The organism is Marinobacter sp. MBR-99, assembly GCF_040547575.1.
GTDB lineage: Bacteria > Pseudomonadota > Gammaproteobacteria > Pseudomonadales > Oleiphilaceae > Marinobacter.
Window position 1 is genome coordinate 111,922 of the sequence record NZ_JBEPPY010000009.1, and the last position, 57,529, is coordinate 169,450.

The window sequence follows — 57,529 nt, forward strand, 5'->3', positions numbered from 1 at the left end:
GCACTACCCAATACTTTGGAGTAACGGGCGTGAATTTCTTTCTCTTCGTCGGTTTCCGGGTGTTCCTTGTACTCCGGAACTTTGTAGCCCTGCTCGTTCAGCTCTTTGATGGCGGCACGGAGCTGGGGAATGGACGCAGAGATGTTCGGAAGTTTGATGATGTTGGCGTCCGGGTCCTTGGTGTACTCACCCAATTCAGCCAGGGCATCCGGAACGCGCTGGTTTTCTTCAAGGTAGTCCGGGAAGCCTGCCAGAATGCGCGCCGCGAGAGAGATATCGCTGGTTTCAAAGTCGATACCAGCCGGCTTGGCAAAGGTTTCCAGGATGGGAAGCAGTGACCGGGTGGCGAGGGCGGGGGCCTCATCGGTCAGTGTGTAGACAATCTTGGCTTTGGATGTTGTCATTTTCGTCCTCAGGCAAATGGGTGGGTTCAGGACGGTCATGGCACGGTCAGGCGTCTTGTGAACGGCTGGTTATGCCAGTGACTGATTCGGAACTTTTGATAGACCTACTAAGATAGCATTTTTTCCAGAATTTTGGTTACGATCTTAGTATAAGAACGGACTAAAAATGCCTGATCTTCGGTTACAGGACGATGAAATGGCGGGAATTTACGAAACTTTCTAACATTCGTCAGGTTTTTTGGTTCGGTGCTGTCGCGGTGGTGGAACGGCCTCCCAAAACACGCTCCTGGCGGCACATCCCTGTGACGCTTGGGCTCCGCCATCCATGGCTCCGCACAGTTTTGTGAGGCCGTTCCACCACCGCTCATCCAACTCCAGAGTGGGCATCCGCGACACTTAGCACAGAGAATCTCGCGCGTATTTTGTCGACAAAACGCTCCGAAACCCGAGCTCCACGCGAATTACCGAACACCGAAAACACCTCATTCGCACCGCGGCGAAAGTTCAGGCCGGTAACAACCCCACCTCCGCCAACCGCTCACGTATCCGGTCCAGGGCTTCCGGGTTGCCAAGGGCATCCCGGTTGTCCGCCTTGCTTGAGCCATTGACCAGCCGGGCCACCGCGAGTTCCACTTTTTTTCCGCTACGGGTGTAGGGGATGTCGGGCACTTCCACGATATGTTTGGGTACGTGTCGGGGGCTGGCGCCTTCGCGGATTCGGGTTTTCAGGGTTTTGATCAGGTCGTCGGTGACGGTCTGGCCTTCGGCCGGGACTATGAACAGGACGACTTCCACGTCGCCGTCGATCTGGCGGCCGACGACCAGGCTGTCTTTGACCTCGCTGATGGTTTCTACCTGGCGGTAGATTTCGGCGGTGCCGATTCGGACGCCGCCGGGGTTGAGGGTGGCGTCCGAGCGGCCGTAGATGATGGCGCCGCCGTGTTCGGTGAATTCGATGAAGTCGCCGTGGGCCCAAACGCCGGGGAAGGTGTTGAAGTAGGCGTCTTTGTAGCGTTCGCCGTCCGGGTCCTGCCAGAAGCTGACGGGCATGGAGGGCAGGGGTTGGCGGCAAACGAGTTCGCCCCGGCCTTCGCTGACCGGCTGGCCGTCGTCGCCGTAGGCCACGGCGTCCACGCCCAGGAAGCGGCACTGGATTTCGCCTCTTCGTACCGGCAGCAGCGGAGTCGATCCCACAAAGCAGCCACAGATGTCGGTGCCGCCGGCGATCGAGCCGAGCAGTACGTTGGGGGCGCCGTCGCTGTAGACCCAGTCGTAGTCTTCCGGCAGCAGCGGGGAGCCGGTGGAGAAGACCACCCGCAGGTGGCTCTGGTCCAGGGTTTTCGCCGGTTGCAGTTCGGCTTTTCGGCAGCCGGCGATGAAGCGGGCGCTGGTGCCGTAGTGGGTAACCCGCTCTTTGGCCACGGTTTCCCACAGGTAATTCAGGCTCGGGTAACCCGGGGAACCGTCAACGGTAGTCACAGCCGCGCCGGTCATCAGGGCGGAGGCCTGCCAGTTCCACATCATCCAGCCGCAGGTGGTGAAGTAAAGGAAGCGGTCTTCCGGGCCCACGTCGCCATGGAGCATAAGCTCTTTGGCGTGGTTGACCAGCAAGCCGGCGGTACCGTGCACGATGCACTTGGGTTTACCGGTGGTGCCGGAGGAATAGAGGATGTACACCGGATGATCCGGATCGACTGGGGTAAAGGTAGGTGCCTGACCTTCTCCGGCTTTCAGGGCATCGTCCCAGGTGGTGACCAGCTCGCCGGGAATCGGGGCTTCACCCGGCAGTTGCGCAATGCTGACCACCACCTTCAGGGACGGCAGGCTGGCGATCAGCTCGGCGAAGTCGTCCTGGCGGGCAAACACCTTTCCGCCATAGCCGTAGCCATTCACCACAATCAACGCTGAGGGTTCAATCTGGCCGAAGCGGTCGTTGATGGCACCGATACCGAAGTCCGGGGAGGCGGAGCTCCAGACGGCACCCATGCTGGTGGCCGCCAGCATGCCCACCAGGGCTTCGTAGCCGTTGGTGACCACACCCGCGACGCGGTCACCCTGCTGGATGCCTTTGCTGCGCAGGAAAGCTTCCAGTGCACCGGTATCGGCTTTCAGCTGGGCGTAGGTTTTGCGCAGCACCGGGCGGGTTTCACAGTAAGCCACCACCGCTTCTTTATAGGCATGGTCGCCCTCGGCAAGGCGCAGCAGGTTGGCGGCGAAGTTGAGCTTCATGCCCGGGAACCATTCGGCACCGGGCATGTTACGACTACCCAAAACGCTCTGGGCCGGGATATCGCAGATCAGGCCGCAGTAATCCCAGACTTTCTGCCAGAAGGTGTCCAGTTCGGTGATCGACCACTGATGCAGGGCATGGTAGTCGGCGAAAGGGCCAAAACCCTGCTGTTCCAGCCAGGCCTTGAACTGGCCCATTCGGGAACCGGCGAGGGTTTCCTGGCTCGGGGTCCAGACAACCGGTGATTGTTCTGTGTTGCTCATCCGTTTCTCCAGAAAATTACTGCATGTGCCAGCCATGGCTGACCACGATAGACTGGCCAGTGAGGGCAGCGGACGGGAAGGCCGCCAGGTGCACGGCCAGTTCCGACACGTCTTCCAGGGTAGTGAACTTGCCGTCCACGGTGTTCTTGAGCATCACTTTGCTGATCACTTCTTCCTCGGAAATGCCCAGCTCTTTGGCCTGCTCGGGAATCTGCTTGTCCACCAGCGGGGTGCGTACAAAGCCGGGGCAGATGATGTTGCTGCGCACCCCATGCTCGGCACCTTCTTTCGCCACCGCCCGGCACAGGCCCAGCATGCCGTGCTTGGCGGCTACATAGGGTGCTTTCAGCGGCGAAGCTTCTAACGAGTGTACCGAGCCCATATACAGCATAGTACCCCCACCCTGGGTGTACATCTGGCGCAAGGCGGCACGGGTCACCAGAAAAGCTCCGTCCAGATGCACGTTCATCACCTTGCTCCAGTCGGCAAAGGCCAGTTTATGCACCGGATCAATGTGTTGGATGCCGGCGTTAGCCAGGGCCACATCGAGCCTGCCCCATCGGTCAATGATATTGGCAACCCCCTGGTCCACCGCCTGCTCATCGGTGACATCCATGGCCAGGGCCATGGCTGTGCCGCCCGCCTGCTCGATGGCCGCGACGGTGCCGGCGGCAGTTTCCAGCGTCAGGTCGGCGACCGCCACCCGGGCGCCTTCGCGGGCGTAATGTTCGGCAATGGCCCGGCCAATGCCCCGGCCAGCGCCGGTGATGAGTGCAACTTGGTTGTGAAGACGCATCACACTGTCTCCTTGTTGATGATCGGTTTGTTATTGGTCTTGTTCGGGGCGGTCACATCAGCGACCGCCATAGACTTCGTTGGGTAGCCAGGTGGCCAGAGGTTCGAACCAGAACACCAGGGTCAGGCCCAGCAACTGCAGCGCAATAAACGGCAGCACCCCCAGGTAGATATGGCGTGTGGTTATCCCCGGTGGACACACGCCCTTGATGTAGAACAGAGAGAACCCGACCGGCGGGGTCAGGAACGAGGTCTGCAGACAGATGGCGAACATCACCGCAAACCACACCGGCTCTACGCCCAGAGAGAACACCACCGGTGCCACCAGAGGCAGAATGATCAGGGTGATCTCTACCCAGTCAAGGAAGAAGCCCAGCAGGAAAGTAATAAACAACACCGTTATCAGGATGCCGGTGGTACCGAACGGCAGGCCGGTAATGGCATCGCGGATCACATCGTCACCGCCCAGGCCCCGAAGCACGGCGGCAAACACCGTGGCGCCGATAAAGATACCGAAGATAAACGCGGTGGTGCGGCTGGTCTGGTACAAGGATTCCCGCAGTACCTTAACGTTTAAACGCCGGCTCAGAAGTGCCATCAGCAAAGCGCCGAACGCCCCCACGGCGGAGGCCTCGGTGGTGGTGGCAATGCCAAAGAAAATGGAACCCAGCACCGCGATGATCAGCGCCATCGGCGGTACCACCGCCAGGAATACATCCAGAAGCGCCCTGAGATCCAGCGGCTCCCGGTTTTTTGGCGCCGGGGCCAGGTCCTTTTTGATGAAGGAGGCAATCAGGATGTACAGGATATACATAGCACCGAGCATCAGGCCTGGAATCAGCGCCCCCATGAACAGCTTGCCGACAGACGCATCGGACGTGCCCAAACGATCAGCCATCAACACCAGCATGATGCTGGGAGGCACCAGAATACCCAGGGTGCCGACGGAACACGCAGTACCCACCGCCAGGGATTTGTTGTACTGCGCCTGCATCATCGGCCCGAGGGACAACATGCCCAACAATACCACCGAAGCCCCGACAATACCGGTGGAGGCCGCCAGCAGCACACCGACAATCACCACGGTAATGGCATAGCCACCGCGCAGGGGGCCGAGCACCCGAACCAGGCTGTGCATCAATTTTTCAGCAATGCCGGAGCGGTCGAGCATGATGCCCATGAAGATAAACAGCGGTAGCGCCACCATCAGTTCGTTGGCCACCACGCCATACAATCGGGCGTCCAGCACGCCAATGGTGCCGTTCCAGGTAAACCAGAGGTCGGCATCAAAGTGTTCAATCAGAAAGTTCGCCACTACGGCAAACACCAGACCTATGCCCGCCAGTGACCAGGCCACCGGAAAACCCAGCAGCAACAGCACCATGAAGGCGGCGAACATGGCAATAACCAGAAGTGTTTCCAAGCCCATGATTCGTGTGCCTCGTTACGGATGCGGGTGTTCGCCGTTGCCATAGCCCTCGGGCGTGGCAATCTCGCGGGGAAATCGGAACAGAAGCGTGCAGCAACGCAGGGCCCGGGAGGCCAACGCAATGCCCACCAGGGTCATGCCAATGGGCAGCACACTCTTGAAGATGAAGCGATAGGGCAGGCCGCTGGGAGCCTGGGAACGCTCGTTGTACACATAAGAGCTGTAGGCGTAGGGAATCAGGGTTTCCACCATCAGGTAAACGATGGGTAGCGCCAGCAACAGGATGGCTGCCAGCTCGATTCTCGCCTGCCATTTCAGGGAAAACCGTTCGCGCAATACGTCCACCCGAACGTGGTCGTCTTTCACCACCGCAAATCCGAGCGTGAGCATCATGGCGGCACCAAAGAAGTGCCAGGACAACTCCTCAAGCCAGATCGATCCGGCATTAAGGACGAAACGGCTGAACACGTTGGCCAGTACCACCACCAGCACGGCAATCCATAGCCAGGAACTGAGCTTGCCAACGCCAGCCACAAACCGGTCCAGCCACCAGGACAGCCGGTTGTAGGGCAGGCCAGACCCCGCCTGAGCAGGCACGGGCGCCTTGGGGGATTCGTGCTCGTGAGTCACAATCACCTCGACATAATCAGGGAACATTCGGGGTGGATGCCGGCCCTGCCGGCATCCACAGGTTCAGGCCTTGATATCAGTCGTACTGATAGAAGTCCCGGGGCAGGTAGCCCTTGGAGTGCCAGATGGAGTGGTGTTCCATGAACTCACGCTGACTGGTCAGGACACGACGGAACATTTCGTCTCCGGCGGCAATCTCGTCCAGCACTTCGTTGGTGACTTTCTGAAGCTCACGCAGAACAGGCTCTGGCAGAGTCTGAGCGTTTACACCCTCTTTTTCATAATCGCGCAGGGCGGTGGGCTGGGCCCATTCGCTTTCGGCAAACCCTTTCAGGGTGGCCGATTCGCAGCCCATCTCGATCAGTGCACGGGTCTCTGGCTTGAGCTTGTTCCAGACGTCCTTGTTCACCAGCAGGTGCGAAGTGGTCAGGGTCTGGTGCCAGCCGGGCATGATGTAGTTCTTGATGATCTGATCCAGGCCCAGCATCTTGTCGATGGCCGGCTGGGAGAACTCGGTGGCATCAATGGTTCCCCGCTCCAGAGCCTGGTACAGGTCGCCGCCAGGGATCATGGTGACGGAGGCACCCAGCTTCTCCAGCACTTTGCCGCCGATGCCGGCAAAGCGGATTCTCAGGCCATCGATGTCATCCAGGCTTTCGATCGGTTTCGCAAACCAGCCGGCGCCCTCGGGGCCGATGATCGAACACAGCATCGGGTGGATATTGCGCTTGGCGTAGATTTCCTCAAGCAGTTCACGGCCCTCGCCCTGATAGTACCAGGCCAGGTAAGCCGGGGGCTCCATGTTGAATGGGGCGCCGGAATACAGCGGCAATGCCGGAATGGTGCCCTGATCGTAACCTACCCAGGTGTAGCCGGCGGGGTACTTGCCGGTACTGACGGATTCCATGATTTCAAACGGGGGTACCAGTTCGCCAGGCTCGTAGTAACGAAGCTGGATATTGCCGCCAGAAACCGCTTTCAGGTTCTCAGTCAGGTGTTTGACCGGGGTAGTCAGGCCTATCAGGTGCGACGGGAATGCCAGGGGCACCTGCCAGCGAACTCTTTCGGATGCCAGGGCATCACTGCTGATCAGACTGCCGGAGATCACGGCTGCGGCGGTAACGCCGTAGGTAAGACGTGAGAGTTTCTGTTTGATCGACATGAAACGGATCCTTCTTGTTGTTGTCATCCCGCCTCCGCTCTTGGTCGGAGGGTTGGTCTGAATGTGATCAGACAACGCATGCACACAAGACTGACTGGGTCTTGGGTCCAACGGGTTTGCGCCAGCTTGTTTTCATGCGTTGTTCTGACGTCTTGCGATATGGATAAAGCAGACACTGTGCCATACCAGAAAATTCCTTTTTTATCATATATGTAGGAGCATCCAGTTTCGGCCAGCGAGAAAAAATGTCTGAATTTCCGGACACAAAACGACCTTAGTCGTAATCAAGTGTAGGGCAACCAAGACACATGTCCGGAAATCAAGACATTTTTGCAAGCTTTTCATACAGGACAGACCGGGAGATCCCCAACAGCTTCGCCGCCCGGGTTCGGTTACCGCGACTGACCAACAGTGCCTCCTCGATAGCCTGAGCCTCGGCCTCAGCCATGATGCGTGCCAGCGGCCGAACAGACCGCGGCACCATCGCCGAGACCGCACGAGATCGACTCCTTTGGAGCACTTTGAATATAGCATCAGCATCCAGCAGGTCGCCGTCTTCACTCATGGTCAGTGCTCGTTCAAGCACATTGCGCAACTCCCGAATGTTGCCAGGCCAGTCGTAGCTTCCCAGCGCTGCCACACCCGCATCGGTGATTTCGCCACGCAGGCCCTGACCCTCACAAATTTCGCCGATCAGGGCTTCACACAGCACACCAAGATCTGCAAGGCGGTCTCGCAAAGGCGGGATGGTGATTTCCAGCACGTTCAGCCGGTAGTAGAGATCCGAACGAAAGCTGCCCTGCGCAATCATCGCCTCCAGATTCTGGCTGGTGGCGGCAATCACGCGCACATCCACCTGGACCACCTTGTTAGAGCCAAGCGGCTCTATTTCGCCTTCTTGCAGGGCCCTCAGCAGTTTGGCCTGAAGCGGCAGAGGCATGTCGCCCACCTCATCCAGAAACAGGGTACCGCCGTTGGCCAACTGAAATTTGCCATCGCGGGTGCGCCGGTCAGCGCCCGTGTATGCACCAGGGGCGACACCAAAGAACTCCGCCTCCAGCAGATTTTCCGGAACAGCCGCAACGTTTACACCAACAAACGGTCTGTCAGCCCGGGCGGATACTGTGTGTATTGCCTGTGCCAGTACCTCCTTTCCCGTGCCCGTCTCCCCCAACAGCAAGACTGGCATATCCCGGCCCGCCGCAAGCCGGGCACGGCGTTTTACTTCCAGCGCGGCCGGGCTGGCGCCGACAAAGTCCCCAAGGCTGTAACGGGTGCCTCTCGCCTTTCTGGCCAATGCCTTTCGGGCCGCTGCCAGGTCCTGGTGCAGCCGCCGGTACTTCGATACCAAGGGAGTCAAAGGCTGAAGGTCGTCATAAAGTACAAAGGCGACGGCACCTTCAATTTCACCCTTGTCGTCATAATACGGCAGCCGCGTAACCACCAACTGCTGCCGGTTGTGTTCCATGATGTCAAGCAACAAAGGTTTCCCTGTTTCCACAACTTCCGGCATCCGGGTCTGCGGTATGACCTGCTGGACAGGCCTGCCCACGGCCTGAGCGGGATCATCGAGGCCCAGCAGTTGCGAATAGCTATGATTGATCCATGTGATCCGGGTTTGCCGATCCACCGCAATGGCCCCTGCGCTGGCTTCCTCAAACATGGGGAACAGGGCCTCGATCAACTCGCGGGTCAACCCGCTTTTGTTCTTGCCCGCAAACAACTGGCTCATGGTCCGCACTCCAATGATCTCTGGGTCATTCCCGAAGCTTCGGGATTGTCCGGAATTCCGGACGCCGGTGCAGGAGTATAGAAAGCACTCGGGGACCCGGCAAATAAAACAGATCGCATCCGTGATCGTGAGAGTCCCGTATTAATGAGGTAACTCCAACAGAAGAGTAGTCTGGTGATATCACGTACATTCGAAAAAATGGTGACCCTGGCCGCCGGCACAGTGCTCTGGCTGTCCGGTTGTGCCAGTCATCAACCCGCGCCGCAAACTCCGGTCAGCCTGCCAGAAACTGAATTTTCAGTTCATCCTTCCATCCGCTACTCCCCGGAAACCTGGCCGGCGCCTCTGTATGCCGATCTTTACCTGCCTGAGCGCTCCGATCCTGCCCCGGTGGTTCTGATGGTGCATGGTGGTGGTTGGGAGCGTCGCTCCCGGAGTGATATGACCTGGGTGGCGGAGTCCCTCGCCAGCCAGGGATTTGCCGTGCTGAACGTGGATTACCGGTTCGCCCCGGAGTTCAGGTTCCCGGCGCAGCTGCACGACCTGCAGATCGCCCGCCACTGGCTGAACCGGAATGCCGGCCGCTATGGCCTGGACACCTCCCGGGTCACTGGCTTCGGCTTCTCCTCGGGCGCTCACCTGGTGGCCCTGCTGGCCACCGTGGCCAACACAGACAGTGACCTGAACAGGCCCCATGGCGGCCCGGACACAGCCTTGCAGGCTGCAGTGGCTGGCGGGCTCCCGGCAGACCTGCCCGCCTTTGGCTCTGGACGGCTATTACGCCAGCTTCTGGGGGCTGAATTGGAGGAACAACCCGATCGTTACCAACGGGCGTCTCCGGTTACCCATGTGAGTGCATCAACGCCGCCGTTTTTCCTGTTTCACGGCACCATGGATATGCTGGTTCCGTTCAGTCAGGCCGAGCGCTTTGCCGAGGCTCTGGATGCCCAGGGGGTGTACCACGAGATCTACCGAATGCGCCTGCGGGGCCATGTCACCAGTTTTCTGACCGCCGGCAATGCCGTCGATCAGGCTGCCCAGTTCCTGGCTCGCCAGGGTGCGGGGCCGCAATCAGCCCAGGCGAATGAACGGTAACAGGCTCAACCCGAGAATAACGGCAATGGCGATGAGCGCCGCCAGAAAAGTGACTGGCCGGCTTCGGAACTGATACCAGAGCCCGGTTTCCCCGCGCTGGCAACGGGCCAGGTATTCTTCGCGCTGGGCCTGCAGGCGGCGTGCCTGGTAGTCATCCAACAGCGCCCGGGCGCGCTCGGCCTCGGCATCATCGTGCACCCAGAAGCCGCCCATGCTGATGCCCCAGCGGCTGGGTGGTGTTTCGTAGTAGCGTACCTCGTGCTCTTCGAACAGGGCGCGGATATCGTCGGCCTCGTCGTCGGGTACGTTACGCAGGTTCATCAAGTGGTGGGGCATAGGGCGTTCCGGCTGGCTTAACGGGCGTTGTTGGCTATATCCTAGCAGGAAAGCATAACCGACCGAATGCAACAGGATTCTGCATGAGCCACCACCCCCTTCGTCTGCTGCTGGAGTTTGATGACCGCATCCAGCGCGACAGGGAGCAAGCCCCCGCCTTTCTGCACCGCCGGGACCGGCGTTTTGCACTGGACTGCGAACAGCAGGGCATTCGCCCCGACGCAGCGGCCTGGCTGGCACACATGCGGCGACTCAGTGGCCCCGGCAGTGCAAGCCAGGCGAACCACAAGCTCGAGTTGCAGTGGCAACGCATCCAGCGTGGTTTTATCGCAGCCGGCGCGCTGTTCGGGGTGATCACCATGGCCGGCCTGCTGTTCTACGATGGCGGCCAGCGCATCAATATCACCGTGTTTCTGGCGTTTGTACTGCTGCAGCTGTTGCTAGCTGCCGCGACGACCGTCCAGGCGGTCGCGGGCTGGCAGCCCTGGGGCTGGTTGCAAAGGCGGCTACAGGCACAGCCGCCGGGGCAGGTCCTGGTGCAATTGCAACCACTGCTGATGGCCCGTGCCGCCCACGCCGGCGGCACCGCGTTCGCCATCACCGGGCTACTGACCCTGCTGGTGTTGCTTGTTATTCAAGACCTGGCCTTTGGCTGGAGCACCACACTGGACACGGCCGCCGGCGGGTATCATGCATTGGTGCAGGCGCTTGCGACGCCCTGGGGCTGGCTGTGGCCGACGGCTGTGCCGTCCCAGGAACTGGTCGAAGCCACGCGGTTTTTCCGGGCGGCTCCGGATAGCCCCGGCACAGCCCCGGCGCAATGGGGCCAATGGTGGCCATTTGTCGTCATGCTGTGGCTAACCTGGGTGCTGGTGCCACGCCTGGTGCTTCTGGCTTCCAGCCACTGGCTGATCACCCACAAGGCCCGCCGGATTCTGCAACAGCATCCAGGCATGCAAGCGCTGGCCTGGCGCATGGAAACCCCGACCCTGGATACCGGCAACCAGCACAACGACGCCGATGACCTCCCCGACACCACCACCCGAGCCCGAACCGTCGAACTGTCAGACACGGACCATATTGTCTGTTGGGCCGGTGCCGGTGAGCCGGAGTTACCGCAACAACTGCTTGGTAACCAGACCCAGATCCTCAAGGCTGGAGGACGCGCCTCCCTGGAAGAGGATGACCGGGTACTGGCCACCCTGGCGCAGGCCCTGGCAGAGAGCCCGGAACCCAGCGTTATGGTGGTTACCCGCAGCTGGGAACCACCCACCGGTGAGCTGCACGACTTCCTGGACCATGCCCGGGAGCAGTGGCCAGGGAATACCCGTGTACTGGTGCTACCGCTGGCCTCTGACGCCAACCGGGCACCAGCCGATCACTTGATCCAACCCTGGCTACGATTTACCGAGCGCCTACCGGCGGGCTTTGCCCGGGTCACCGTGCTGCCGTCCTTGCCGGAGAACCCCTACCAGACCGGAACCGAACGCCCATGAGCCAGCAGCCGGTTTTCGCGGTGGTCGGCCACCCCAACAAAGGCAAGTCCAGTGTGGTGGCCACCCTGTCACAGAACGACGCCATCGCCATCGCCCTGGAACCGGGCACCACCCGGGCCCGACAAGCCTACCCGCTCAGTGTTGATGGCCAACAGCTGTACACCTTGGTCGACACGCCCGGCTTCCAGCGGCCCCGGCGAGTACTGCAGTGGTTGGAAGCCCACAGCCTGTCGGCCTCCGACCACCCGGAAACCGTCCGGGCGTTCGTGATTCAGCACCAGGCTGATGACCGCTATGTGGACGAATGCGAATTGCTGGCGCCTATTATCGAAGGCGCCGGGATCATTTACGTGGTGGATGGCTCCGTACCCTACAGTGCAGAGCACGAGGCGGAAATGACCATCCTGCGTTGGACCGGCCGGCCAAGCCTGGCCCTGATCAACAGCATCGGTGATGACGACTACAGCGACGTCTGGCAATCCGCACTTGGCCAGTTCTTTCAAGTTGTTCGCAAGTTCGACGCCGTTCGCGCCCCGTTCACGCAACATCTCAGCCTGCTCAAAGCCTTCGGCCAGCTTGAACCGGACTGGGAGCAGACCCTCGCCCGGGCCACCGACCTGCTGGCCCAGCAGCGACAACAGCGCCGCCACCAGGCCGCCGGCCTTATCGCGCGGGCCCTGGAAGACATGATGGCCTATCAGGAAAAGCGCACACTCACCCTGGATCAGGTGGCCAGCATCAGTGATGCTTCCCTGGCTGAAACCCTGCGGGACCGCTGGTATCGGCATCAGCGTCAGCGCGAACAGACCCTGCGGGTGAACATTGAACATCTGTACCAGCATCAACGCATCCAACGCCAGGAGGCAGAGCTGGAATGGGCCAACCAGCACGACCTGTTCTCTGAAGACACCCGGAAACACTGGGCGGTCAGCAAGAAGTATCTGGCCGGCGCCGGCTTTGGTGCGGGTGCGGTCGGGGGTGCCGGCATTGACGCCGCGACCTTCGGCACATCCCTGGGCACCGGAGCCCTGGTGGGTGGGCTGATCGGTGCCGCTGGCAGCTACTTTTACGGTGACCGGCTGCTGCTCCCGGCACTGAACATCGGCCCCCTGAAAGACGGTTTGAAAAGCGCCAGTTTTGGCCCTGTACAGGACAGCCAGTTCGGCTATGTTGTATTGGGCCGGGCCGTGGATCACTGGTGGCACATCAGCCATCGGAACCACGCCGGCAGGGACCTTCTGGAACTGGAACCGGCCGATCAGCACTGGTTGGAGAGGCTGGATAAACCCAGTCGCCGGGAGATCCAGAAAGCGTTCGACCGGTGCCGCAAGCAAAAGCCTCTCAGCCACCAGCTACGGCATAACCTGGTGGCTGCCATCGAGCAATCTCTGGCGGTTTACGACGATTGGCGGTTGAACCGGCCGTAACCGGCATGTTTATACTGTATGGCTATTCCATCACACAATGAGGAATGCAAATGAAAATTGTACGAGTGCAAGACATCATTGGTACCGAACGCGAAGTTACCGGCCCGGGCTGGACCAGCCGTCGCATGCTGCTGAAAAAAGACGGCATGGGCTTTTCGTTCCACGAAACCATTATTCCCGCCGGTGCCGAGCTGAACCTCTGGTACAAGCACCACCTGGAAGCGGTCTATTGCGTTGCCGGTAACGGCAAGATCCTGGACAAGGCCACGGGGGAAACCCATGAAATCACCGATGGCACTCTGTATGCACTCGACAAGCACGACCAGCATACCCTGTACGGTGGCACCGAAGACATGCGCCTGATCTGTGCCTTCAACCCTCCGGTCACCGGCCGCGAAGTACACGACGAAGACGGCGCCTACCTGCCCGACACCAGCGAAGACTGAACCCGCTGGTCGTGACAACCCCCTCGGCAACAACTGCACCGCCATCGCCAGCCAAGCTGCTGCCGGTGGCGGTGTTGCTTTGGCTGGCCGGTGTTTACCTGAGAATTCCGGTACTGGTGGCACCGCCGCTGGCGCCATTTATTTCAGATGAACTGGCGCTTACGCAGGCGCTGACCGGCGCCCTCACCACTTTACCCATCCTGATGCTGGCCATTGGCGCCATGCCTGGCTCCCTGGCCATTTCCCGCATCGGCCCCCGAAATACCCTGGCCCTTGCCATGGTGATTATGGTGATCGGCTCCGCGGGCCGTGGTCTGGTACCGGACACTTTCACGCTGATGGTCGCAAGTGCAGTGATGGGGCTGGGTGTGGCAATGATGCAGCCGGCCTTGCCCGCCCTGTTGCCACGGTGGCTGGAACCTCACCATCTGGCGTTGGGCTCTGCCATCTATATGAACGGCATGCTGATGGGCGAGTTCATCGGAGCCGGCATTACCCTGCCGGTACTGATGCCACTATTGGATAACAGTTGGCGCGCGACCCTGCTGGCCTGGTCATTGCCGGCGCTGCTGGTGGCTGCTGCCCTGTTCCTGCCCAGAAGGGACCTGGCCCGGCCAGTGCGCCGAAGCGCCTGGCTGCCGGATTGGAAAAACCCGCTGACCCTGCGTATTGGCCTGCTGTTGGGCTTGTCCGGCTCCATGTTTTTTGGCCTCAACGCCTACATGGGCAATCTGCTGGAGCAACAGGGGCATTTTGAAAAACTGGCAGACGCGCTTTTCTGGTATAACTTTGCACAAGTGGTGGCCTCGCTGGTGATGCTCAAGATGGCCCGATTCTGGGTGGGCAGGCGCAGCGTGATCATAGTGATGGCGCTGCTCAGTATTGTCGGCACCAGCGGCACCATTGTCCTGCAAGGCTGGCCCGCCATCGTCAGCGCCACCCTGATGAGTTTTGTTGCCGGTATCCTGCTGATTCTTCTGGTTGCTTTGCCACCGCTGCTGGTACGCTCAGAGGAAACCGGCCGGCTATCGGCAGGGACCTTCCTGGTGGGCTACACCCTGGCGTTTTCAGTGCCCATGATAGGCGGCCTGGTTGCCGACTGGAGCGGTGATATACGCCACGCGATCATGGTCATGGTTGGCTACAGCCTGCTGGTGTTGCCGATCGCTTTCACCCTGGACCTGCGCCGCAGACCGGCGTGAATATCATCTGTCAGCCAATAAACATCGTATGGAATTCGCTACACTCCATGCACAAGCAAGGACTCTGTGTTGAAACTGGCCACTCTGATTAACCAGCTTGCGGATGAGGACACCAGCGCCCTGAAAACACTCAGCCTGGTGGTGGACTGGATTCGCCCGCAACGAGGCGAAACCGTCCACAACGCCACCGACCGCATGAAGCAACTGGAAGGCGCCCTGACCGAAAACCTGGACGTGCATCTGACCGTCTCCGGCCGACTTCAGGAATGGCTTGACCAAGCCCAGTTTTTTCAGCTTTTGTCCGGCCTGGGGCTCTATTCCCGCCGAGGCTTCCTGAAAGAGATTGGCGAGCGCCTGTACGAGCGGATCAACCCGGCCCCAAAAGACCGCAACAACGTCAAGAACGTGCTGTTTGTCGTGTTCCACCGCAAAGACGACGCCGAATGGATTCACCGGATCCCCGATGAGGCTCTGATCCGCCTGTTGACCACCCTGTGGCACTTTTCGCCCTCGGCTCTGGAACGCACCCGGAACCGCATTTACAGCCAGATGCTCAACGCCCTGGAGATGATGTCCATCTGGGTTGCCGCCGAAGAGCTGGAACCCAACATACTGAGATTGAACCCGAAGATCATCGACCGGGAATCCGCCTTCGTGGCCCTTCAGCGGGAAATTGCCGCGCTGGTGCAGTCCTGGGGGCATGCCCTGCAGGAAAAGGAATCCGTTGAGCTGGACGATGCCCACGCGCGGGTACTGATTGAACAGTGCCGCGAAGAAATTGACCGGCTGCAGCGCAAGTCTGTCACCGCCGGCTCCACCATGGCGCTGACCCACCTGCTGGAGCGGCTGCACCAGACCCTGGACCGGATTGAACACCTGCTGGATATTCTGGACCCGGCAGACCCGGTGAAGCGACTGAACCGATCCGTGGAACTGTTCAAGACCCTGGTCCAGGCCAGCGCTGAACGACACGGCGTCAGAGCCCTCTGGCGCGCCAATCTCCGACTGATGTCCCGCAGCGTCACCGAGAACGCCAGCGACCACGGCGAACACTACATCGCCGGCAGCCGCAAAGAATACCTGGCCATGCTGGCCTCCGGTGCCGGGGGCGGGTTTATCATCGCCTTCATGGCACTGATCAAGATCCAGATACTGCAGCTGGACCTGACCCGGGGCTGGGAAACCCTCTGGGTCAGCCTGAATTACGGCATCGGCTTCATGATCATCCACATGCTGCACTGCACCGTGGCCACCAAACAGCCCGCCATGACCGCCGCCAGCATCGCCGAAAAAGTCGAGCAGGGCGAACAGGGCCGGGCCAACGCCCGGAAACTGGCGGAACTACTGGTCCGGGTTGGCCGCACCCAGTTCGTCGCCATCATGGGCAACGTCGCCGTGGCCTTGTCCGTGGCTTTCGCCGTTGGCTCGCTATACAGCCATGTACAAGGCGTTCCGCTGATCAGTACCGAACGCTACGACTACATGCTCACCGGTATTCACCCCTGGCAAAGCCTGGCATTGATGTACGCCGCCATCGCCGGTGTCTGGCTGTTCTTCTCAGGCCTGGTGGCCGGCTACTTCGACAACCGCGCCGCCTACCTGAACCTGGCCGAACGCCTGGAACAACACCCCCTGCTGCGCCCCCTGATGCCCCCGGAAACCCGCGCCCGCTTCGGCGCCTACGTGGCTGAACACTACGGTGCCCTGATGAGCAACTTCGTGTTCGGCGTACTGCTCGGCGTCACCGGCTACATCGGCTACCTGCTGGCCCTGCCCATCGACATCCGCCACGTCGCCTTCTCCTCCGCCGACGTCGGCTACGCCATGTCCGTGTTCATCCCCGGCGCCAGCGACTTCGCCCTGTTCACCCTGTTCGCCCTGCTGATCGGCGGCGTCAACCTCATCGTCAGCTTCACCCTGGCCCTGAACGTGGCGCTCAGAGCCAGAAACACCCGGATATCCAGCTTCCCGAAACTGATCAAAGCCTGGTTCCAGGTGGTCGCTGAAAACCCCGTGGCGCTGATTTACCCGCCAAGAGATCCGCTGCCCGAACCGGACGACCTCAAAGAGGCCCAACCCGACAGCCCGCAAACCAAGGCCGAAAACAAAGAACAGCGCCAAAAGGCCCTGCAGAAATAAAAAAGGGCCGCCAAAGCGACCCGCAAAACCGTAGCAAAAAAAGACTTCCCGAACCGAGCCAGCAGGCCGCGGGGCGGGAGATAGTTTTCCGCCGGGAAAAAGATGTCTGAGCGCAGCGAGTTATTTTTCCCAGAGGAAAACTATCTCCCACCCTGCGGCCAGACTCCAGGGCTTAGATGTAGTAGTCCTTCAACGGAGGAAAGCCATTAAACTCCACCGCACTGTAAGTGGTGGTATAAGCCCCGGTCGACAACCAGTACATCCGGTCACCAATCGCCAGATTCAAAGGCAACGGGTACTTGTGGTGCTCGTACATAATGTCGGCACTGTCACAGGTCGGCCCCGCAATCACACAGTCCTCGCCCTCACCGGACTTCTCGGTCCAGATCGGAAACTTGATCGACTCATCCAGCGTCTCAATCAGCCCGGAGAACTTACCCACATCGGTAAACACCCAGCGGTGCAATGCGGTACGTGACTTCCGGGAAATCAGTACCACCTCGCTCACCAGCACACCGGCATTGGAGATCAGCGAACGACCCGGTTCGATGATGATCTCCGGCAGATCGTCACCAAAATCTTCCCGCAGAAAACGGGCAATTTCTTCCGCATACACCGCCAGCTCGTTGGTGCGGGTGATGTAGTTGGCCGGAAAACCACCGCCCATGTTGATCATCTTCAGCTCGATGCCGTCTTCTTCCTTCAGACGCTCGAAAATCACCTTCACCTTGTTCAGTGCCGCATCCCAGGCGCCGATTTCCCGCTGCTGGGAACCCACATGGAATGACACGCCGTAAGGCACCAGGCCCAGATCGCGGGCCAGGATCAGCAGGTCCATGGCCATATCCGTCTGGCAGCCAAACTTGCGGGACAACGGCCAGTCTGCGGTGAGGGTACCCTCGGTCAGGATACGCACATACACCTTCGAGCCCGGCGCTGCCTTCGCGATGTTGCGCAGATCAGCCTCTGAGTCGGTCGCAAACAGGCGCACACCCTTCTCGTAGAAGGTGCGAATGTCCTTCGCCTTCTTGATGGTGTTGCCATAACTGATGCGATCACCGGTCACACCCAGGCTCATCACCTTGTCCAGCTCATACACCGACGCGATATCGAAACAGGCACCCTTGTCCCGCAGCATGGTCAGGACCTGCGGGGCCGGATTGGCTTTGACCGCATAGTAAACCCTGGCGTACGGGAAGCCTTCCACCAACTCCTCGTACTGACGATCGATGGTCTGGGTGTCGATAACCACAAACGGGGTTTCCTTGCCATCGGCAAAGTCCTTGATCCGCTTGAAAGTCTCAGCGCTGTAGTAGTCGTTGATGTCGGCGTTGGGCATCTGAATCATGGGTGGTGTGTCCCTCCACAGGGTAAACGGGCATAAAAAAAGGGTAGCACAGCCTCGCCGTGTTACCCGTGAATAGCCGCGATCATCAGGTTTTTTTCTGACCACCGCAAATGCGCATATATACCCATAAATCCGGCAACGGAAACCGGACCTCTGGCGCAGAATTCTGTATCAGACCGCCACCGGCCAGAGCGGCGTCGGCTCGGTCGGCCCGTCCGGGTCCTGAGGGCAGCTCTGCCGGTTCAGGTAGTCGAGAATGGCTTCTTTCAGGTCACTGCCCTGGCCCAGCCCCTGGTTACCGAACAGCCTGTTGAATTCAAGTACATACGGGTAGCCGTCGACCAGCGCTATATCAAAACCAGCGTGGTCCACCCCCAACTCCCTGGCCAGCCGTAAAGCCAGCCCGGTGACCACTTCCGGTACCGGGCTGGTATCAATTTTCCCACCCCGGGCCACGTTGTTGTAGAAGCCCTGTTCCGCCTGGGTTCGCCAATAAGCCGTCAGCACCCGGTCGCCCACCACCACAACCCGCACATCACGGTCGATCGGCAGGAATTCCTGGGCATAAAGCACGTGGGTACGTTCGCAGTACCGGCGCCAGTCGTCACGGTTTTCGATCAGCCACACCCCTTCACCCATACTGGCCTTGGGCAGTTTTGCCACGAAGGGCAGGGCCATGGTGTCCCAGATCAGATCCCGCTCCTGGGGGCCGTTGGCTTCGATCAACGTCCAGGGGGTGTGTTCCGGCGCCACGGTCTGGAACGCACGGGTCATCTCCACCTTGTCATGACCAATGCGATAGCTGGCCTCGCTTGGAAACACCCGGCACTTGAGGCCGTGGACCAGGGCATTCAACTGCCAGTATTCGGGAAACAGCACCCAGTCTGCGTCTCGCAACAGGTCTTTGTGTCGAAGGAATTGCTCGGGCTTGAGCACCGTGGTGTCAGGAAAGCCCAGGGTGCGGAAGATATCAAAGGAAACCAGGTGCATGGTGTCAGCGGCACTCCAGATAAGTTGCGCGCATTTTATACAGAATCCGGTTTCGGACAAGCTGCCTTACAAAAAAATAATCGAAGTTGGATAGCTGTTCCGGCTTGCCATCGCTGCTAACGTTAAGGCTACTCACTCAGTGAACACAGGTTAGTAGCGATGGCCGATCTTGATCCGCAAGCGCAGGCACTGTTGCAGGAAGTTGAACAGGATACCTTATCAGGTGCCAGTCAGTTGGCACTGACGACCCTCCGTAATCTGCACCGCTATGTCACTCAGCAACCGGCGGCAAAACACCGCCTGGAACCGTTACTGGCGGCCCTGGCCAGTGCCCGGCCGAGCATGGTGGTGATTGGCAACAGTATCGCCCGCCTGCAACGGGCAATGGCTGGGAATCCACAGTCCGCCGACAAGGCCATCCTGACATTAATCACCGAGCTCGAATCGGCCACCAGCCAACTGGTCTCCAACGCCCGCACACTGGTTCACAGCGGCAATACCATCCTGACCCACAGCGCCAGCTCTGTGGTGTTTCAGTGTCTGACCCAACTGGCTCAGGATGGTGTGGCGTTTTCGGTGATCTGCACCCAAAGCAGCCCCGGTTTTGAAGGCCACGGGCTGGCCAAAGCACTGGCACATTTGGGAGTTCCGGTTACTCTGATTACCGATGCCCAGGCCGGCCTGTTTATGTCGAGGGCAGACCTCGTGCTCACGGGCTGCGACTGCTGGCTGGCGGACCATCATTTTATCAATAAGAGCGGCACCTTACTGGTGGCCCTGGCCGCGCGGCACATGAGAACGCCGCTCTGGGTATTGGCGGACACCTTCCGGGACAGCCCGGCAACCGTTGAGACCTTCCATCTGGAGGAAATGCCCGCGGAGGAACTGCGGGGGCCCAAGGAAACTGGCATAACCGCGCGCAATATCTACTTCGAACCCGTGCCGGACACTCTGGTGACCGGGCGGGTCAGCGAGCGGGGCGTTTTTTCGTTCCCTGCTGGGCCTGAGCGGTGAGCGGGTCTTCCGGCCAGGGGTGTTTTGGGTAACGGCCCCGCATGTCCTTGCGCACCTCCGGATAGGCGTTCTGCCAAAAACTGGCCAGGTCTGCCGTCACCGCCAGAGGCCGCTGGGCCGGTGACAGCAGGTGAATCACCACCGGCACCCGGCCGCCCGCCACGGTCGGTGTTTCGGTCCAGCCAAACAACGCCTGCAGCTTGGCCGCCAGCACCGGGCCGTTGTCAGCGCGGTAATCCAGGGTGACGTTCTGGCCGGTGGGAATAGTCAGAGATCTTGGCGCGAGTTCGTCCAGCTGCTGCTGTTGTGGGTAATCCAGCAGGGCACTCAGGGCCTGAACCAGATTGATGCGCGCCAGGTCAGACCAGCGGCTCATGCCAGCCATAAACGGCGCCAACCAGGTCTCCAGCGTGTCCAGCAAGGCCTGGTCGCTGACCTCCGGCCAGTCGCCGGGGAACTGCCCCGCCAGCAATCGCACCCGGGCCACCCACTGGCGGGCCGCATCGCTCCAGGGCAGGCTGTCCAGACCTTTGCGGCGCACCGCATCCAGCAGGCCCTGCTGGATCAGTTCCGGGGCCACTTGATTCAACGGTTTCTCCGCCAGCACCAGGGCTCCGAGCTTGCGGACCCGACGGGCGACGATGGTACCGCGTTTGTCGTCCCACAGGGCTTCCTCACGTTCTTCGATATGGTTAGCCAGGTCCTGTTCAAGGTCCGTGAGATCGACCGGTGCCGCCAGATAAATCGTCGCTTCCCGGGCCTTACCATCCAGATCCGCCGTCACCAGCCAGTCCTGCCGAGCCAAGGGATCGTCCTCCCGCAACACCGCACCCTTGCCGTTGCTGAGCTGATACCGCGGCATGGCCCCTTGCCTTCGGCGGGCAATACGGTCCGGATAGGCCTGAGCCAGAACGCGACCGACATCGGCTTCCGACGCTAAATCCTGCGCCGGCTGATCACGGCACAGTCGTTTTGCCGCCTGGCGAACCGCCTGCACCCGTGCGGCATCCAGCCCGCGATGACCGCGTTCGCCCCGCAGCACCCGAATCCGCTCATGCAAATCCGCACCGGAGCCTGGCCCGAGCAGATCCCGCTCCTCCAACAGCGCCGCCAGCTCGGCTGCCAACTGGCCCCGCCCCAGGGCGCGGCCTTTGATCACCATATGGGCCAGGCGCGGGTGCAGCCCCAGCTCCCGGGCCAACTTGCCGTGGTCAGTAATGGCACCCTCGGCATCCAGCAAATCCAGCCACTGCAACAAATCCACCGCCTGTTGCCAGTGCGCTTTCGGTGGCGCATCAATCCACGCCACCTGTTCGGGCGACCGGGCGCCCCACTGGGCCAGTTCCAACACCAGCGGTGCCAAGTCGGCTTCCTGGATTTCCGGCGGCGTGTAATCCGCCAATCCGAACTGCTCCGATTCACTCCAAAGCCGGTAACACACCCCCGGCTCAACCCGACCGGCCCGGCCCTTGCGCTGCTCGGCAGACGCCTTTGATACCCGCCCGGTCACCAGGCGCGTCATACCGCTGTTGGGATCAAACACCGCCCGGCGTTGCTGGCCGGCATCAATCACCACCCGCACGCCTTCAATGGTCAGACTGGTCTCGGCGATCGCCGTGGCCAGCACAATCTTGCGGGTACCCTCCGGCGCGGGCGAAATCGCCCGGTCCTGCTCTTCGGCTTTGAGGTTGCCGTACAACGGGGCCAGCACCACGTTGTCGGGCAACTGCCCCGCCAGCTGCTGCGCCACCCGGCGAATCTCCCCGGCTCCGGGCAGGAACACCAGCAGCGAGCCGGTTTGCGCTCCCAAGGCCTCCTGAACCACCGCCACTACCTGGTCCACGATCCGGGCATTACGGGGCAAAGGGCGGTACAACACCTCCACCGGAAACGCCCGGCCCTCAGAAGTGATCACCGGCACATCCCCCAGCACCCGGGCAATGGGCGCGGCATCCAGCGTGGCCGACATCACCAGCAACCGCAGATCCTCCCGCAGGGCCTGCTGACTTTCACGTACCAGGGCCAATCCCAGATCGGCTTGCAACGACCGCTCATGAAACTCATCAAACAGCACGGCGGCATAGTCTTCCAGCATCGGATCGTTCTGAATCAGGCGCGTCAGAATGCCCTCGGTCACCACCTCAATGCTGGTGCTGCCTGACACCTTGGAATCCAGACGAGTCCGATAACCAATCGTCTGCCCCGGCGCTTCCCCCAACTGCTTCGCCATATACCGGGCCGCCGACCTGGCCGCCAGCCGCCTGGGCTCCAACATCAGGATCTTCCGGTTATCCCGCCACGGGGCATCCAACAGAGCCAGCGGAACCCTTGTCGTTTTACCCGCACCCGGAGGTGCCTGAAGCAGGGCCGTGGTGCCCTCGTTCAGGGTTTGTTTTAGCTCTGGGAGTATGGCTTCTATCGGGAGCATGCTTTGGGTTGGGTTTAGCCTGGTGGTTATGGGGGTGGCGCGGGGGGTGTTTTGATTTTTTGGCCGAAAAAGAACTCGCTTCGCTCAGACACCTTTATTCGGTCAAAAAATCAAAACACCCCCCACACCCTGCATAACTTTATAGATATCTCCAGAGTTTACTATGGTCTTACTTGGGTTAAGCCGCTTATGCCGTCAAACTCACCCAGCAAATTATCTTTTTTCAGCGGAACCGTCGTGGTCAGCTAGAGCGGGGCACAAAGAAAGCAAACAAAAGCCCAAACGCCAGCGCCGCCACCCCAATACCGAAGGCGGACCCGAGGGTACCGCCAGAATCCAGCCATTGTTTGGTGAGCCAAGGCCCAACCATCTGGGTGAAACCGTAAAGGGCCACCATCGCCGCCGACAACCGGGGCCCCTGATGGGGATGCAACGCCCGCCCGATGCGCTGGGTCAGCAGCACCGTACCCAGGAAAGTGCTGCCCACCAGCGCTGCACACAGCACCAACCCCACCGCTCCCGGCCAGACCACCGCCGCCAGCACCCCTGCCAGCTGGATCAGGAAATTCAGCCTCAATGCCGGCAGATCCCCCATCAGGGCTCCCAACTTGTTCCAGAGCCAGGGTGCAGGAATGGTAAACAGGGCTACGATCACCCAGGTGCCGTCCAGTAGCCCGTGGCTCTGGGGCAAGGTCATCTTGGCCAGAAGCGGCAGGAAGGTCATGGGCAGGATGTACCCCAGGCCAGCCCCGGCATAGGACAGGAACAATGGAATACTCGCGCGATCAAGTAATGGGGTATTGCTAAGTGCCTGCCCGGAATCGTCGTGCTGGCGCACAGGTACCTCCAGCCTGCGCAGCTGCATGGCGCCCCACCAGGCTATTGGTATCGACAACACCGCCGCAGGCCACCAGCGCCCGGCGCCTTCAAGCAGCGTTGCAGAACCGGTGATCAGTCCGCTGGACACCAGCAGGCCGATGCCCACGCCGATATAGACCAGGCCACTGAGCGACGCCCGGTTGCGCAACACCAGCCACTCCAGTATCAATGCGGGTGCCTGCACGAACACCACGCCGTTGGCCACGCCGTTCAGCCAGCGGCTGGCAGATATGACTGTGAGGTTGTCGGTCTGGGTTATGACCAGTGTGGTGACCACGTGGATGCCGAGGAACAGCGGCAGCATGACACGGATCTGGTCGATCCGGTGCCAGCGAATGGCCAACATGGCGCCCATCAGGTACCCAAGATAGTTCCAGGTGGCGACGGCCGCGCCATCCGCAGCGCTGAATTGGCCGTCGGCCACCAGGTAGGGCAACAGCGGGGTGTAAATAAACCGGCCAAGACCGTGGACCACCAGCAGCACCAAAGCGCCGGCGGTCAGAACGGTAAACAGCTGTCTTGGGTCAGCAGAGTGCGATTTGGTCATAGCGCAGCCCGGAGGTCGTATCGATTAATGAAACGGCCGCGCAGTGTAGGTCACTACCGATTAATTGTCAGTGTGACTTTGGCAGGATAAAACCCAATCAGAAGGCCCGCAGGGCGAGCCACCGGTTCAGGAGCCGGGGTTGCGGGCCTTTGCCCACTGGGTGATGCGCTGATAGGCCTGTGCCAGTTCCTGGGGCTTGTGGGGCGGCTGGATCAAGGCCTGAAGCTGACCCTCGGGGTTAAGCAAGGCAAAGTGTCCACTGTGGTCCACCAGCAATTGCCCGTCTACCTCCCGATGAACAAACACCGCGCTGACACTCTTGGCCAGTTCACGCAGGGTTTCCAGGTCGCCGGTCAGGCCATGAAAGTTTTCACCGAAGAAGCTGGTGTAGGCTTTCAGTTGTTCCGGCGTGTCATGCTCAGGGTCTGCCGTGACCAGCAGGTAGTCCGGTCTCGGTACATCCGCTGACAGCAGCTTGTCGGTCTGGCGCAGATTGGCCATGGCCGCCGGGCAGATATCCGGGCAGTTGGTGTAGCCCACAAACACAAACGTCCAACGGCCCTTCAGGTCTTCCCGGGTGACGGTTTCACCCTGTTCGTTGGTGAGGGTGAACTCCGTCAGCGGTCGTGGTTGTGCATACACATAGGTGTTGTACTGGCTAAGGTCCGGCGCCGCCACCGGCGAATCGCCGGCACCTTTCAGAAACACCTGTCGGCCAACCGTCAGGCCGAACACCAGCATGACCACCAGGAACAAAACAAACAGCGTGATGCGTAACGATCGCCCCATGGGGCCTCCACTTGATAAACCCGAAAACAATCACTTAAAAATAGACAAAGTGATCCACCAGCAGCACGACAAACAGCGCCATCAGGTAAGTGATGGAGTATTTGAAGGTGTTCAACGCCACCCGCCGGTCGTCGCCCTTCAGCAACCGGATAGCGTATTGCAGGAACCTCAAGCCTAGTGCCAGCGCACCGATCAGGTATATACCGCCAGACATCCCCGTGACAAAGGGTAGCAGGCTGACCGCCAGTAGCATCAGGGTGTACAGCAGAATGTGCAGCTCGGTGTACTTGTTGCCATGGGTTACCGGCAACATGGGAATACCGGCCTTGGCGTATTCCTCTTTACGGTGAATGGCCAGGGCCCAGAAGTGCGGCGGTGTCCAGGCGAAGATAATCAGTACCAGCAGTAGGGCGTGCCCCTCCACCTGACCGGTAACGGCGGTCCAGCCCAGCAAGGGGGGCATGGCGCCCGCCAGGCCACCAATGGTGATGTTCTGTGGCGTGGCCCGCTTCAGGAACAGGGTGTAAACCCCGGCATAACCCACCAGTGACGCCAGGGTGAGCCAGGCCGTCAGTTCATTCACCTGCCAGACCAGCACAATCATGCCCACGGCTGCCAGTACGGTGGCAAACAACAAGGCATCAATCGCAGCAATCCGTCCGGTGGCCACGGGGCGCTTTCGGGTTCGGGCCATCACGGTATCGATTTTCTGGTCGACCACATGGTTCACAACAGCTGCCGCCCCTGCCAGCAGGGCAATACCGAGGTTGCCGTACAGCAGAACACTCCAGCCGGGCACGCCGGGCGCCGCCAGCAGCATGCCAATAACAGAGGTGAGGATCATCAGCGCAACCACCCGGGGCTTGGTCAGCTCCAGGTAATCCCGCCAGGAAATGGATTTGTTCAGGGAGCTCGCCTGCTCCTCGGCCGGCAGCGCTTTGACTTGCTCGCTCATGCCGTTACCTCCCGGTTTATGGTTGTTGTTTGGATTGCGGGGGATGTTTCAGGTTGCGGCAACTGCCGGTGTTGCCAGATCAGGTGCACTGTGGCCAGTAACAAGCCGGCTCCCATGGCATTATGTGCGACAGCAATAGCCAGCGGTATGTGCAACCACACGTTGGCCAGCCCCAGGCCAATTTGCACCAAAAGCGCCGCCGCAACCAACAGAATACTGCTGTCCAGCCCGCTGTCACTCCGATGGCGCCACAGCAGCGCCAGCAATACCAGGAAATAGCCCAGCACAATGACGGCACCCAGGCGATGGGTAACATGAATCGCCACACGGCCGTCCGCCGTCAGTTGTCCACCCAGATAGTTCGGGCCGACCTGCTGGGTAATATCAAAGCCATGCTGGAAGTCCATGCCTTCCGGCCACCATTGTCCCTGGCAGGTGGGCAGGTCGGTGCAGGCCACAGCAGCATAGTTAGCTGCGGTCCAGGCACCCAGCGCGATTTGCATGATCACCAGCAAAAGGCCGCCGTACATCCAGGGTCGCAAGCGGGTAAGGGCCGGCGATGCGGCGCTCAAAGAGGCTGAGGCCCTGGATCTTTTTCGCAGACGTAGTGTCAGCAATAACAACAGGGTGAGCGTGGTGAAACCACCCAGCAAATGCAGGGCAACCACCTGTGGCCAGAGTTTCAGGGTGACCGTCCAGGCACCAAACGCGCCCTGAAGAATAATGAATGCGGCAATAAACAGGGGTAGCTTGAAGGGCACTCCTGAACGGCGATGGCGAACCGCTGTCGCCGCCAGGCCAAACACTACCAGGCCCAGTATCCCGGCGGCGTATCGATGAATCATCTCAGGCCAGCCCTTGGACACGTCCACCGGCGTCTCGGGGAAACGGGCATTGGCGATGGCAATGCGGGTTTCACTTTGGGGCACCGTCAGGAAACCGTAGCACCCCGGCCAGTCAGGGCAACCCAGCCCGGCATCCACCAGGCGGGTCCAGGCGCCGAGCATGATCACCACCACCGCCAGCAGGCAGGCAAAAGTCGACCAGCGGGCCATTTTTTTTACCGTTTGCGCAGATTGCTCCGGGGAAAACTGTTGCGTCACGTTTGGTTCTCCCTGGTCAGCCAATCTGGGACAGCTTCAGCAGATGCTTGAGGTCTTTGAGCATTTGCTTGCCAGTGTGCTCGGTGCCGTAATGCATCATCACGTTACCAAACGGATCGATCAGCAGAATCCGGGGAGCTGTCTCGGGTGATACGCCAGCGGGCCACGCCGGTACGGTGCCAGGGACAGGCCGCAGCCGCTCCATGGAGCTGTACTCTGCCTGCCAGCGTTGTTCAAGCCCTGCGGGCACCGAACCCAGAGCGGCCGCACGGCTAACCCGGGGAGCGTTCTTGCCCAGGGCGATATTGACCTGACGAGCCAGGTACAGCAGTTCCTCGCAATCGCTGCCACAGGTTCCGGACACCACCAGCATGAGCCAGTTAGGGTCGACCTGATCAACGCCAAATCTCTGTTGCAGCGGCACGCCGCCAGTGGTTTCCAGATTCAGTGCCTGCACCGGCACTGGCGGCATCAGGAGCTCGCCTTCGTTGGTATGACCAACCGGATTCAACCAGCCGGTATAAAACATGATGGTGGCCAGAATCATCGGCCCGAAACCCACCGCAAACAGCAGCAGGGCGGTGCGCCTGCCACGACGAACCTGTTCCGGGCTGAGGGGATCCTGCCCGGTCACGGAATCAGCCGTTGTCGTTGTCATTATCGGCTCCTGTCTTTCGGATTCTTTCATTTTTTTTATAACTCGCCACTAACGTCAATATAGTCAGTGCTGCGGCAAGCGCAAACCATTGCACAGCATATCCGTAGTGGGTCTGTGGGCCCATTACATCCGGTGCATGATCAGCGCGGTAAGCACCCGGCTGCTCGGTGTCTGAGAGCTTTAGCACCATCCCGGCCGGACCAGCCACTGTGTCTTCAACGGTGGTCACAGGCAATGCCTGTACCCGTCTTGGCCAGCCACCGGCAGGGCCGGTTTCCTCAGCCAGCACCGGCGGAACCGGATAATCATCCAGCCGCCCCTCCAGGGTAAACAATCCGTCGGGAGTGTCGATTTCCGGCAATTGATCCCGGGTACGGGGGCCGCGAACCCAGCCACGGTTTATAACCACAGAGGGACCCTCTACGGGGGTAAACAAGGTCAATACCTCGTATCCAGGCACGCCATCGCGGGTTCGATTATCCAGCAGCCAGGTGTATTCGGTGTACCAGCCGGTCAGAACAACCGGCTGCCCTTTCTCTAACCCGCGCGAGACGAGTTCCCGCCAATCAGCCTGGCTGGCCTGTTGCTGCCACGCAGCCAACAACACCTGCTTCTCTTCAGCCCGGTTGAGTTGCCAAATGCCGAGGCTCATTAGCACAGGTAACAACAGCCCACTGAACATCAGCAATCGCCAGTCAAACTGCCATCGGCGATTCATCAACCGTACCTACCCATGCTTTGCTATAGTGATACCAGGTGCCCATCTGTTGCCGGGGACACTGCCCATATAATCATTCAACAACAGGGAAACCCCATGCTTAAGCTTCTTATCGTCATACTGCTGCTGGCGGTCATGGTCAGCCTGTTCAGCGGGCTGTTTTTCCTGATCCGCGACGGTGGCAAAACCAGCCGGGTGGTGAATTCCCTGGCAGTGCGGGTAGCGTTGAGCGTATTGCTGCTGGCCGTCGTCCTGACCTCCCTGTGGACCGGGGATCTGATACTGAACCCGACCCCGGTCCCCTGATGATCATCGTTTTTGTCAGATGACATAAACGAACACAAACAATCCCAGCCAGACCACATCCACAAAGTGCCAGTACCAGGCGGCAGCCTCGAAACCAAAATGGTTATCGGCGGTGAAGTGCCCCTTGTTGATACGGATCAGCATGATCACCAACATCAGGGTACCCAGGAATACATGGGCACCGTGAAAACCGGTGAGCATGAAGAAGGTACTGCCGTAGATCCCGGATTGCAGGGTCAGGTCCAGATCACGATAGGCGTGCAGGTATTCATAGGACTGCACGAACATGAATACCACCGCCAGCGCGATGGTCGCCGTCAACCAGAGTTTGATCTTTGCCCGGTCATCCGCTTTCATGGCGTGATGCGCAATGGTAACGGTAAAGGATGACGTTACCAGCAGGATGGTATTGATCAGGGGCAATCCCCAAGGGCCGATGACCTCCGTGGGGCCCGGATAGGCTTGCGGGTCCGGATTGTTCACCAGCGGCCAACTGGCCTGGAAGCCCTCCCAGAGCATGTTGCTACTGCCTTTGTCACCCTCACCACCCAACCAGGGCACGACAAACACCCGCACGTAGAACAACGCGCCGAAGAAGGCTGCAAAGAACATCACTTCCGAAAAGATAAACCAGCTCATCCCCCAGCGGAACGAACGGTCCATCTGGGGGCTATACAGACCGGCCCGGCTCTCACGGATGACCGCGCCAAACCAGCCAAACAGCATGTACGCCATGATCAGGGCGCCTACCATGAACATGATCCAGGAGCCGGTGGTGCTCTCACCCTGTTTGCCATTGACCATGATCGAGGCCACCCCGTACAGGGTCACCCCCAACCCGACAGTGGCAACGATGGGCCATTTGCTCTGTTCGGGAACGTAATAGGTCTGGTTATCCGCCATAACTGTCTCCGATGGCTTAGCCGTTATTGTTAGTTGTTGTCTGCGCCCGGTCGGACTTTGAAACTTCCGCCTGCTTGCCCTGATCGTACAAGGTGTATGACAAGGTCAGTTTGGTAATGTGCTCCGGCAAGTCCCGGTCAACAATGAAGACCAGCGGCATCTCCACACTTTCTCCTGCTTCCAGCGGTTGCTGGTTAAAGCAGAAACACTCGGTCTTGTGGAAAAACAGCGTGCCTTCGGAGGGGGCCAGGCTGGGCACCGCCTGGCCAACCATGGGCTGATCGGTCGGATTCTCGGCATAGTAATTGATGGTTACCGATTCCCCCGGGTGCACCTGAACACTTCGAACCACCGGACGGAATTTCCAGGTCATGCCGGGGCCGTTACTGGCCAGGAACTGAACCGTCACGGTCCGGTTCTCATCCACCTGCTGGGTGGCACTGGCTTCATACCGCCCTCCGGTTTTGCCGTTGATACCGGTGATCTCACAGAACACCTCATACAACGGCACCAGTGCAAACCCGAAGGCGAACATGCCCACCACCCCTGACAGGCACCAGCCAATCACCTTCGCATTGCTTTTACGCTCTGGCGTTTTCTCACCTGTTTGCTCAGACATGGTGCAGCCTCCCGGTTATTTCACTTCCGGTGGAGTGGAGAAAGTGTGGTAAGGCGCTGGTGACGGCACAGTCCACTCCAGACCTTCAGCACCATCCCAGGGCTTGGCTGGCGCTTTCTTTCCGCCCTTCACGCATTTGACCACGATGAACAGGAACAACAACTGGGTCGCTCCAAACATGAACGCCCCGATACTGGAGATCATGTTGAAATCGGTGAACTGCAGAGCGTAATCCGGAATCCGACGCGGCATGCCCGCCAGCCCCAGGAAATGCATGGGGAAGAAAGCCAGATTCATACCGATGAACGACAACCAGAAGTGCGTCTTGGCCAGGGTTTCGTCATACATATGGCCGGTCCACTTGGGCAGCCAAAAATAGGCAGAGGCAAAGATGCCGAAGATGGCACCCGGCACCAGTACGTAGTGGAAATGGGCCACCACAAAGTAGGTGTCGTGGTACTGGAAGTCCGCCGGCGCGATGGCCAGCATCAGGCCGGAGAACCCACCAATGGTAAACAGGATGATGAAGGCCACCGAGAACAGCATCGGCGCCTCAAAACTCAGGGAACCCCGGAACATGGTGGTCACCCAGTTGAACACTTTCACCCCGGTCGGCACCGCAATCAGCATGGTGGCGTACATGAAGAACAACTGGCCCGCCAATGGCATGCCCACAGTGAACATATGGTGCGCCCAGACCATGAACGACATGATGGCGATCGCGCCCACCGCGTACACCATGGAGGCGTAGCCGAACAGTGGCTTGCGGGAGAACGCCGATACAATATGTGAGATGGCCCCGAACGCCGGCAGGATCATGATGTACACCTCAGGGTGCCCGAAGAACCAGAACACGTGCTGGAACAGCACCGGGTCGCCACCACCGGAAGCGTCAAAGAAGCTGGTCCCGAAGTGAATGTCCATCAGCATCATGGTGACCACACCAGCCAGTACCGGCATGACGGCGATCAGCAGGAAGGCAGTAATCAGCCAGGTCCACACGAACAGCGGCATTTTCATCAGGGTCATGCCAGGTGCCCGCATGTTCAGTATGGTGGCAACCACGTTGATGGCCCCCATGATCGACGACACACCCATGATGTGCACCGCAAAAATAAAGAAGGTGGTACTCGGCGGCCCGTAGGTCGTCGACAACGGTGCGTAGAAGGTCCAGCCGAAGTCCGGAGCACCACCCTGCATGAACAGGGTAGAGACCAGAATCAGGAAGGCACAGGGCAGCAGCCAGAAGCTCCAGTTGTTCATCCGCGGCAGGGCCATGTCAGGCGCACCGACCATCAGCGGCAACATCCAGTTGGCCAGGCCGACGAAGGCCGGCATAACCGCACCAAACACCATGATCAGGCCGTGCATGGTGGTCATCTGGTTAAAGAATTCCGGCTCGACTATCTGCAGGCCGGGCTGGAACAGCTCGGCCCGAATAACCATCGCCATGCTGCCACCCAGCAGGAACATGGCGAAACTGAAGATCAGGTACATCGACCCGATGTCTTTATGATTTGTGGTCAACAGCCAGCGGCTAATGCCTTTGGCCGGGCCATGATGATGGTCCTGGGTGTGGGTATCTGCAACCGCACTCATGAAAACCCCCGTTACCGCCGTTTGTTATGGCTGGTGATTGTTGTTATCTGGCGTTGATTACTGTTGGTTCTTGTAATCATAAATTTCTTTGGGCGTGACCATTTCACCGGTGTTGTTACCCCAGGCGTTGCGCTCGTAGGTAATTACTGCGGCCAGGTCGACCTCGCTCAACTGGTTGCCGAAGGCCTGCATGGCAGTGCCAGGCGAGCCATTCACCACAATCTCGATATGCGCCGGCATGTCCTGCAGCGCCATCTGGCTACCCTTCAGTGCCGGGAAAGCGGGAGGCAAGCCGGTACCGTCCGCCTGGTGGCAGCTTGCACAGGCGGTTAAATACGCCCGCTCACCACGCACCATCAATTCTTCGAGGGTCCAGTCCTTTTCAGTCAACTGGCGCTCCATTTCGGCCATTTCTCTCTGCTCGGCCACCCACTCGTTGTATTCCTCTTCAGGCACCGCCCGGACGACCACCGGCATAAAGCCATGGTCCTTGCCACAGAGCTCGGTGCACTGGCCACGGTAGGTGCCGGGCACATCAACCCGAGTCCAGGTTTCGTTGATAAAGCCGGGAATCGCATCCTTCTTCACACCAAATGCCGGCACCCACCAGGAGTGAATGACATCGTTGGCGGTGAGCAGGAAACGAACTTTCTTGCCGACCGGGATCACCAGCGGGTTATCGACCTCCAGCAGGTAATGTTCACCCTTGGCCTGACGATTGCGGATCTGCTCGCGCGGCGTGGACATGTTGGAGAAAAAACTGAAATCGTCGTCAATATATTCATACTGCCACCGCCACTGGTAACCGGTAATCTTGATGTCAACGTCAGACTCGGTTGTGTCATACATCTCGACCAGGGTCGCGGTAGCGGGAATCGCCATGGCGACCAGGATGGCCAGCGGGATAATCGTCCAGAGTACTTCCACCACGGTGTTCTCATGGAAGTTCGCCGGTTTGGCACCCCGGGATTTACGGTGGGCAAAGATCGACCAGAACATAACCCCGAAAACCACGACGCCGATGGCGACACAGATCCAGAGAATGGTCATATGAAGGCTGAAAATCTGGTTACTGGTGCTGGTCACCCCGGGTGACATGTTCATGGTCCAGTCAGCCATGACAGTGACCGGCAACAACAGACCAGCGGCTAGGGCTACTGCCCGCTTGGCATGCACGCGCATACTGTGTCTCCACAGAGTGTTATTCTTGTCGGATTTTGCGTCATCCCCCTGCGACACACCCCGGCGCTCGCAACACCGGATGGCCTCAGAGTGAAAGCCTGCTTATGGATACATCAGGATCGAGTATAGACACAGATCAAGAAAAGGCTAAAAAATCCTTAAATCCAAAACGGATAAGCACATAATTTTGAGAACCAGAACACATAAGAGACCTTTCCTGACCGGCACCGACCAACGCTTGTGGGCGCTGGCCTGGCCGCTGATGCTGACCAATCTGACCGTGCCACTGCTCGGCCTGGTGGACACTGCGGTGCTGGGCCACCTGGACAGTCCGGAATACCTTGGAGCCGTGGCCGTCGGCGCCAACCTGTTCAGTATTCTGTATTGGACATTCGGCTTTATGCGCATGGGTACCACCGGTCTGGCGGCACAGGCCTGGGGCAAACGGGATTCCTTCGCCCAGGTAGCGCTGCTGTTACGCTCGATATTTCTGGCTGTGGCCATAGGCCTGTTGCTGATCCTGTTCCACAAGCCGCTGATCAGCCTGGGTCTGACCCTGATGAACCCGAGCCCGGCGGTCGCCGAACTGGCGGCAGAATACGCGTCTATCCGGATATGGAGTGCGCCGGCGGTGCTGTGTCAGTACACCCTGGTGGGTTGGCTGATCGGCACCCAGTTTCCCAGGGGGCCGATGATCATGCTGATCATCGCCAACGGCATCAACATCGTGCTGGATGTGTTCTTCGTGACGGTTCTGGGCTGGAACAGCCGGGGCGTGGCACTGGCCACTGTGATTGCGGAGTATGGCGCAGCGTTCATCGGGTTCGCCATCGTGTTGCGCCGGATGCCCGACGGGCAGAAACTCACCCGGGCTCTGGTGGGCCAGCTGTCTGACTATCTGATCATACTTCGGGTGAATCGTTACATCATGGTCAGAACGATTGCCCTATTGCTGGTGCTGGCGTTCTTTACTGCCCAGGGTGCCCGCCAGGGGGATGTGATTTTGGCCGCCAATGCCGTTCTGATTACCTTTCTACTGGTGATTTCCAATGCCCTGGACGGGTTCGCCAATGCCGCCGAGGCGCTGATCGGGGAAGCCGTTGGCAAGGGCAGCCGGCGCCGTTTTCGCCTGGCGTTCCGCAGCGCGCTGCGCTGGTCTTTGTGGGGGTCGCTGATATTGACCGTTGCCTTTGTGTTCGGAGGGCAGTGGCTTATCAGCCTTCTCACTGGCCTGGAAGAGGTCCGCAGCACCGCCTGGCAATATCTGCCCTGGCTATGGCTGCTGCCGCTGGCCTCAGTTTGGGGCTTTCTGCTGGACGGCATCTTCATTGGTGCAACCCGCACCCGGGAGATGCAGAACACCATGCTGTTTTCTGCCCTCGGCGTATTCCTGCCGGTCTGGTGGCTGAGCACCGGGTGGGGCAACCATGGGCTCTGGCTGTCACTGATCGCCCTGATGCTGGCAAGGGCGGCCAGTATGGGCTGGCTCTGCTGGCGTTATACCCGCCGGGACAGATGGTTCAGCCAGCACTGACTGTGAGCCGTGCCTTGCCCGCCAAAGGTTAACTTGTGTCACAACCGGAGCAGAGCCTGAAATCTTGGCTACACTGATCAGAAACGGCGGGGGCGTTTATGTTTGAGCATTGGCAGCCTTTGCCCGTGTACTCCATGACCAGGGGGAACGCCTTGCGACCTCAAATTGTTCATACATTGGCATCTCCTGAAATGACACCAAAGGCTGTTCTCGACATCATTGACCAGGCAAGGCGAAAGGAAGCCCGCTCCGGCGCATTTCTCCGGCAAATGAAGGAGAAAGCCGCCCAACTACCCACAGCGATCGTGGTGGACGGCTACCGGCCGGCCACTTCCCTGTTCCAGTTTGCCGTAGAGTACATCGAAATGGCGCCGCGACTGATCGAGTGTGTTGATGCCTGCGCGCGGGAAGCCGGCAAGTCCGAGCTGTTCCAGCCGTTTGTGGACGCCGCAACCCGATATTTCACCCAGCCTTCCGTGCTGCTGGTTCAATACGACGGCCTGGACGGCCTTTTGATCCGGGCGTACCTGTGCCATCGGCTGATGGAAGAGATGCACGATAACAACCGCTCAATCCGGGCCGGTGAGCTGATTGATCTGGAGGCTACCCGAGCCAACCTGCTGGCTCACGAGCTGATTGGCGAACCCTTTGCCAACGAGCTGGACGATTCCATCACTGTCACGGTTCTGCAGATCGCCGGCACGCCGGATTACTATGATCTCGATCTGGACCCATTCATCGACCAGGTTAACAATCGGGCCTGGGACTGGATGCGACACTACTGGGAAAACCTTCTGGAGCGGAACCATATCCGCTTTAATCTCGGTCCCGCGCTTTGAGCGATCATTTCAGTCTGCTACAAACCGGTCACTGAATTCCCGGCCAGAAACCCTGTATCCTTCCGCTTTTCATTCATTCATCTGGAGACCACGCTGTGCTTGAAAACGCCGATTTGGGAAAACTGATTGTCCGGCTCACCCTGGGCGGCCTGCTGCTGTTTCATGGCATCGCGAAACTGTTTAACGGCATTGGCTTCATCGAAGGACAGTTGGCAGCCCACGGCCTGCCTACCATTTTTGCCTACGGGGTTTACATCGGAGAGGTCATTGCACCGCTGATGGTGATACTGGGCTACCAGACCCGGATAGGGGCACTGATTATTGTCTTCAATATGATCGTCGCCATCGCCCTCGTGCACGGACATCAGTTGTTGAGTTTGAGCAGCAACGGCGGCTGGGCACTGGAGCTCCAGGGCTTCTTCCTGTTCATCGCCTTTGCCGTCATCTTCCTGGGGCCAGGCAAGTACAAGCTGAAAAACTGACGCTCAATCAGCGGTGGGGGCAGGGACTTTTGGTTGCCACACCTCCACCCGGTTCCGACCCTCTGCCTTGGCGCAATATAGCGCCTCGTCAGCACGGCGAATCAACTCCTGACTGTTGCCGTCCCGGGACGGCAGCATGGTCGCCACACCAACGCTGATGGTCAATGCCACGGGTTCGGCATGCTCACCGGTAACCATCGGGGCCTGGGCGACAGCATTGCGGATACGCTCCGCCACCGAACGCGCGCCATCGCCGCCGGTGGCGGGCAGCAGAATCGCAAATTCCTCCCCGCCATAACGGGCGACCAGATCACCCGAGCGCTGAACTTCCGCCTGCAACACATCCGCCAGCGCCACCAGGCAGTCGTCACCGGCCAGATGGCCCAGCTCATCGTTCACCCGCTTGAAGTGGTCGATGTCCAGCAACAGCAGGCTCAACTCATGCTCGTGTCGCAGGGCTCTCCCCCACTCAATCTCCAGTTTGTCATCAAACCGGCGACGGTTTGCCACGTGGGTCAGGCCGTCTGTCAGACTGATTGCGCGAAGCTGCTCGTTGGCCCGTTCCAGTTCTTCCGTGCGCTCACGTACCCGGGCCTCCAGTGTCAGGTTGGCCTGCTGCTGAACCTTCAGAGCATGCTCCTGAGCTTCTTGCCGGCGACGACGTTCCAGGTTGATCCGGTAGGCCAGGGCAAACGACAACAGGATAACCTCAATCGCCACGCCAGCCTGCGGGATCAGCTCGGTCACCGGGCTGGTCGGCATCCAGCCCAGCTTGCTGACCGCCAACACCAGATGGCCCACCAGCAACGGCGTCCAGGCCAACACGTAGAAACCCGCCAACACCTGCCCCTGGCGCCAGACATACAAGCCGATGAGCCAGGCGGCAGGCGTGGCAAAAGCCGCAATTCCGCTGACCAGAGCAATCCCGCTTTGATAGGGCCCCAGCAGGCCATAAAGGAAGGTAAAAGCACAAGCCGCCATCAGGCCCTGCAATATCCGATAGCTGACCAGACTGTATTGGCGGACTGCCAGAAACTTGATGGTGAACATCACCGCGCAAAACATGGCAAAGCTGATCACCGGCACGGTGAAATACCGATTGAGCCCTGGGAGATCAGGCCAGAACCATTGAAACAGCAGCCCATTGAAGTTGAGCTGAATCATACCGGTGGACACCACCGTCAGCACATACCACAGGTAGGTGGTATGGCGAACGATGACAAACAGAAACAGGTTATAAAGCGACAGGGCCACGACAATGCCCAAAAACATCGCCTGCCAGCCGTAGGAGAACTGTTCGTTGGCCAGAAACGTCGCCGATGGCGTGATGGCAACCGGAATCTGAACCGAGCCCTGAGTTTTTATTCGCAACCAAGCAACCACCGGCTCAGTATTGGAAGGCACCAGAAACACGAAGTTGCGATGAATGATCGGGCGGGAATTGAACGGCCGGGTGTCGCCTGTGAGGTGGGACTCCACAATCTGACCATCCCGTTCCCAGTACACAGACACCTCATCCAGCAGCGGATAGGCGATCTCCAGCACTCGGTTGGTGGGCTCCGGTGCAACCGGCACCCTCAGCCAGAAAGCACCATTGCTGAAGCCCTGGTTCAGTACGTTGCCAGCACTGTTGTACTGCCATTGGCTGTCGGGCAACAGCTGAACTTGGGTAAGGTTCAGGTTATCCTCGGGCACCTCAAGCCAGTGAAACCCCACGGGCTCTGCGCGCACCTGAACGCTGGCAATGCACAGCAACAGGCAAAGAAGCAGGCATACAGTGCGGGGAAATGGGCCATTCATTCTTGTCTGTTATTCCCGGCTTTGGAGTCTTGAACTACACTGGGGATCGGCTGCTCAGCCACAGATCCAAACCCCAGCGTCTGAGTTAAGTGTAGTCGCAACAGGCGCGGGAGTCCGCCGAAATTAAGGGGTAATCCCCGGTTACCACCTGAGAGGAAGGCATGTTCGACAAAAAACACCCAATCACCCCCGGCCGTTACCGCCACTACAAAGGCAAGGATTACGAAGTCATTGGCGTTGCCCGGCACAGCGAAACCGAGGAGCCCCTGGTGGTTTACCGCTGCCTTTACGGTGACTACAGCCTCTGGGTAAGGCCCCTGGCGATGTTCCGGGAAACCGTGGAACTGGCCGGTGAACAGGTGCCCAGATTCGCCCGCCTGGACACCGAATGATCGTTACATAACCACTTTGACTGCCGCGGCCATTTCCTGCACATTAGCGCACTTTTCGTGCTGCCGGCGCTCATAAGGCGCCGGTAAAACCTCAATTCCTACCCGGAGTTTGCCATGAATGCCGTTGTTGCCGCGGTACTGATCATGCTCGTGCTGAGCTTGTGCCGCATCCACGTTGTCGTCGCCCTGATCATTGGTGCCATTTCCGGTGGCCTGGTGGCAGGAATGTCTCTGGAAACCACCATCAATGCCTTCAACACCGGCCTGGGTGGCGGTGCCACCGTGGCACTGTCTTACGCCACCCTGGGCGCCTTCGCCGTGGCCATCGGCAAGTCCGGCCTGGCCCACGCCTTAGCCGACAAAGCCCTGGCCATCGTTGGCCGCCAGGAGGAGGGCGGCGCCGCCACCGGCATTCGTTTCATGATCATCGGCCTGCTTCTGGCCATCGCCATCTCGTCCCAGAACATCCTGCCGATCCACATCGCCTTCATTCCCCTCGTGGTTCCACCACTGCTGTACGTGATGGCCAAGCTGAACATGGACCGCCGTCTGGTGGCTTGCGTGCTCACCTTCGGCCTGATCACCCCGTACATGTTCCTGCCTGTAGGTTTTGGCGGTATTTACCTGAATGAGATCCTGCTGGCCAATGTCGGTGACAACGGCGTGGATGCCAGCGAGCTGAACGTGATGTCCGCCATGGCCCTGCCGGCCCTGGGTATGTTCATCGGCCTGCTGATTGCCGTGTTCTTCAGCTACCGGGGCGGCCGGAGCTACGACATGAAACTCATCGAACGCACCGAGCGGGTGGACGTGAAATACAGTCCGAAAACCCTGGTGATGGCGCTGGTGGCTATCGCGGTGGCCTTTGTGGTGCAGCTCTGGCTGGGCTCCATGATCCTGGGCGCCCTGGCGGGCTTCGTGCTGTTCAACATTTCCGGTGTGGTGAAGTGGAAGGAAGCGGATGACCTGTTCACCGAAGGCATGAAGATGCTGGCGATGATCGGCTTCATCATGATTGCCGCCAACGGCTTTGCCGAGGTCATGCGGGAAACCGGCGAGATCGCCAGCCTGGTGGAGGGCTCGGTGGCCGCGATTGGTGATAACAAGGCGCTGGCAGCGCTGCTGATGCTGGTGGTGGGCCTGCTGATTACCATGGGTATTGGTTCGTCGTTCTCCACCATTCCCATCATTGCGGCCTTGTATGTGCCGCTGGCCCTGCAACTGGGCTTCAGCCCACTGGCCATCGTGGCCCTGGTCGGCACCGCCGGTGCTCTGGGTGATGCGGGTTCACCCGCGTCTGATTCCACCCTCGGGCCCACTGCCGGCCTGAACGTGGACGGCCAGCACAACCACATCTGGGATACCGTGGTGCCGACGTTCCTGCACTACAACCTGCCGCTGCTGGCCTTTGGGTGGTTGGCGGCTATGGTGCTTTGATCGATCTTTGGTGATCGTCGCCTTTTTGGTAGCCTTCCGTTATAGGGGGGTGGTTTTGGGGTTGGTGGGGGTGTCAAAACGGAAAACAGTGGTTTTCCTGATGGTTTTGACACCCCCACCAACCCCAAAACGTTGATCTTTACGGGAATCGCGGGAAAAGATAAAACGAGCCCTGTTCACCATCAACTTCCGGGACGGCAAACACCAAAGCGGTTCTGAAACAGCCAGATAAAACGGGTTCGGGAGAGGGTTCCAAAACAATCAGGAAAACCACCGTTTTCCGTTTTGGAACCCTCTCCCGAACCCCGACCATCTCCAAACGAGCAGGCTACAAGGCCAAACTCCAAAACAAGGTCAATCCTCAGAGCCAGCCTTGAAAAACACCACCTGCTTCACCGTATGGTCATCGGTATTGGCCTTCTTGTTCACCCGTGTTTCAATCTCCGGAGCCTCCGGCTGCGGCTGCTCTGACAGGGCATCGGTATAGCCACAGGCCACACACTCGCGAACCTGGTCGCCGGCCTCGGTGGTGAACATCGTGATCTTGTCCATCTCCGCACAGCGGGGGCACACAGCGCCGGCGATGAAGCGTTTCAGACTTGCCATCACTCTACTCCAGTAACACACACCCGGTTGCCGATACGACAACCGGGGTGGATTGTATCAGGCAGCTTCGCCCGTGATGCCGGTTTGTTTCAGCAGGGCATCCACCTGCGGTTCGCGGCCGCGGAAGGCTTTGAACAGTTCCATGGGCTCTTGGGAACCCCCTTTTTCAAGGATGTTGTGCAGGAAGGCCTGGCCGGTTTCCGGGTCGAAAATGCCTTTTTCCTCAAACAGGGAGAAGGCATCGGCGGCCAGCACTTCCGCCCACTTGTAGCTGTAATAGCCCGCGGCGTAGCCACCTGCAAAGATGTGGGAGAAGCCGTTGGGGAACCGGTTGAACTCCGGCGCCTGGACCACGGCGATTTCTTCCCGCACTTTGCGGTGCATATCCAGCGGGTTGGTGGGGGCCACGTCGGTGAATTCCGCGTGCAGGCGGAAGTCGAACAGCGAGAACTCGAGCTGGCGCACCATGCCCATGCCAGACTGGAAGTTCTTGGCTGCCAGCAGCTTCTGCAGCAGGTCTTGCGGCAGCGGCTCGCCGGTTTCGTGATGGCTGGCAATCAGGGCCAGGGATTCCGGGTTCCAGCACCAGTTTTCCAGGAACTGGCTCGGCAGTTCGACGGCATCCCAGGCCACGCCGTTGATGCCGGATACGTCCATCACTTCCACTTGGGTGAGCATGTGGTGCAGGCCGTGGCCGAACTCGTGGAACAGGGTGGTGACTTCGTCGTGGGTCAGCAGCGACGGTTTGCCATCCACCGGCGGAGTGAAGTTGCAGGTCAGGAATGCTACCGGCAACTGCAACGTGCCCCGCAGGTTGCGCCAGCGTACCCGGCAGTCGGCCATCCAGGCTCCGCCACGCTTGCCCTGGCGGGCAAACAGGTCGAAGTAGAACCAGGCAATGGGCTGGCCATTGCGGCTGATGCAATAGGCCTTGGCGTCGTCGTGCCAGGTTTCTACTTCTGAGTGCTCCTGAATCTGAATATCAAACAGCTTCTCCGCCACCCGGAACAGGCCTGGCACCACTTTATTCACAGGGAACCAGGGGCGCAGGGTTTCCGGGGAGATATCGTACTGCTTCTGGCGCAGCTTTTCGCTGTAGTAGCCGATGTCCCAGGCCTGCAGGTCGTCCACACCGTATTCATCTTTCACAAATGACTTCAGCTCGGCAAACTCCTTCTCCGCCTGGGGCTTGGACTTGGCTGCCAGCTGGTTCAGGAATTCCAGCACCTCGTCGACACTCCGGGCCATCTTGGTGGCCAGGGAACGCTCGGCGTAGTTATCAAAACCCAGCAACTGAGCCAGGGCATGTCGACGCTTGAGAATTTCCGCCATTACCGGCGTGTTGTCCCAGGTAGCCGCATCCGGGCCCTGGTCTGAGGCACGGGTCACAAACGCCTCGTACACCTCCCGGCGCAGTTCCCGGTTGTTGCAGTAGGTCATCACCGGGTAAAAGCTGGGGAAATCCAGGGTGATCACATAGCCATCCAGATCCTTCTGCCGCGCCGCCTGCCTGGCGCCCTCAATGGCGGTTTCCGGCAGGCCGGACAGCTCGTCCACGTCGGTAATCTGCTTGAACCAGTGCTGAGTGGCATCCAGCACGTTATCACTGAACTTGTTGGACAGCTCCGCCAGCTCCCGGGACAGGTCGGCGTAGCGCTTCTTCTTGTCCTCCGGCAAGTCGACCCCGCCCAGGCGGAAATCCCTCAGCACGTTCTCGATAGACTTGCGCTGGGGTTCGCTCAGATCTTTGAAGTCATCCCTTGCGGCCAGTTTCTTGTAGGCCTCACACAGGGCACCGTTCTGACTGACTTCGGTGCTGTATTCCGTCAGCTTTTCCAGGCAGTTCTTGTAAACCTTGCGCAGGTCATCGTTGTTCATCACGCCGTTCAGGTGTGAAATCACTGACCAGGCGTTGCTGAGTTTGTTCTCCAGCGCCTGCATCGGCTGGGCCAGGGTGTCCCAGGCAGGATCTTCCTGCTGGGACAGCTCGGCGATTTTCATTCGATTCTCGCTGAGAATCTGGTCAATGGCTGTCTCCATGTGTTCGGTGCGGATATGACCGAACTTTGGCAACAAGTCATCTGTCAAAAGCGGGTTATTCATAAGTCCCCTTCTCAGCTGTTCGTGAATAAGATAGCTTGCACCAAGCTACGGGGTGCCGGTGGGGGATGGCTTTCAGAAACTGTGCGGAGCCATGGATGGCGGAGCCCAAGCGCCACATGGATGTGCCGAAGGAGCGTGTTTCTGAAAGCCATCCCCCACCGGCGCCTTGCACCGTATTTGGACAGCATTGAGGTATATGTAATGGCAAATGTACGAACTCACAAGGGTATCACACCACAATTTGGTGAACGGACCTGGGTAGACGATAGCGCCGTGGTCATCGGCGACGTCCAGATGGGTGAGGACTGCTCGGTCTGGCCCATGACCGTCATCCGTGGCGACATGCACAAAATCCGCATCGGCGACCGCTGCAGCATCCAGGATGGCTCGGTTCTGCACATCACCCACGCCAGTGATTTCAACCCCGGCGGCTGGCCGCTGATCATCGGTGATGACGTGACCGTTGGCCATAAAGCCCTTTTGCATGGCTGTACCATTGGCAGCCGGGTGCTGGTGGGCATGGGCTGCACCGTTATGGACGGTGCCATCGTGGAAGACGAAGTGATTATCGGGGCCGGCACCCTGGTTCCACCGGGCAAGCGGTTGGAATCCGGCTACCTGTACGTGGGTTCGCCGTGCAAGCAGGCCCGGGCACTGTCAGACAAGGAACGCACGTTCTTCAAATACACCGCAGCCAATTACGTTAAGCTCAAAGACCAGTATCTTGATGACGCGTCATAAAGTGGTCTGAATACCGGAGCACTTCCGTATGTTTCCGTGCCGTTACAAGCCGGGAGACAACCGTGGATCTGACAGACACCAACCATCAACGAGCGTTGCTGTATCTGCGCGCCGCAAAGCACGGCACCGGCCCCGTCGCGGTTTCCCACCTGCAAGACCTGGTTGATCGGCAACGTTACGAGACGGGCAGTGCAAAGCTGAGTCATGTTCTGCCTGCCATACAGCGTTCTCTCGGCCTCGACCCTGACCAACACCAGGCTACCCCGCCCAAGCTATCCCGGGGCCGGATCGGGTACCAGGGTGACTGAACTCCGTTGGCAACCGGTCGCCTACCGACGGCGTAGTCTGCTCGCCCTTCTGGTGCTGGGGCAAACGTTTCTCGGCGTTTGGCTGCTTTCCCACAGCCTGTCCCTGGCCCATGCAGGGTGGCCGGCGATCTTGCTGGTCAGCCTTTTCGCCATTCTTTTTACCTGGATAGGCCTGGGGTTCTGGACCGCCGTGTTCGGCTTTGTGATGCTCAGGCGTGGAGGCGATCCCCTCAGTCTTAGCCGACAGTTGTCCGACGAGCCGGGCACTCAGCCCTTCGACGGGCGGCTGGCGCTGGTGATGCCGGTGTGTCACGAACCGGTACAACGCTCTCTCGGGAATCTTCAGGCTGTCTATAAGGACCTCGAAGACAAGGGCTGGCGAAACAAGGTCGATGTTTTTGTCTTATCCGACAGCCAGGACCCGGAGGTCTGGCTAGAGGAGCAGGCAGCCTGTGCCGAGCTGAGCGCCGGTATGGCTGCCGGCAACCGGCTTTTTTACCGCCGCCGCAGAGTGAACCTGAACTTCAAAAGCGGCAATATCGCTGACTTTCTTCGCCGATGGGGTGCCCGCTACCGTTACATGGTTGTACTGGACGCCGACAGCCTGCTCACCGCCTCCGCCATTGAAAGGCTGGTTCAGTTGATGGAACAGCGGCCCCAGGCCGGCATTATCCAGACCGCACCGAGGCTGGCACGGGCGGACACCCGCTTTGCGCGGCTGCAACAGTTTGCCAACCGGTGCTACGGTCGAATCCACAGTGCCGGCCTGGCAGCTATCCAGTTGGGCGATGCCAATTACTGGGGCCACAATGCCATTATCAGGGTATCACCCTTTATGGCCTACTGCGGGTTGCGACGATTGCGGGGCTGGGGGCTGTTTCGTGGCCCGGTGTTAAGCCATGACTACCTTGAGTCTGCGCTGATGGGCCGTGCCGGTTTCGAGGTGTGGCTGGAACCCGCAATCGCGGGTAGCTATGAGGAAACACCGCCCACTCTCAAAGACGACCTTATTCGCGACCGTCGCTGGTGCCGGGGCAACCTGCAGCACCTCGCGCCCCTGCTGACGATGACCAAGCTGCGCCTTTCCCATCGCCTGGCTTTGCTCACCGGCATTCTGTCTTATTTGGCCTCACCCCTGTGGTTGGCGTTTCTTGGCTTGTCCGGCTACATCGCCATGGCCGAACCGCCGGGCAGCCAGCCCCTGCCCGGGCTGATCGGGGTATCGTCCGCAGGCTCGAACCTCGCCGGCGCCTGCCTGATCGGACTTACCGTAACAACCCTCCTGGGCCCCCGCTTTCTGGCGCTGATGGACCAGAGACTGGCGGGGCGGCAGAGGTTGTTTGGCGGCCAGTGGCGGATCGCGGCCAGCACGGTTATCGAAACCCTGGTATCACTTCTGTTGGCTCCCATCCGGATGATCGCCCACAGTGGCCATGTGGGCGGCGCCATCCTCAACCGCAGCCTGCGTTGGCAGGGTCAGAATCGAACCGGGGCGGGCACGCTGGCCGGAGCGCATTGGCGCTTTGCCTGGGCCGCGTTGGTTTGTGCCAGTATATTGGCCCTGATCCAGTGGCACAGCCCGAACCTGACACCCTGGGCCCTGCCGGTGGCGATTCCGGTGTTGATCGCCCCGGCGCTCATGGTCTGGCTTTCCGCCGCCGCCAAAGGCCATCGACTGATTGTTCCGGAGCAGGTGTCTGCCGTGCCCGTCATCACTCGCGCGTCGGCGGTAAACCAGCTGGCCACGCGCCTGCCATCACTGAGCTGGTTTGAACAGACGGTGCTATCGCCCCACTACCGCTGCTGGCGAAATCGGCAACCCGGCCCCGCCGAAGGCTGCAAACAGCGCGTATTGAGGGCCCTGGTTGACCGGTGTGCAGTATAAGGCCCCGGTGCGCTCACCGGCAGCCAGCTCAGCCTGCTGTGTGACCACCCAGAGGCCATACAGTCACTGCATCTTAAGGCCTGGCAGGCTGAACCAGACTCTCCCTGGGGCGCTGCGCTTGCCCGTCTGAGCCTGAACCTGGGCCCGATACAAATCGCGACCCACGCCCACAGAACCCAACCGGAGCACTCCCCATGGATCGGCGTCGCCTCCTGAAATTCGGCCTGGCCCTGGCAGCCGGTGTCCCCCTTTCGCTGTCTGGCACCGGGCGCGCACTGGCCAGCCTCGCCGGCTCAGACGGGCAGGATTTCAGTGCCCGCTGGCTCCGGGAACACGCCCGGGCACTGGCAGCCAAACCGTACCGCGCGCCCCAGAAACCCTTGCCCCCAAGACTGCAATCCCTGGACTGGGACCAATATCAGGCCATACGTTACCGGCCAGACCAGGCACTATGGCGCCACCGGGACAGTGCGTTTCAGCTGCAATTCTTTCATCTGGGGCTGTTCTTCCAGGAGCCTGTGCACTTTTATGAGGTGGCCGATGGCAAGGCCCACGCCTTGCCCTACCAGAACGAAAACTTCGACTATGGCGGCAGTGACGTTTTTGATGATCTGCCGGATAGCCTCGGCTACGCCGGATTCCGGGTGCACTTCCACCAGGACTTCAGCCGGGACATCGCAGCGTTTCTGGGAGCCAGCTACTTTCGGGCGGTGGGCGAGTCCCGCCAGTACGGCCTGTCCGCCCGCGGCCTGGCTGTCAATACCGGGCTGCCACAGCCAGAGGAATTCCCCCGCTTCACCACCTTCTGGCTTGAGCGCCCTGGCGAGGGCGACCTGTCACTGACTGTCCATGCCCTGCTGGATTCTCCCAGTGTAACCGGCGCCTACCGGTTTGTGATTCATCCTGGTGCCAACCTGACCATGGATGTGGAAGCCACCATTTACCCCCGCAAAACGCTGGAGCGCTTTGGTCTGGCGCCGCTCACCAGCATGTACCAGACCGGCGAGAATGATCGGCGCATGGCCAATGACTGGCGCCCGGAAATCCACGATTCCGATGGCCTGGCGATATGGACCGGCAATGGCGAGCGGATCTGGCGCCCCCTGACCAATCCGCAGCAACTGACGGTCAGCCACTTTGTTGATAACCAGCCCCGGGGATTTGGCCTTCTGCAACGGGATCGGGATTTCAGTAACTATCAGGACGACGGCGTATTCTACGACCAGCGCCCCAGTTTGTGGGTAACTCCGAGAGATGACTGGGGCAAGGGCGCAGTGCTATTGGTGGAAATTCCGACGCTGGACGAAACCTTCGACAACATCGTCGCGTTCTGGAACCCGGCTGAACCCTGGCAACCGGGTGAAGCCTATCCCGTCAGCTACCGGCTCAGCTGGGGCGAAACCATGCCGGACCAGAACCCGGAACTGGGAACCGTTGTGGCCACGCGCACCGGGATTGGTGGCGTTATCGGTCAGCCCAGAACCTATTTCTCCCGGCGCTTTGCGGTGGATTTTGCTGGCGGAAGCCTGTCGATGATGGACCGTCATGCGGGCGTTGAAGCAGTGGTGAGTGCTAGCCGGGGCAAGGTGGAACTGGTATCGGCCAGGCCGCTGCACGCCATCAATGGCTTCCGCGCCATGTTCGATCTGGTGCCGGATGACGACACCAGCCCGATAGACCTGCGCCTGTACCTTAGACTAGGTCCCCAGGCGCTGACTGAAACCTGGCTTTACCAGTACACGCCACCACCGCCGGAGGCTCGTTCACTCTGATGCTGGCCGCCTTTGTATTGCTCAACGGGCTGTTGCTGCTGCCCGCCCTGGCACTTCCGGGCCCGGCGCCATGGCTGGCGCTCGAAGCGCTGGTTATCTGGTGGCTGTTGCATCAACTGCCGAACCAACGTCATCGGCTGGCACTGGTGATTTCCGCCGTCTACGCCCTGCTGGTCTGGCTGATTGTAGCCGATGCGCTGGTCCGTCAGAGCCTGGGACGGGGTCTGAACCTGTATCTGGAATTGGGTTTGCTGGATGCCGCCTGGCATCTGCTCCGGACCAACCTGGGAATTCCGGGCGCCGTGCTGGTTGTTATCGCACTGATCTTTGCAGCAGTCCTGGTGGCCTGGCTGTTTCGCTGGCTCGGACTCCATCTCGCGCGAACGCTGCCGTTACGAGGGCGGGCCCTCGGGCTCAGCGCCACAGCATTGGTAACGCTGGCCATGCTGACCCCTTGGGTGGGGAGCCCCGCCCTGGCTTTCGTCGCCAATCAGGGATCCTTGATCAAACACACGCATCAGGCCACCTCGGCCTTTCGTGCGGGCCTGGAACAACAACCAACCGCCACCCGGCAACCCCAGGCACTGCCGGGCCTGGCCAATACTGACGTGGTATTAGCCTTCGTGGAATCCTATGGTATCTCCGGGCTCATCGACGAACGCTACCGGCCGGTGTTGGGCCCCCGGTTGGCCACCTTGGCCGAACAGCTTGATAACGCCGGCCTGACCGTCGCCACCGGCCGCCTGAAAGCGCCCATCCAGGGCGGGCAATCCTGGCTCGGTCATCTATCTGTGCTCAGCGGGCAGTGGATCAACACCCAGATTGCCTATGAAGCACTGCTGAGCAGCAACTACGCCACGCTGATTGATGACTTCCGGGTGACCGGGCACCAGACCATGGCGGTTATGCCTGCCATCACCCGTGAGTGGCCCGAAGGCCAGCTGTTTGGCTATCACCGCATTTATGATCGAGATGCGCTCGGTTACCAGGGGCCAGCGTTCAACTGGGTGACCATGCCGGATCAGTTCACCTGGCACCGCTTCGAACAGCTGCGACAGGCAACACCATCCCCGATATTTGCGGAGCTGGCACTGATCAGCAGCCATGCACCCTGGGTACCGATACTTCCGGTACTGGATGACTGGGACAGTGTTGGCGACGGCCAGGTTTTCCAGCAGTGGGAGGGTGCTGGCGAAGCGCCCGCCTCGCTCTGGCGAGACCCGGAGCGGGTTCGAGAGCACTACATCCGCGCCATCGATTACGCCCTGGCGGTTGCAGGAGACTACGCCGCACGCTACCTGGCCGACGAGACCCTGCTGTTCATACTGGGTGATCACCAGCCGGCACCGCTCATCACCGGAGACGATGCCAGCAGAGACGTGATCATTCACGTAATCAGCCGCAGCCCGGCTCTGGTGAGCCCCTTCCTCAACGGAGACCTGCCAGGGTTCCGGCCAGGCACCCTGCCGGATGAGCACACCGATGGCGCCCCCATGAGCCGATTTAGGGCCTTTCTGCTGGCGCAGTTTGGCGAACCCGGAGCGCCCTTGATGCAGGTCAAAAAGTAACCATAGGGTTACTTGAAAAGGTACCGGGCGAACCTATATTCGTGAATAGCACAAGTTCACGGAGTCCATCCGGCTGGCGCCACCGGCATGGAGCTGTTCCGCGAGCGAAGCTGAAGACAATCTCAGATTCGACATCGTAAAGGAGGAGTTCCCATGAGCAACCTTACCCGCTGGAATCCAATCAGCGAATTCGACGACCTGATGAACCGTTACAACCGGATGTTTGGGCTGGCACGCACCAGTGGCGAACGGGAAGGTAAAGACCTGTTCAGCCGCAGCGACTGGGCCCCGGCCGTGGATATCAAGGAGACGGCCGACGCCTTTACCGTGGAAGCCGAGTTACCCGGCATGAACAAAGATGACGTGAAAGTAACGGTGCACGATGGCGTGCTCACCATTCAGGGCGAGCGCAAGCACGAGGAGGAAACCAGTGACAAGAAACACCACCGCATTGAGCGGGTCTATGGCAGCTTCCTGCGCCGCTTCACGTTGCCAGACAACGTCGACGAGAGCAGCGTCAAGGCCAGCTTCAAGGACGGCCTGCTGACCTTGAACATTCAGAAGGCGGAACCCAAAGAGCCCAAAGCCATCGAAGTAGAAGTGCAGTAAGGCGATGTTCGGGCCGGGGCTCAGTTCCCGGCCGTTGCCTTTTGTTTTGCGCCGGCTTTTTCCAGAGCCTGAGCGTAATCACCGCTACGACCGTGCTGTGACACCCGATCCAGAATGGTCTCTCCGCGCTCATCTTCGGCGTTCAGATCGCGGCCGGCTCCGACAAAAAACGCTATGAAGCGCTCGAAATCACCAGCTCGCATGGACTCATAGGCGCGGGTCAGCACAAAGTGATCCGGGTTCAGGTTCTTGTCCCAGGGCGACAGGTCAAGAAAGCTTTTAACCCGCTCGTCACTCCACTCTTCTCCAATAACCTTCGGTTTATCTGGTCCGCTCATGCTGAAAACTCCCGTTATCTGCGCAGTTACAAACCGCACAGTATAAGGCTTTGAATCTGCATCACTTATATGAATGCACTATGAGAATCTGCATTCAGAGCATAAGCAATCAGGGTAAAATTTCCACCGGCAAATCTCGGGTAGGGACAGCGGCGTCACACTCCGGGTTACGAACAGCAATTTCGACCCGGCGGTTAACCGCGCGGTTTTCAGCGCTATCGTTGGGCACCAGAGGGCGAGTTTCTGCACGGCCGGCCGCCACCACACGATCTGCCGGAATCTGGCGGTCCAGGACCAGCTCGTGCACCACAGATACGGCGCGGGCCGCAGACAAATCCCAGTTAGATCGGTACACGCCGCTGGAAATAGGCACATTGTCGGTGTGGCCTGATACCACGACGTCGCCGGTACATGAGGCCAGAACCTCAACAACACGTTCAATAATCGGAATCATACCGGGCATGATGGCAGCATCGCCGGAACGGAAGGTGGCCTCCTCGGAGAACCGTATTACCACCTGATCTTCGTCGTAGTTGACATGCAAGGTGTCCGCAGCCACCTCGGCTTCCAGTTCCTGGATCAGTCGGCCGGCGAGGTCCAGGACGCCACCGGGAATCTGCCGGGTCTCCGAACGCTCGGTTCGCTCGTCAATGAATTCTGGCTGTTCCTGCAGGTTTTCAGATGGCTCTGGCAGCGATACGGTATCGGCTTCGATCAGGGTCAGGGGAGTACCACCGATGTCTTCGGCCACCACATTGCTGGAACCAAACGCCAGAGACATGGAGTTCGCCATGGCCCGGTATTTCTCGATATCCATCTCGGCAAATGACAGCAGCAGGATAAAAAACGTCAGCAACAGGGTTGCCAGATCCGCGAAGGTGACAATCCAGTCGGGCGTGCGCTTTTTCAGGGCGTTTTTCTTTAATGGCCGCGCCGGTTGCAAACCTCAGGCCTCCCGCTCCGGTTCCAGGTTGGTCCGGTGTTCCGGTGTGACATAAGACGACAGCAGCTCGGTCATCACCCGGGGGTTTTCGCCGCGCATAATGCTCTTGATGGAGGTGATGATGAGCATCTGGTTGCGGGAATCGTCTTCCGCCTTGAGTTGCAGCTTGTCGGCCAGGGGCAGGGCGATCAGTTGGGCGATGAAGGCACCATACAAGGTGGTCAACAGGGCGATGGCCATGGCAGGGCCAATAGAGGAGGGATCATCCAGGGTATTGAGCATTTGCACCAGCCCCACCAACGTCCCCAGCATACCGATAGCCGGCGCGGATTCTCCAATACCCCGGAACACCCTCTCGGCTACTTCATAACGTTCGGTGGTTTGCTGGGTTTCCTGAAGCAGGGCTTCTTCCACCAACTCCGGTGGATGGCCATCCACACACAGGTTGATGGCTTTTTGCAGGAACTCGTCGTCGGTCTCGTGGTTTTCCAGGCCCAGGACACCTTCTTTGCGGACCACCCGGGCCAGTACCCCCACCTCCCGGATCAGCTCTGCTGGCCGTGGCAGCCGATCAGTAAAGGCGGTGCGCATGGCAAGCTTGAAGGCGCTGACCACCGACGGCATCCGGAACTTGATCAACGTCACCGCAAAGGTGCCACCCAGCACGATCGCCAGCCCGGGCAGGTTCAGGAAGGTGAGTACGGTGGCGTTGGCCAGCATCGCCAGAACCACAATCAGGATTCCGGCAAGCAATCCGACAAGCGTAAGAATGTCCATGAACAACCCTTATGAAACGGCCGGAACCCGCGGCCTCAATCGGTTCGCAATTCTTCGATGACCGATGCGGTCTCGGGGCGCACACCCCGCCACACAAAAAACGACTCTGCAGCCTGTTCCACCAGCATCCCCAGGCCGTCAAATACCCGATGGGCACCGTGATCCAGGGCCCACTGGTTGAAGGTGGTGGTCTGCAAAGAATACATCATGTCGTACACCACGGTAGCCGGCCCGATCACATTTGCCGATAGCGGTGGCAAATCACCCTGCAGGCTGGCGCTGGTGCCGTTGATGATCAGATCAAACGGTTGATCCGGCGACTCGAAACCACAGGCATTTACGACCGTTGCGCCGGCGTCTCTGGCAAACAGCCTGATCAGTGCCTCGGCCTTGGCCACCGTTCGGTTGGCAATGGTCAGCGCGGCCGGCTGTTCGGCCAGTATCGGGCCCACCACTCCCCGAACGGCACCACCTGCACCCAGCACCAGAACCCGGAGGCCTTTCAGCGACACGCCATGATTGGCCTGCAAGTCACGAACAATACCCACGCCGTCTGTGTTATCGGCCACCAGCTCGTTTTCTTGATTCAGGTAAAGGGTATTCGCCGCTCCAGCTTTCTCTGCCCTGGGCGTGCGGTGGTCCGCCAGGGTCCAGGCCTGCTCCTTGAACGGCACCGTCACATTCAGGCCCTTGCCGCCCCGCTCGAAAAAGTGCCTCACGGTACCGGAAAACTCATCCATCGGAGCCTGAATGGCGGTGTACTCCACCGGCTCACCCGTCTGGCTGGCAAACAGGCTGTGAATCCTGGGGGACTTGCTGTGGCTGATGGGGTTGCCCACCACCGCGTAGAGTTCATTGGTCATTGGCGCCCTCCAGCCAGTTGCGGCCCGTCAGGAAGTAGTCTGTCAGCCTGGCTTCCTCGCTGCCGGGCTTTGGCTGCCGGTCATAATCCCAGCGCACCAGCGGTGGCAGCGACATCAGAATGGACTCCGTGCGGCCGCCGGATTGCAGGCCAAACAGGGTGCCCCGGTCATACACCAGGTTGAACTCCACATAGCGCCCGCGGCGGTAGAGCTGGAACTCCCGTTCCCGCTCGCCCCAGGGCTGGGCCATCCGGCGCCGCACAATCGGCTCGTAGGCTTCTATGTAACTGTCGCCCACCGCCTGCATAAAGGCAAAGTCCCGGGCAAAATCACCGGTGTTGAGGTCATCAAAGAACAGGCCACCGACGCCCCGGGGCTCCTGCCGGTGTTTCAGGTAGAAATAGTCATCACACCATTGCTTGAACCGGGGATAAACGTCATCCCCAAACGGGGCGCAGGCGTTGCGTGCGGTCTGGTGCCAGTGCACGCAGTCTTCCTCGTTGCCATAGTAGGGCGTGAGGTCATAGCCACCACCAAACCAGTAGACCGGCTCGGCATCTTTCGGGGTAGCAATGAAAAACCGCACGTTGGCGTGGGAAGTCGGCACGTAGGGATTTTCCGGATGAATCACCAGAGACACGCCCATGGCCTGCCAGGGAGCACCCGCCAGGTGAGGCCGGTGCGCGGTGGCCGAGGCTGGCATGGTGTCGCCCATCACGTGGGAGAAATTCACACCGCCCTTCTCGATCACCTTGCCATCGCTTATTACCCGGCTGACGCCACCGCCACCCTCCGGGCGCTGCCAACTGTCGCGGATAAACGTGGCGCCGCCATCAACCGCCTCCAGCCGCTGGCAAATGCGTTCCTGGAGCCCCAGTAAATAGTCTTTGACGGCTTCGGAATCCGGCTGCTGTGACATGCAATCTCCTAACGAAACTGTTTACCGGTGACAATATCAATGATTCGGCTGGGCTTGCGGTTACCACCCAAAGCGCCGGGCACAATGCGATCCAGCTGATCACCAAAGTAGCGGCGTACCTGCCAGATGCTGCGGGCCGGCGCCCGGCCGGCAGGGTTGCAGGACGTGGACACCAGCGGCATACCGGTGGCATCGCACAGCGCCCGGACAACCGGATGATCACTGACCCGCACCGCAATCGTGCTGTGCTTACCGCGCACCCAGTCCGGGATCTGTTCAAGCACATCCGGCACCAGGCAGGTAATCGGGCCCGGCCAGTGCTGCTCGGCTTCCCATTGCAGTACCCGGGGCAGAGGATCAAGCAGAAAACGAACCTGATCAATAGACGCAGCCACCAGAATCATGCCCTTGTGCATCGGGCGCTGCTTTAATTCGAGGATGCGCTCAACCGCCTCGCGGTTCCAGGGATCACACCCCAGCCCCCAGACGGCCTCCGTGGGATAGGCAATAACACCACCGGCCAGAACGGTGCGGCGGGCACAGTGGAGTTGCCATGAATGCAAGGGAGACATCGCTGACATAGAGAGATTGTATTATCCGGTTGATCGAACCCAAATAATGCACTGATCAGCCCGCCCTCAGATAACCACCGGGAGCGGAATTTGCCAGCCCTTCCAGCTCCAACAGCAGTAAAGACTGCATCAGCTGATCCGCTGGCAGGCCCGTGGCCTGGCTCAGTGCATCGGTAGATTGTGGATCATACCCCAAAGCCTCGAGCACCGCGATTTCCCGACTATCCAACCCGGACAAATCCTGCTCTGCAGGGCCGGTTTGATCACATTCCGATGCGGGCTGCATCGACCACCAGGTGCCCAGCTCCTCAAGCACGTCGTCGGCGGTCTCCACCAGCCGCGCGCCCTGTTTGATCAACTGGTGACAGCCCCGAGCCACCGGACTGTGCACCGAGCCGGGAATGGCGAACACCTCGCGCCCCTGTTCCAGCGCGGTTCTTGCGGTAATCAAAGAGCCGCTGCGGAGGCTGGCCTCAACCACCAGCACACCGCGGCTCAGGCCACTGATAATCCGGTTCCGTTGCGGAAAATGGGCGGCCCGGGCCTGTGTGCCGGGCGGGTATTCCGAGACAATAAGCCCCTGCTCAATGATACGCCCGGCCAGCTTGCGGTGTTGCGCGGGATATAACCGGTCGAGACCACAGCCCACCACGGCGATGGTCGGAAAACCGGCATCCAGAGCGCCGGCGTGGGCGGCACCATCAATACCCAACGCCAGGCCACTGGTGATCAAAAGCCCACGCCGGCTCAGTTCGGCGGCAAACTGCCGGGCATGCTCCAGGCCGGCCCGGGTGGCATTGCGACTGCCGACAACACCAAGCTGGTCTTTGTGCAGCAAGTGGAGATCACCTCGGCCATACAGCAGTAACGGAGCATTATGTGTATGCCGGAGGGCATCAGGGTAGGTGGCTTCACCATAGCCCATCAGGAAGATGCCGGACGCCCGGCAGGCCGAGCGTATGCGGCCCGCCTCTACCAGCACCGGGTGCCCGGAGTCGCCCGCCTGCCAGGCTATCACCGCTTCAATCGCCTCGGCGGCCAGGCCCAGGGCTTTCAGGGTGGCGGCATTCATGTCGAGAATATCGGTCAGTTGTTCGGTATTGGCGAGGATGCGCTCACGCAGGCGCAGGCCAAACCGTGGCAAAAGAGACAACAGCAGCCAGCGGTCGCTGGCCGATTGCAGACAGGTAGGTGCAGACATCTTTTTCATCCTTGAAAACGACAATGGCCGGGCACTCCGGCCCGGCCATTCTATCTCATTAAAGACGAGCCCATACAGGGGTGATCAGGGGTTCTTGACCCGATCACCCACCGCCAGCGGGCGAGTCGCCTGAAGAATCAGGCCATAACTCATCTTCTCGTAAGACTGGAAAACCATCAGCAGGCCAGCACGCTCGGACGGCAGCTCAATGGTTTCACCGGTAACCGGGTCGCGGACCAGGTTACCGCTCTTCATCACCGCCAGCACGTGGCCCGGCATCAGGCCTTCACGCTCGCCACGGTTGATGGCCACCACGTTGTACTGGCCAATCTGGTTAACACCACCATCCACAGAAATCATCCGGCCCTCAATCTCCTCATCCGGAGAGCTGGGCACAAAGTTGGTGGTCAGCCGGCGGTCTTCGTTGACCAGCAAACGGTCACCGATGCGCACTTCCTCGCTGGAACGGGTCAGGGTCATCGTCAGCACATCGCCGTTTTCAGCGGTGATGTTGCCCCGGGCAATGCTGCGTGCTTCCAGCCCCAGGAATTCGCCGGTTTCAGGATCCACAAACTCTTTGCTGCGACGGAATACGCCAACCCGATCGGCCGGCTTCTGGCCCCGGGCATAGACCCGGTCACCGGCGCCGGTGATGATGCGACCATCTTCACCCTCCAGCACGTAGGGTGCACCGTTAATTTCAGCCGGGGAAACAATGCGGGTGTCGGTCAGGAAGCTGCTGATCGCATCCAGCGGGATGGCGGGAATCGGAGTATCGATCGCTTCCGAGCGGATTTGCGGTGACAGCTTGATGACATCGCTGGTGGATACCTTGGTGATCCGGGGTTTGCCGTCAATATACACAAGCGCCAGGCGATCACCCGGATAAATCAGGTGGGGGTTGGCAACCTGCGGATTAACGTGCCAGATTTCCGGCCAGTACCAGGGGTTGTTCAGGAAGCGAGCTGAAATGTCCCAGAGGGTATCCCCTTTGACGACAGTGTAACGCTCAGGATGATCAGACCGGAGCTCTGGTTGTGCCTGGGCCCAGGAAGTAAACAGCAGCGCCGTCGCTGCCAGAGCGTACAACAATTTCCTCATTGTCTATATCCTTGATCGCGTGCCTTGAATCTTTGCGTTGGGTAACGTCGCAGCGGTATCCCCGCAGCTTATTACGTTGTTATTCCCGTTACTATAGAAGATGTTCGGGTATTTGTGATGTTATCTTTTGTTCTTCCAGTAAATTCTTCCGTCTGCCTGAAAGATTTTAACTATTAACTGATCAGTTTGTACTCAATCGACAATTTATCGGATAATAGCGTTATTCCGTTCTCCTCATCATAGATTCGTGGAGAAAATTTGCGCAGACCGCCGTCGCATTTCAGAGAACCCAAAGCATTATGATTTTAGAGATTCTTGAGTATCCGGACCCGCGCCTTCGCACCATCGCCAAGCCGGTGGAAGAAGTGACCGACGACATCCGCAAGCTGATCGACGACATGTTCGAGACCATGTACGATGCCCCGGGTATTGGCCTGGCTGCTACCCAGGTCAATGTGCACAAACAAATCATCGTTATGGACCTGTCCGAAGACAAAAGCGAGCCCCGAGTGTTCATCAACCCGAAGGTGGAAGTGCTGGATGGCGAACTGGAAGCCATGCAGGAAGGCTGCCTGTCGGTACCCGGCTTTTATGAAGATGTGAAACGCATCGAGCACTGTCGGATTACCGCCAAGGACCGTAACGGTGAAGAATTCGTGCTTGAGGCTACCGGCCTGCTGGCGGTGTGCATCCAGCATGAAATGGACCACCTGAACGGCAAACTGTTCGTGGATTATCTCAGCTCGCTCAAGCGTAACCGCATTCGAAAGAAGCTGGAAAAGCTCCAAAAGCAAAGCGCCTGAGGCGTGAACAGCACAGAACCGAATTCAGACCGGGTTACGACCCGGTTTTTTCGTATCAACGACACAGAGAACTAACCACCGTGCGCATTGTTTTTGCCGGAACGCCGGATTTTGCCGCCACTGCCCTCAACGCATTGATTGAAGCCGGTTACACCGTGGTTGGCGTTTACAGCCAGCCAGATCGCCCCGCCGGGCGTGGCCGTAAACTGATGCCCAGCCCTGTCAAACAGGTCGCCCTGGACGCCGGCATTCCTGTGTTCCAACCGGTCAGCCTGAAACCGGAAGACGCACAGCAGGAACTTGCCGCGTTAAAGCCAGATGTAATGGTTGTGGCCGCCTACGGCCTGATCCTGCCCAAAGCCGTTCTGGACATCCCTACCCACGGCTGCCTGAACATTCACGCCTCCCTGCTGCCGCGCTGGCGAGGTGCTGCCCCGATCCAGCGGGCCATCGCCGCCGGCGACGCCGAAACCGGCATCACCATCATGCAAATGGACGAAGGCCTGGATACCGGCAATATGCTGCTGAAAATCACCACGCCGATCCACGCCGACGACACCGGCGGTGCACTGCACGACCGCCTGGCGGACATGGGTGGCAAAGCCATTGTTGAAGCCCTCGAGCAACTGACAAATGGTGAACTGTCCCCGGAGCCTCAGAACGACGCCAACGCCAGCTACGCCCACAAGCTATCCAAAGAAGAGGGCCACATCGACTGGTCCCGCAGCGCCCTTGAAATCGAGCGGCTGATCCGCGCCTTCAACCCCTGGCCCGGCACCTTTGCCGATCTGGGCGAGCAGCGTATCCGCCTTCATCAGGCCACCGCACTGGCTCAGAGCAGCGACAGGGTGCCAGGCACCGTGATCCGTCGCGAGAGAGAAGGCGTTGAAGTCGCCTGCGGCACCGGCACCCTGAAGATTACATCGGTGCAGTTACCCGGCAGCAAGGCCCAGAGCATCAACGACCTGATCAACGGCGGCAAGCAGGTGCTGCTGCCCGGACAGGAGCTGAGGTGATCATGGCGCATCAGCCCCTGCCATTTCGAGCGGTCGCCGCCAAGGTATTGCTGGCGGTAGAGAGCGGCCAGTCATTGTCCCAATGCCTGCCGCTGG

General features: G+C 59.7%; 54 protein-coding genes (2 of these 54 running past the window's edge). 22 read left to right on the forward strand and 32 right to left on the reverse strand.

Translation table 11 applies throughout. The annotated features are described in order from the left end of the window. The 7 genes from ABIE59_RS09815 to ABIE59_RS09845 all read right to left on the reverse strand — a co-directional run. On the reverse strand, positions 1-404 hold the start of the coding sequence (locus tag ABIE59_RS09815; protein WP_354446454.1) for an NADP-dependent isocitrate dehydrogenase. The gene continues 1,840 nt to the left of window position 1, outside the view; only the first 404 of its 2,244 coding nucleotides appear in the window; it begins with the start codon at positions 402-404; its stop codon lies beyond the left edge, outside the window. Positions 405-908: 504 nt separating this feature from the next. Then, complete coding sequence (locus ABIE59_RS09820) at positions 909-2,897, reverse strand: acetoacetate--CoA ligase (protein ID WP_354446456.1); 1,989 nt, start codon at positions 2,895-2,897, stop codon at positions 909-911. Between the two features lie 16 nt (positions 2,898-2,913). Beyond that, positions 2,914-3,693, reverse strand: coding sequence for a 3-hydroxybutyrate dehydrogenase (locus tag ABIE59_RS09825; RefSeq protein ID WP_354446458.1), 780 nt, complete (start codon positions 3,691-3,693; stop codon positions 2,914-2,916). 57 nt (positions 3,694-3,750) lie between these two features. Further along, entirely contained in the window at positions 3,751-5,121 is a 1,371-nt protein-coding gene (locus ABIE59_RS09830; protein ID WP_354446460.1) for a TRAP transporter large permease, read from the reverse strand. 15 nt (positions 5,122-5,136) lie between these two features. Beyond that, positions 5,137-5,751 (reverse strand): TRAP transporter small permease subunit, encoded by a 615-nt coding sequence (locus ABIE59_RS09835; RefSeq protein ID WP_502915347.1) that lies wholly within the window; start codon positions 5,749-5,751, stop codon positions 5,137-5,139. 76 nt (positions 5,752-5,827) lie between these two features. Beyond that, positions 5,828-6,913 (reverse strand): TRAP transporter substrate-binding protein, encoded by a 1,086-nt coding sequence (locus tag ABIE59_RS09840; RefSeq protein ID WP_354446464.1) that lies wholly within the window; start codon positions 6,911-6,913, stop codon positions 5,828-5,830. A 319-nt stretch (positions 6,914-7,232) separates the two neighbouring features. Beyond that, the gene (locus ABIE59_RS09845; RefSeq protein WP_354446466.1) at positions 7,233-8,645 is read right to left on the reverse strand and encodes a sigma-54 interaction domain-containing protein; all 1,413 of its coding nucleotides are present in this window, start codon (positions 8,643-8,645) and stop codon (positions 7,233-7,235) included. A gap of 174 nt (positions 8,646-8,819) precedes the next feature. Between ABIE59_RS09845 and ABIE59_RS09850 the strand changes: the two genes are divergently transcribed. Beyond that, the gene (locus ABIE59_RS09850; RefSeq protein WP_354446468.1) at positions 8,820-9,740 is read left to right on the forward strand and encodes an alpha/beta hydrolase fold domain-containing protein; all 921 of its coding nucleotides are present in this window, start codon (positions 8,820-8,822) and stop codon (positions 9,738-9,740) included. Here the strand turns inward: ABIE59_RS09850 and ABIE59_RS09855 are convergent. After that, positions 9,717-10,076 (reverse strand): DUF6164 family protein, encoded by a 360-nt coding sequence (locus tag ABIE59_RS09855; protein ID WP_152436976.1) that lies wholly within the window; start codon positions 10,074-10,076, stop codon positions 9,717-9,719. The two genes, ABIE59_RS09850 and ABIE59_RS09855, sit on opposite strands and share 24 nt — an antisense overlap. 83 nt (positions 10,077-10,159) lie before the next feature. Between ABIE59_RS09855 and ABIE59_RS09860 the strand changes: the two genes are divergently transcribed. From ABIE59_RS09860 to ABIE59_RS09880, 5 genes are all read left to right on the forward strand, one after another. Further along, on the forward strand, positions 10,160-11,572 hold the full coding sequence (locus ABIE59_RS09860) for a DUF2868 domain-containing protein (RefSeq protein ID WP_354446470.1): 1,413 nt from the start codon (positions 10,160-10,162) through the stop codon (positions 11,570-11,572). Next, positions 11,569-12,999 (forward strand): GTPase/DUF3482 domain-containing protein, encoded by a 1,431-nt coding sequence (locus ABIE59_RS09865; protein ID WP_354446472.1) that lies wholly within the window; start codon positions 11,569-11,571, stop codon positions 12,997-12,999. The genes ABIE59_RS09860 and ABIE59_RS09865 overlap by 4 nt, the downstream gene beginning before the upstream one ends. A gap of 50 nt (positions 13,000-13,049) precedes the next feature. Further along, positions 13,050-13,445: an ectoine synthase gene (locus ABIE59_RS09870; protein WP_008176749.1), complete on the forward strand. Its 396-nt coding sequence runs from the start codon at positions 13,050-13,052 to the stop codon at positions 13,443-13,445. 11 nt (positions 13,446-13,456) lie between these two features. Continuing rightward, positions 13,457-14,647 (forward strand): MFS transporter, encoded by a 1,191-nt coding sequence (locus ABIE59_RS09875; RefSeq protein ID WP_354446475.1) that lies wholly within the window; start codon positions 13,457-13,459, stop codon positions 14,645-14,647. A gap of 69 nt (positions 14,648-14,716) precedes the next feature. Next, positions 14,717-16,786: a site-specific recombinase gene (locus ABIE59_RS09880; protein ID WP_354446477.1), complete on the forward strand. Its 2,070-nt coding sequence runs from the start codon at positions 14,717-14,719 to the stop codon at positions 16,784-16,786. Positions 16,787-16,958: 172 nt separating this feature from the next. Here ABIE59_RS09880 and ABIE59_RS09885 read toward each other — a convergent pair whose 3' ends face one another. Both ABIE59_RS09885 and ABIE59_RS09890 read right to left on the reverse strand, forming a co-directional pair. Beyond that, entirely contained in the window at positions 16,959-18,134 is a 1,176-nt protein-coding gene (locus tag ABIE59_RS09885) for a type III PLP-dependent enzyme (RefSeq protein WP_354446479.1), read from the reverse strand. A gap of 171 nt (positions 18,135-18,305) precedes the next feature. Beyond that, positions 18,306-19,124, reverse strand: coding sequence for an ATP-grasp domain-containing protein (locus ABIE59_RS09890; protein WP_354446481.1), 819 nt, complete (start codon positions 19,122-19,124; stop codon positions 18,306-18,308). 159 nt (positions 19,125-19,283) lie between these two features. Between ABIE59_RS09890 and ABIE59_RS09895 the strand changes: the two genes are divergently transcribed. Further along, positions 19,284-20,138: an eIF2B alpha/beta/delta subunit family protein gene (locus ABIE59_RS09895; RefSeq protein WP_354446483.1), complete on the forward strand. Its 855-nt coding sequence runs from the start codon at positions 19,284-19,286 to the stop codon at positions 20,136-20,138. Here ABIE59_RS09895 and hrpB read toward each other — a convergent pair. The 7 genes from hrpB to ABIE59_RS09930 form a co-directional block, all read right to left on the reverse strand. Further along, complete coding sequence (gene hrpB / locus ABIE59_RS09900; protein WP_354446485.1) at positions 20,092-22,566, reverse strand: ATP-dependent helicase HrpB; 2,475 nt, start codon at positions 22,564-22,566, stop codon at positions 20,092-20,094. The genes ABIE59_RS09895 and hrpB overlap by 47 nt on opposite strands. Before the next feature lie 241 nt (positions 22,567-22,807). Then, positions 22,808-23,992, reverse strand: a complete 1,185-nt coding sequence (locus ABIE59_RS09905; protein WP_354446487.1) for a YbfB/YjiJ family MFS transporter — start codon at positions 23,990-23,992, stop codon at positions 22,808-22,810. A 126-nt stretch (positions 23,993-24,118) separates the two neighbouring features. Further along, positions 24,119-24,781, reverse strand: coding sequence for an SCO family protein (locus ABIE59_RS09910; protein ID WP_354446489.1), 663 nt, complete (start codon positions 24,779-24,781; stop codon positions 24,119-24,121). Between the two features lie 34 nt (positions 24,782-24,815). Then, positions 24,816-25,736, reverse strand: a complete 921-nt coding sequence (gene cyoE / locus ABIE59_RS09915) for a heme o synthase (RefSeq protein WP_354446491.1) — start codon at positions 25,734-25,736, stop codon at positions 24,816-24,818. After that, positions 25,733-26,791 carry a COX15/CtaA family protein gene (locus tag ABIE59_RS09920; protein ID WP_354446566.1) on the reverse strand — a complete coding sequence of 353 codons (1,059 nt, stop codon included), beginning with the start codon at positions 26,789-26,791 and terminating at the stop codon, positions 25,733-25,735. The genes cyoE and ABIE59_RS09920 overlap by 4 nt, the downstream gene beginning before the upstream one ends. A gap of 64 nt (positions 26,792-26,855) precedes the next feature. After that, positions 26,856-27,497, reverse strand: coding sequence for a redox-active disulfide-containing membrane protein (locus tag ABIE59_RS09925; RefSeq protein ID WP_354446493.1), 642 nt, complete (start codon positions 27,495-27,497; stop codon positions 26,856-26,858). Beyond that, the gene (locus ABIE59_RS09930) at positions 27,478-28,215 is read right to left on the reverse strand and encodes an SURF1 family protein (protein ID WP_354446495.1); all 738 of its coding nucleotides are present in this window, start codon (positions 28,213-28,215) and stop codon (positions 27,478-27,480) included. The genes ABIE59_RS09925 and ABIE59_RS09930 overlap by 20 nt, the downstream gene beginning before the upstream one ends. Positions 28,216-28,311: 96 nt before the next feature. On the opposite strand from ABIE59_RS09930, the gene ABIE59_RS09935 reads away from it, so the two are divergent. Next, complete coding sequence (locus ABIE59_RS09935) at positions 28,312-28,521, forward strand: twin transmembrane helix small protein (protein WP_354446497.1); 210 nt, start codon at positions 28,312-28,314, stop codon at positions 28,519-28,521. 15 nt (positions 28,522-28,536) lie between these two features. Here ABIE59_RS09935 and ABIE59_RS09940 read toward each other — a convergent pair whose 3' ends face one another. From ABIE59_RS09940 to coxB, 4 genes are read right to left on the reverse strand one after another with little or no spacing between them, the layout of a single operon-like run. Beyond that, entirely contained in the window at positions 28,537-29,424 is an 888-nt protein-coding gene (locus tag ABIE59_RS09940) for a cytochrome c oxidase subunit 3 (protein WP_354446499.1), read from the reverse strand. Between the two features lie 16 nt (positions 29,425-29,440). After that, on the reverse strand, positions 29,441-30,043 hold the full coding sequence (locus ABIE59_RS09945; protein ID WP_354446501.1) for a cytochrome c oxidase assembly protein: 603 nt from the start codon (positions 30,041-30,043) through the stop codon (positions 29,441-29,443). Positions 30,044-30,058: 15 nt separating this feature from the next. Then, positions 30,059-31,642: a cytochrome c oxidase subunit I gene (gene ctaD / locus ABIE59_RS09950; protein ID WP_354446503.1), complete on the reverse strand. Its 1,584-nt coding sequence runs from the start codon at positions 31,640-31,642 to the stop codon at positions 30,059-30,061. 57 nt (positions 31,643-31,699) lie between these two features. Then, complete coding sequence (gene coxB, locus ABIE59_RS09955) at positions 31,700-32,824, reverse strand: cytochrome c oxidase subunit II (RefSeq protein WP_354446505.1); 1,125 nt, start codon at positions 32,822-32,824, stop codon at positions 31,700-31,702. Between the two features lie 262 nt (positions 32,825-33,086). On the opposite strand from coxB, the gene ABIE59_RS09960 reads away from it, so the two are divergent. From ABIE59_RS09960 to ABIE59_RS09970, 3 genes are all read left to right on the forward strand, one after another. Then, entirely contained in the window at positions 33,087-34,358 is a 1,272-nt protein-coding gene (locus tag ABIE59_RS09960) for an MATE family efflux transporter (protein ID WP_354446568.1), read from the forward strand. A gap of 191 nt (positions 34,359-34,549) precedes the next feature. Continuing rightward, complete coding sequence (locus tag ABIE59_RS09965) at positions 34,550-35,197, forward strand: hypothetical protein (RefSeq protein WP_354446507.1); 648 nt, start codon at positions 34,550-34,552, stop codon at positions 35,195-35,197. 95 nt (positions 35,198-35,292) lie between these two features. Then, the gene (locus tag ABIE59_RS09970; protein WP_354446509.1) at positions 35,293-35,679 is read left to right on the forward strand and encodes a DoxX family protein; all 387 of its coding nucleotides are present in this window, start codon (positions 35,293-35,295) and stop codon (positions 35,677-35,679) included. A gap of 3 nt (positions 35,680-35,682) precedes the next feature. On the opposite strand, the gene ABIE59_RS09975 is transcribed toward ABIE59_RS09970, so the two are convergent. After that, on the reverse strand, positions 35,683-37,479 hold the full coding sequence (locus tag ABIE59_RS09975; RefSeq protein WP_354446511.1) for a sensor domain-containing diguanylate cyclase: 1,797 nt from the start codon (positions 37,477-37,479) through the stop codon (positions 35,683-35,685). Between the two features lie 161 nt (positions 37,480-37,640). Here ABIE59_RS09975 and ABIE59_RS09980 point away from each other — a divergent pair, with 161 nt between their 5' ends. Both ABIE59_RS09980 and ABIE59_RS09985 read left to right on the forward strand, forming a co-directional pair. Beyond that, positions 37,641-37,871, forward strand: coding sequence for a DUF1653 domain-containing protein (locus tag ABIE59_RS09980; RefSeq protein ID WP_061331383.1), 231 nt, complete (start codon positions 37,641-37,643; stop codon positions 37,869-37,871). Between the two features lie 114 nt (positions 37,872-37,985). Continuing rightward, positions 37,986-39,308 (forward strand): Na+/H+ antiporter family protein, encoded by a 1,323-nt coding sequence (locus tag ABIE59_RS09985; RefSeq protein ID WP_354446514.1) that lies wholly within the window; start codon positions 37,986-37,988, stop codon positions 39,306-39,308. 354 nt (positions 39,309-39,662) lie between these two features. On the opposite strand, the gene ABIE59_RS09990 is transcribed toward ABIE59_RS09985, so the two are convergent. Then, the gene (locus ABIE59_RS09990; protein WP_354446516.1) at positions 39,663-39,914 is read right to left on the reverse strand and encodes a YheV family putative zinc ribbon protein; all 252 of its coding nucleotides are present in this window, start codon (positions 39,912-39,914) and stop codon (positions 39,663-39,665) included. A gap of 57 nt (positions 39,915-39,971) precedes the next feature. After that, entirely contained in the window at positions 39,972-42,017 is a 2,046-nt protein-coding gene (gene prlC / locus ABIE59_RS09995; RefSeq protein ID WP_354446518.1) for an oligopeptidase A, read from the reverse strand. Between the two features lie 201 nt (positions 42,018-42,218). On the opposite strand from prlC, the gene ABIE59_RS10000 reads away from it, so the two are divergent. The 6 genes from ABIE59_RS10000 (at position 42,219) to ABIE59_RS10025 (ending at position 48,900) form a co-directional block, all read left to right on the forward strand. Beyond that, complete coding sequence (locus ABIE59_RS10000) at positions 42,219-42,758, forward strand: gamma carbonic anhydrase family protein (protein WP_354446520.1); 540 nt, start codon at positions 42,219-42,221, stop codon at positions 42,756-42,758. Between the two features lie 62 nt (positions 42,759-42,820). Beyond that, complete coding sequence (locus ABIE59_RS10005; RefSeq protein ID WP_354446522.1) at positions 42,821-43,066, forward strand: hypothetical protein; 246 nt, start codon at positions 42,821-42,823, stop codon at positions 43,064-43,066. Beyond that, a complete protein-coding gene (gene mdoH / locus ABIE59_RS10010; protein WP_354446524.1) occupies positions 43,059-44,951 on the forward strand; it encodes a glucans biosynthesis glucosyltransferase MdoH in 1,893 nt (630 codons plus the stop codon). The genes ABIE59_RS10005 and mdoH overlap by 8 nt, the downstream gene beginning before the upstream one ends. Before the next feature lie 194 nt (positions 44,952-45,145). Next, entirely contained in the window at positions 45,146-46,723 is a 1,578-nt protein-coding gene (locus tag ABIE59_RS10015; protein WP_354446526.1) for an OpgD/OpgG family glucan biosynthesis protein, read from the forward strand. Further along, positions 46,723-48,291 (forward strand): sulfatase, encoded by a 1,569-nt coding sequence (locus tag ABIE59_RS10020; RefSeq protein ID WP_354446528.1) that lies wholly within the window; start codon positions 46,723-46,725, stop codon positions 48,289-48,291. The genes ABIE59_RS10015 and ABIE59_RS10020 overlap by 1 nt, the downstream gene beginning before the upstream one ends. Before the next feature lie 153 nt (positions 48,292-48,444). Further along, entirely contained in the window at positions 48,445-48,900 is a 456-nt protein-coding gene (locus ABIE59_RS10025; RefSeq protein ID WP_354446530.1) for an Hsp20/alpha crystallin family protein, read from the forward strand. 20 nt (positions 48,901-48,920) lie between these two features. On the opposite strand, the gene ABIE59_RS10030 is transcribed toward ABIE59_RS10025, so the two are convergent. The 8 genes from ABIE59_RS10030 to ABIE59_RS10065 all read right to left on the reverse strand — a co-directional run bounded on the left by ABIE59_RS10030 (position 48,921) and on the right by ABIE59_RS10065 (position 55,614). Then, a complete protein-coding gene (locus ABIE59_RS10030; RefSeq protein ID WP_354446532.1) occupies positions 48,921-49,238 on the reverse strand; it encodes a PA4642 family protein in 318 nt (105 codons plus the stop codon). Positions 49,239-49,347: 109 nt separating this feature from the next. Next, positions 49,348-50,181: a flagellar motor protein MotB gene (locus ABIE59_RS10035; protein ID WP_354446534.1), complete on the reverse strand. Its 834-nt coding sequence runs from the start codon at positions 50,179-50,181 to the stop codon at positions 49,348-49,350. A gap of 3 nt (positions 50,182-50,184) precedes the next feature. Further along, entirely contained in the window at positions 50,185-50,958 is a 774-nt protein-coding gene (locus tag ABIE59_RS10040; protein WP_354446536.1) for a motility protein A, read from the reverse strand. 35 nt (positions 50,959-50,993) lie between these two features. Continuing rightward, positions 50,994-51,821: a shikimate dehydrogenase gene (aroE, locus tag ABIE59_RS10045; protein ID WP_354446538.1), complete on the reverse strand. Its 828-nt coding sequence runs from the start codon at positions 51,819-51,821 to the stop codon at positions 50,994-50,996. Further along, complete coding sequence (gene hemF / locus ABIE59_RS10050; RefSeq protein ID WP_354446540.1) at positions 51,811-52,740, reverse strand: oxygen-dependent coproporphyrinogen oxidase; 930 nt, start codon at positions 52,738-52,740, stop codon at positions 51,811-51,813. Before hemF ends, aroE begins: the two co-directional genes overlap by 11 nt. A gap of 8 nt (positions 52,741-52,748) precedes the next feature. After that, positions 52,749-53,321 (reverse strand): L-threonylcarbamoyladenylate synthase type 1 TsaC, encoded by a 573-nt coding sequence (tsaC, locus tag ABIE59_RS10055; protein WP_502915343.1) that lies wholly within the window; start codon positions 53,319-53,321, stop codon positions 52,749-52,751. 46 nt (positions 53,322-53,367) lie between these two features. Beyond that, on the reverse strand, positions 53,368-54,513 hold the full coding sequence (gene dprA, locus ABIE59_RS10060; RefSeq protein ID WP_354446542.1) for a DNA-processing protein DprA: 1,146 nt from the start codon (positions 54,511-54,513) through the stop codon (positions 53,368-53,370). A gap of 84 nt (positions 54,514-54,597) precedes the next feature. Continuing rightward, positions 54,598-55,614, reverse strand: coding sequence for a LysM peptidoglycan-binding domain-containing protein (locus ABIE59_RS10065; protein WP_354446544.1), 1,017 nt, complete (start codon positions 55,612-55,614; stop codon positions 54,598-54,600). A gap of 296 nt (positions 55,615-55,910) precedes the next feature. Between ABIE59_RS10065 and def the strand changes: the two genes are divergently transcribed. From def to rsmB, 3 genes are all read left to right on the forward strand, one after another. After that, the gene (gene def, locus ABIE59_RS10070; protein ID WP_354446572.1) at positions 55,911-56,417 is read left to right on the forward strand and encodes a peptide deformylase; all 507 of its coding nucleotides are present in this window, start codon (positions 55,911-55,913) and stop codon (positions 56,415-56,417) included. A gap of 80 nt (positions 56,418-56,497) precedes the next feature. Then, positions 56,498-57,433, forward strand: coding sequence for a methionyl-tRNA formyltransferase (gene fmt, locus ABIE59_RS10075; protein WP_354446546.1), 936 nt, complete (start codon positions 56,498-56,500; stop codon positions 57,431-57,433). 2 nt (positions 57,434-57,435) lie between these two features. Further along, positions 57,436-57,529 carry the beginning of a 16S rRNA (cytosine(967)-C(5))-methyltransferase RsmB gene (gene rsmB / locus ABIE59_RS10080; RefSeq protein WP_354446548.1) on the forward strand. The gene runs 1,208 nt beyond the window's last position, so the window shows 94 of its 1,302 coding nt (coding positions 1-94); it begins with the start codon at positions 57,436-57,438; the stop codon falls past the right edge of the window.

Excerpts from the sequence above, each read along its gene's own strand:
- ABIE59_RS09820 (WP_354446456.1), bottom strand. The coding sequence starts at position 2,897 with ATGAGCAACACAGAACAATCACCGGTTGTCTGGACCCCGAGCCAGGAA.
- ABIE59_RS09825 (WP_354446458.1), bottom strand. The coding sequence starts at position 3,693 with ATGCGTCTTCACAACCAAGTTGCACTCATCACCGGCGCTGGCCGGGGC.
- ABIE59_RS09830 (WP_354446460.1), bottom strand. The coding sequence starts at position 5,121 with ATGGGCTTGGAAACACTTCTGGTTATTGCCATGTTCGCCGCCTTCATG.
- ABIE59_RS09840 (WP_354446464.1), bottom strand. The coding sequence starts at position 6,913 with ATGTCGATCAAACAGAAACTCTCACGTCTTACCTACGGCGTTACCGCC.
- ABIE59_RS09845 (WP_354446466.1), bottom strand. The coding sequence starts at position 8,645 with ATGAGCCAGTTGTTTGCGGGCAAGAACAAAAGCGGGTTGACCCGCGAG.
- ABIE59_RS09855 (WP_152436976.1), bottom strand. The coding sequence starts at position 10,076 with ATGCCCCACCACTTGATGAACCTGCGTAACGTACCCGACGACGAGGCC.
- ABIE59_RS09860 (WP_354446470.1), top strand. The coding sequence starts at position 10,160 with ATGAGCCACCACCCCCTTCGTCTGCTGCTGGAGTTTGATGACCGCATC.
- ABIE59_RS09865 (WP_354446472.1), top strand. The coding sequence starts at position 11,569 with ATGAGCCAGCAGCCGGTTTTCGCGGTGGTCGGCCACCCCAACAAAGGC.
- ABIE59_RS09870 (WP_008176749.1), top strand. The coding sequence starts at position 13,050 with ATGAAAATTGTACGAGTGCAAGACATCATTGGTACCGAACGCGAAGTT.
- ABIE59_RS09885 (WP_354446479.1), bottom strand. The coding sequence starts at position 18,134 with ATGATTCAGATGCCCAACGCCGACATCAACGACTACTACAGCGCTGAG.
- ABIE59_RS09890 (WP_354446481.1), bottom strand. The coding sequence starts at position 19,124 with ATGCACCTGGTTTCCTTTGATATCTTCCGCACCCTGGGCTTTCCTGAC.
- ABIE59_RS09895 (WP_354446483.1), top strand. The coding sequence starts at position 19,284 with ATGGCCGATCTTGATCCGCAAGCGCAGGCACTGTTGCAGGAAGTTGAA.
- hrpB (WP_354446485.1), bottom strand. The coding sequence starts at position 22,566 with ATGCTCCCGATAGAAGCCATACTCCCAGAGCTAAAACAAACCCTGAAC.
- ABIE59_RS09905 (WP_354446487.1), bottom strand. The coding sequence starts at position 23,992 with ATGACCAAATCGCACTCTGCTGACCCAAGACAGCTGTTTACCGTTCTG.
- ABIE59_RS09910 (WP_354446489.1), bottom strand. The coding sequence starts at position 24,781 with ATGGGGCGATCGTTACGCATCACGCTGTTTGTTTTGTTCCTGGTGGTC.
- cyoE (WP_354446491.1), bottom strand. The coding sequence starts at position 25,736 with ATGAGCGAGCAAGTCAAAGCGCTGCCGGCCGAGGAGCAGGCGAGCTCC.
- ABIE59_RS09920 (WP_354446566.1), bottom strand. The coding sequence starts at position 26,791 with ATGGCCCGCTGGTCGACTTTTGCCTGCCTGCTGGCGGTGGTGGTGATC.
- ABIE59_RS09925 (WP_354446493.1), bottom strand. The coding sequence starts at position 27,497 with ATGACAACGACAACGGCTGATTCCGTGACCGGGCAGGATCCCCTCAGC.
- ABIE59_RS09930 (WP_354446495.1), bottom strand. The coding sequence starts at position 28,215 with ATGAATCGCCGATGGCAGTTTGACTGGCGATTGCTGATGTTCAGTGGG.
- ABIE59_RS09935 (WP_354446497.1), top strand. The coding sequence starts at position 28,312 with ATGCTTAAGCTTCTTATCGTCATACTGCTGCTGGCGGTCATGGTCAGC.
- ABIE59_RS09940 (WP_354446499.1), bottom strand. The coding sequence starts at position 29,424 with ATGGCGGATAACCAGACCTATTACGTTCCCGAACAGAGCAAATGGCCC.
- ABIE59_RS09945 (WP_354446501.1), bottom strand. The coding sequence starts at position 30,043 with ATGTCTGAGCAAACAGGTGAGAAAACGCCAGAGCGTAAAAGCAATGCG.
- ctaD (WP_354446503.1), bottom strand. The coding sequence starts at position 31,642 with ATGAGTGCGGTTGCAGATACCCACACCCAGGACCATCATCATGGCCCG.
- coxB (WP_354446505.1), bottom strand. The coding sequence starts at position 32,824 with ATGCGCGTGCATGCCAAGCGGGCAGTAGCCCTAGCCGCTGGTCTGTTG.
- ABIE59_RS09960 (WP_354446568.1), top strand. The coding sequence starts at position 33,087 with ATGCTGACCAATCTGACCGTGCCACTGCTCGGCCTGGTGGACACTGCG.
- ABIE59_RS09965 (WP_354446507.1), top strand. The coding sequence starts at position 34,550 with ATGACACCAAAGGCTGTTCTCGACATCATTGACCAGGCAAGGCGAAAG.
- ABIE59_RS09975 (WP_354446511.1), bottom strand. The coding sequence starts at position 37,479 with ATGAATGGCCCATTTCCCCGCACTGTATGCCTGCTTCTTTGCCTGTTG.
- ABIE59_RS09980 (WP_061331383.1), top strand. The coding sequence starts at position 37,641 with ATGTTCGACAAAAAACACCCAATCACCCCCGGCCGTTACCGCCACTAC.
- ABIE59_RS09985 (WP_354446514.1), top strand. The coding sequence starts at position 37,986 with ATGAATGCCGTTGTTGCCGCGGTACTGATCATGCTCGTGCTGAGCTTG.
- ABIE59_RS09990 (WP_354446516.1), bottom strand. The coding sequence starts at position 39,914 with ATGGCAAGTCTGAAACGCTTCATCGCCGGCGCTGTGTGCCCCCGCTGT.
- prlC (WP_354446518.1), bottom strand. The coding sequence starts at position 42,017 with ATGAATAACCCGCTTTTGACAGATGACTTGTTGCCAAAGTTCGGTCAT.
- ABIE59_RS10000 (WP_354446520.1), top strand. The coding sequence starts at position 42,219 with ATGGCAAATGTACGAACTCACAAGGGTATCACACCACAATTTGGTGAA.
- ABIE59_RS10015 (WP_354446526.1), top strand. The coding sequence starts at position 45,146 with ATGGATCGGCGTCGCCTCCTGAAATTCGGCCTGGCCCTGGCAGCCGGT.
- ABIE59_RS10020 (WP_354446528.1), top strand. The coding sequence starts at position 46,723 with ATGCTGGCCGCCTTTGTATTGCTCAACGGGCTGTTGCTGCTGCCCGCC.
- ABIE59_RS10025 (WP_354446530.1), top strand. The coding sequence starts at position 48,445 with ATGAGCAACCTTACCCGCTGGAATCCAATCAGCGAATTCGACGACCTG.
- ABIE59_RS10030 (WP_354446532.1), bottom strand. The coding sequence starts at position 49,238 with ATGAGCGGACCAGATAAACCGAAGGTTATTGGAGAAGAGTGGAGTGAC.
- ABIE59_RS10040 (WP_354446536.1), bottom strand. The coding sequence starts at position 50,958 with ATGGACATTCTTACGCTTGTCGGATTGCTTGCCGGAATCCTGATTGTG.
- aroE (WP_354446538.1), bottom strand. The coding sequence starts at position 51,821 with ATGACCAATGAACTCTACGCGGTGGTGGGCAACCCCATCAGCCACAGC.
- hemF (WP_354446540.1), bottom strand. The coding sequence starts at position 52,740 with ATGTCACAGCAGCCGGATTCCGAAGCCGTCAAAGACTATTTACTGGGG.
- tsaC (WP_502915343.1), bottom strand. The coding sequence starts at position 53,321 with ATGTCAGCGATGTCTCCCTTGCATTCATGGCAACTCCACTGTGCCCGC.
- dprA (WP_354446542.1), bottom strand. The coding sequence starts at position 54,513 with ATGTCTGCACCTACCTGTCTGCAATCGGCCAGCGACCGCTGGCTGCTG.
- ABIE59_RS10065 (WP_354446544.1), bottom strand. The coding sequence starts at position 55,614 with ATGAGGAAATTGTTGTACGCTCTGGCAGCGACGGCGCTGCTGTTTACT.